This is a genomic window from Streptomyces fulvoviolaceus (assembly GCF_000718165.1).
Lineage (GTDB): Bacteria > Actinomycetota > Actinomycetes > Streptomycetales > Streptomycetaceae > Streptomyces > Streptomyces fulvoviolaceus.
Genome location: NZ_JOEY01000069.1, coordinates 1 through 57671 on the forward strand (window position 1 = coordinate 1; position 57671 = coordinate 57671).

The 57671-nt window shown below is 71.6% G+C and carries 24 protein-coding genes, 1 tRNA gene and 3 pseudogenes; 10 read left to right on the forward strand and 18 right to left on the reverse strand.

Going from position 1 to position 57671, the window contains the following annotated elements:
• Positions 1-289: 289 nt before the first annotated feature.
• The 15 genes and pseudogenes from IG08_RS60915 to eccD all read right to left on the reverse strand — a co-directional run.
• Positions 290-411, reverse strand: a pseudogene (locus IG08_RS60915) (IS5/IS1182 family transposase); the annotation flags it as partial.
• Positions 412-913: 502 nt separating this feature from the next.
• Entirely contained in the window at positions 914-2158 is a 1245-nt protein-coding gene (locus IG08_RS0146805) for an RICIN domain-containing protein (protein ID WP_052425195.1), read from the reverse strand.
• Between the two features lie 67 nt (positions 2159-2225).
• A complete protein-coding gene (locus IG08_RS0146810; RefSeq protein ID WP_030618796.1) occupies positions 2226-5303 on the reverse strand; it encodes a hypothetical protein in 3078 nt (1025 codons plus the stop codon).
• 135 nt (positions 5304-5438) lie between these two features.
• Positions 5439-6077, reverse strand: coding sequence for a type VII secretion system-associated protein (locus IG08_RS0146815; RefSeq protein WP_234343153.1), 639 nt, complete (start codon positions 6075-6077; stop codon positions 5439-5441).
• A 35-nt stretch (positions 6078-6112) separates the two neighbouring features.
• Positions 6113-14977 (reverse strand): lonely Cys domain-containing protein, encoded by an 8865-nt coding sequence (locus IG08_RS62645; RefSeq protein WP_338060189.1) that lies wholly within the window; start codon positions 14975-14977, stop codon positions 6113-6115.
• A gap of 781 nt (positions 14978-15758) precedes the next feature.
• Positions 15759-22670: a hypothetical protein gene (locus IG08_RS58170; RefSeq protein ID WP_030618805.1), complete on the reverse strand. Its 6912-nt coding sequence runs from the start codon at positions 22668-22670 to the stop codon at positions 15759-15761.
• A 26-nt stretch (positions 22671-22696) separates the two neighbouring features.
• Positions 22697-29050, reverse strand: coding sequence for a WXG100-like domain-containing protein (locus tag IG08_RS60920; protein WP_030618809.1), 6354 nt, complete (start codon positions 29048-29050; stop codon positions 22697-22699).
• A gap of 3 nt (positions 29051-29053) precedes the next feature.
• The gene (locus IG08_RS0146835) at positions 29054-29395 is read right to left on the reverse strand and encodes a hypothetical protein (protein WP_030618813.1); all 342 of its coding nucleotides are present in this window, start codon (positions 29393-29395) and stop codon (positions 29054-29056) included.
• A gap of 37 nt (positions 29396-29432) precedes the next feature.
• Positions 29433-29915, reverse strand: coding sequence for a YbaB/EbfC family nucleoid-associated protein (locus IG08_RS0146840; RefSeq protein ID WP_030618816.1), 483 nt, complete (start codon positions 29913-29915; stop codon positions 29433-29435).
• 19 nt (positions 29916-29934) lie between these two features.
• Positions 29935-33444 (reverse strand): AAWKG family protein, encoded by a 3510-nt coding sequence (locus tag IG08_RS0146845; RefSeq protein WP_030618818.1) that lies wholly within the window; start codon positions 33442-33444, stop codon positions 29935-29937.
• Between the two features lie 69 nt (positions 33445-33513).
• Positions 33514-34005: a type VII secretion system-associated protein gene (locus IG08_RS0146850; protein WP_030618821.1), complete on the reverse strand. Its 492-nt coding sequence runs from the start codon at positions 34003-34005 to the stop codon at positions 33514-33516.
• 122 nt (positions 34006-34127) lie between these two features.
• Entirely contained in the window at positions 34128-34448 is a 321-nt protein-coding gene (locus IG08_RS0146855; protein WP_030618826.1) for a WXG100 family type VII secretion target, read from the reverse strand.
• 103 nt (positions 34449-34551) lie between these two features.
• The gene (locus IG08_RS0146860; protein ID WP_030618829.1) at positions 34552-34917 is read right to left on the reverse strand and encodes a hypothetical protein; all 366 of its coding nucleotides are present in this window, start codon (positions 34915-34917) and stop codon (positions 34552-34554) included.
• Positions 34918-35253: 336 nt separating this feature from the next.
• Positions 35254-36852, reverse strand: a complete 1599-nt coding sequence (gene eccB / locus IG08_RS0146865) for a type VII secretion protein EccB (protein ID WP_030618833.1) — start codon at positions 36850-36852, stop codon at positions 35254-35256.
• A gap of 97 nt (positions 36853-36949) precedes the next feature.
• The gene (gene eccD / locus IG08_RS0146870) at positions 36950-38350 is read right to left on the reverse strand and encodes a type VII secretion integral membrane protein EccD (protein WP_030618836.1); all 1401 of its coding nucleotides are present in this window, start codon (positions 38348-38350) and stop codon (positions 36950-36952) included.
• A gap of 253 nt (positions 38351-38603) precedes the next feature.
• On the opposite strand from eccD, the gene IG08_RS0146875 reads away from it, so the two are divergent.
• Positions 38604-42677, forward strand: coding sequence for a type VII secretion protein EccC (locus IG08_RS0146875; protein ID WP_043456974.1), 4074 nt, complete (start codon positions 38604-38606; stop codon positions 42675-42677).
• A gap of 372 nt (positions 42678-43049) precedes the next feature.
• On the opposite strand, the gene IG08_RS0146880 is transcribed toward IG08_RS0146875, so the two are convergent.
• Positions 43050-44237 (reverse strand): S8 family serine peptidase, encoded by a 1188-nt coding sequence (locus IG08_RS0146880; RefSeq protein ID WP_267965055.1) that lies wholly within the window; start codon positions 44235-44237, stop codon positions 43050-43052.
• A 230-nt stretch (positions 44238-44467) separates the two neighbouring features.
• On the opposite strand from IG08_RS0146880, the gene IG08_RS0146885 reads away from it, so the two are divergent.
• Together IG08_RS0146885 and IG08_RS61940 are read left to right on the forward strand one after the other, a co-directional pair.
• Entirely contained in the window at positions 44468-47815 is a 3348-nt protein-coding gene (locus IG08_RS0146885) for a right-handed parallel beta-helix repeat-containing protein (RefSeq protein WP_030618845.1), read from the forward strand.
• Positions 47816-47976: 161 nt separating this feature from the next.
• A pseudogene (locus IG08_RS61940) lies at positions 47977-48096 on the forward strand (sigma factor); the annotation flags it as partial.
• 394 nt (positions 48097-48490) lie between these two features.
• Here the strand turns inward: IG08_RS61940 and IG08_RS0146895 are convergent.
• Positions 48491-48563, reverse strand: a tRNA-Arg gene (locus tag IG08_RS0146895).
• 322 nt (positions 48564-48885) lie between these two features.
• On the opposite strand from IG08_RS0146895, the gene IG08_RS0146900 reads away from it, so the two are divergent.
• The 7 genes and pseudogenes from IG08_RS0146900 (at position 48886) to IG08_RS63245 (ending at position 57151) form a co-directional block, all read left to right on the forward strand.
• Complete coding sequence (locus tag IG08_RS0146900) at positions 48886-50493, forward strand: dynamin family protein (RefSeq protein WP_030618851.1); 1608 nt, start codon at positions 48886-48888, stop codon at positions 50491-50493.
• A 3-nt stretch (positions 50494-50496) separates the two neighbouring features.
• Positions 50497-52473, forward strand: coding sequence for a YfjP family GTPase (locus tag IG08_RS0146905; RefSeq protein WP_030618853.1), 1977 nt, complete (start codon positions 50497-50499; stop codon positions 52471-52473).
• 240 nt (positions 52474-52713) lie between these two features.
• The gene (locus tag IG08_RS0146910; RefSeq protein ID WP_030618856.1) at positions 52714-53184 is read left to right on the forward strand and encodes a single-stranded DNA-binding protein; all 471 of its coding nucleotides are present in this window, start codon (positions 52714-52716) and stop codon (positions 53182-53184) included.
• Positions 53185-53431: 247 nt separating this feature from the next.
• A complete protein-coding gene (locus IG08_RS0146915) occupies positions 53432-54844 on the forward strand; it encodes a Cys-Gln thioester bond-forming surface protein (protein WP_030618858.1) in 1413 nt (470 codons plus the stop codon).
• A 233-nt stretch (positions 54845-55077) separates the two neighbouring features.
• Positions 55078-55452, forward strand: coding sequence for a hypothetical protein (locus IG08_RS0146920; RefSeq protein WP_030618862.1), 375 nt, complete (start codon positions 55078-55080; stop codon positions 55450-55452).
• Positions 55453-55689: 237 nt separating this feature from the next.
• A pseudogene (locus tag IG08_RS0146925) lies at positions 55690-56946 on the forward strand (beta-ketoacyl-[acyl-carrier-protein] synthase family protein); the annotation flags it as partial.
• Positions 56947-57031: 85 nt separating this feature from the next.
• The gene (locus tag IG08_RS63245) at positions 57032-57151 is read left to right on the forward strand and encodes an LAETG motif-containing sortase-dependent surface protein (RefSeq protein ID WP_390898666.1); all 120 of its coding nucleotides are present in this window, start codon (positions 57032-57034) and stop codon (positions 57149-57151) included.
• A 10-nt stretch (positions 57152-57161) separates the two neighbouring features.
• Here the strand turns inward: IG08_RS63245 and IG08_RS0146930 are convergent, their stop codons facing one another.
• The gene (locus tag IG08_RS0146930) at positions 57162-57566 is read right to left on the reverse strand and encodes a pyridoxamine 5'-phosphate oxidase family protein (protein WP_043456971.1); all 405 of its coding nucleotides are present in this window, start codon (positions 57564-57566) and stop codon (positions 57162-57164) included.
• Positions 57567-57671: the final 105 nt, after the last annotated feature.

Below are 57671 nucleotides of genomic sequence, written 5' to 3' on the forward strand. Positions count from 1 at the left end.
CCCGGTTTCCCTGCCGGTCGGCACCATCACTGTCGAGGACCCGATCGTCACCAACTGGCACACCGACGCGGCGGACGCCGTTCCCTTCAGCTGAACGGATCCGCACCTCGTGATCCATGCTTGAACGGCCCGGCGCAGACAGCGATCGGACCCGGGATCGGGCCTGGCGGCGGCGCCGCCAGTCGGACCGACCGAGCCGATGGGCAGCGTCTACCGGTAGTTCGTTGAACCCGGCGGTAGCGGGGAGTGACGGCAGATAGGGCTGGCCTCAAGGCGGTGGTAGGTGTCACCCGGACGTCGCAACAAACACGATCGCCGCCAGCACCTCACGGTCGCCGTGCCGTCGTCGGTCCTCACCTGCGGCCGGGTCGGCGCCTCCCGCATGACCTGCTGGAACAACTCCCGCACCATGTCCGGAACCAACTCGCATGCTCAATGGTACCCACCACGGCCGCCACCCCTGCCGAGCCAGGTGACATGAGGGATTCAGAAATCGCACAGACCCGCACCCCACAGTTACGGCAGCGGTAGACAACCCTGCCTGTGCTCATCGTGGCTGGTCAGCTGCTTGACGGGGGCGGTGTGGGCACGAGGACGGCCACCCCGATCACGGCGTGGTGTGACGCGACATCAGAACGAGACGGCCGCTCCGGCCACGGTGGACGACACAGGCCACGACGCTGATGGAGCTGTAGGACGTCAACTGCTGGAGCCTGGCCGAAGCGATCGGTGAGCGGGCCCCGCACCGCCCGCGCCATCTGCTGTCCCGCGTGGTGCGGGACGAAGAAGCGGTGCTGGAGCGGACGGCGGCCTGGACCGCGGACCTGCTCGACGACGGCGACGGGATCCTGAGTCCAGCGCAGCCGGCCACTGTTCACCGTGGCCGGCTGCGTCTCCGTTCAGGGGATCCGGCTCAGGGCTTGACGACCTGGGAGACGATCCAGCGCTGTGCGCTCACGCTCGTGTCGCCGCACTTCACCACCTTGAGGTAGGCGTTGTCCGTGGCGGAGCTGCCGCCGTTCACGCCGATGCACATGTTGCTCGCGGCGTTGCGGATCCAGTAGCCCTCCGGCCGCGGGTCCAGCCAGTAGAGCTGGTTGTCCGAGTTCGAGCCGTCGCAGGCGTGCTCGGTGGTCTGCGTTTCAGGTTTGACGTTGGTGTAGTACGGCAGGTCCATGCACAGCCCGTCCGTACGGTTCTTGATGACGAACAGGCTCGATCCCCCAGGCCCGCTGTCCGGGTACGTCACCTTCAGGTCCCAGAGCTGGTTGTCCGTGGAGGAGCAGCTGAGGTGCTGGTTCACCGAGCCGCCCGACTTTCCCTTCCCGGAGCCGGGGAGATCGGCGCACCTGTTGGTCGCGATGTTCTTCAGCAGCACGTTGGCCCGGTTGGAGAGGGCGTTGGCCATTTGCCGGGGGGTGAGCGACGCGGCCTTCGTCACCTTCGCCTTCGGGGCGGCCGTCTCCTTGGTGACCACCGGCTGGGGCGTGGCCCTCACCTCGACGCCCGCCACCCCGGACCCCGACGAAACGGACTTGGACTTGGACGGGGACGGGGAGCCGGTCGGCGACGCAGAGGGCGCGGGGGACTCGGCCACATAGTCGGCGGCCGGGTCGTCGCCGGACGTTCCGGCGTCGAGCGTCGTACCGCCGATGGGTGCCGTGGAGACCGTGCCCTCGTCGTCGTCGCTCAGGCCGAGAATCAGGAACGGTACGGCGATCAGCAGCGCTCCCGTGATGCCGGCCGCGGCCAGCATGGGTCCGCGTGGCCGCCCCGGCGGCGTCTCGGCCGGGTCGGCCCCGTCCGCACCGTTCGCTCCGCCGTCGTTCCCGGCCAGGAACACGCCGAGGCTCTCCTCGCGTTCCGGCTCGGCGGACGCCGACTCCTGCTGCTGTCCCGCCTGTTGTGGCTCCTGTGCCTGTTGTTGCTCGGCGGATACCGGTTCCTGCTGCTCCGCGGCGGACCGGGCACGCCACCCCCGAAGACGTCTGGGGGCCGGCTCGGGGGACGACGGTATCGGTACCGGGGCGGCGGAGTCGGGGGTACGCGGGCCGAGTTGGGCGCCGGGGCCTTCGTCCGGCGCGGGCACGGCCACCGCTCGGCGGACGGAGACGGACGATGCCGTCCCGTTGGCCGGGGGTTCGTGCTGACGTGGCATGAACACTGCTCCTTGATGACGGGCGGGGTACGTGGGGTGGGCGGTCCCGCGGGCGGGCGGTGCGGTATCAGTGGTCGCCGACGGATCCTGCGCAGCGGTCCGGCCAGTCGCCCGCGCCGGGCGCCATACGGTCCGTCAGGACGTGGTCCAGCCGCACGAGCGCGGTCTCGTCGGCATCGTCGAGGATGGTGGACGCCGTTTGTGTGTCGGGCAGTTGGCGCAGCAGCACCAGGGGGACCGCGCCGTCGGTACGCACGTCGAGCACCTTGAAGGTGGTGCCCGGGGCGAACACGACCTCGTCGTCGCCGTCCAGCATCTGCCGTACCCGGCGGCCGGTGATCGACCAGATCGCGAAGCCCACGCCCGCGACCCGGGCCTTCCCGGCCGGGTCGATCGGCAGCCCGCTCAACGGCGCCGGATCCCGCAGCACCGCCCCTGGCCTCAGCCCGCTGTGGCCGCCGGAGCCGCCCGGGCCACGCAGGACGGCTCCGCGATACGACGGCAGCCTCCCGAGCCCGGATGCCAGGCATCCGGCGTACGGCACGAGACGCTGCTCGCCCGCCCGTAGCGACGTCGTCAACTCCTCGTGGTCCAGCGGGGCTTCACTGTTCCGGAGATACATCCGCAACGCGATCAGATCGATCCTCGCCGCTTCCTGTTCCTCGCCCCGCAGCGCGGGCATTCCCGCCAGCGCCCGGTTCACCGCCGCGCTGTGCCGCTCCCACAACGGCTCGGCGAGCTTCCGGAAGGAGTCCCGCTCCGGGGTCGTGCTGCGGTGCCGGGGCGACACCAGTACGACGGGCAGTGGCCGACCGCCGCCGGACTCGCCCGGTACTTGTGCCGCGGGCCGGGCCGCAGGGGCGGGGGCGGGGACGTGGTCGGGGTCGGGGTCGGGGTCGGCAGGACCGTCGTCCCGCTTCCGCGAGGTCTCATCGCCCACCGGGGACGACGGCTGCGGCGCCGAGCCCCCGGCGGTCGGCACCGGGCGGGCGGGTGTGACGGGGACGGCGGTAGCGACAGGAGCGGCAGAGACGCCGGTGGCGACCGGCTCGGGACGGGACGCCTCCGGCGCGGAGACCGGTCCGGATGCCGCCTCGGAAACCGTTCCCTCGGATGCTGCCGCCTCAGCAGCCGCCACCTGGGAGACCGACTGGGAGACCGGCTGGGCGGTCGGCCCGGAGACCAGGCCGGTGGTGGGCTCGGTGGACGGCCCGGGGGTCGGCCCGGAGACCAGACCGGGGGGCGGTCCGGCGGTCAGGCCGGTGGTGGGGTCGGTGGTCGACTGGGCGGTCGGCCCGGAGGCCAGGCCGGTGGGCGTCTCGGTGGTCAGGCCGGGGCGCGGTCCGGCGGGTAGGCCGGTGGTGGGGGTGGTGGGTGTTTCGGCGGGGGGCTCGTCAGGTGACGACGGTGGGCCCGACGATCCTGGTCCTCCGGCCGGGGAGCGCCCGGACACGGTGGCCGGGCGGCCCGGGGCCGCCGGGGCGGGCCCGGCTTCGCCGTGTGCCGTGAGCCGCCCCCGACGGGGTGCCGGTGGGGCGGGGAGACTGGCCAGAGCAGTCGAAGTGGTCCCCGCCGGCGGCGCGGAAACGGCCGCCGCGGTCTCTCCGGCGGCACCGGTCACCGCCATCGGGCGCGGTACGGCCACGGTGGCCGCACCGCCCACCGCACCGCCTCGAGGCAACGCACGCGGCGTCCGTGCGGGCGGCGCGAAGCGGACGACGCGGAGGGCGTGGTCGGCCGCCAGGGCGCGCAGGGCGTGGCCGCCGTCGGACGGGGTGGCGTGCACGTGGAGAGTGGTGCGGGCGCGCAGGTCCGGGGAGAGGCGGCCGAGGAGGCGGGAAAGGACGGGCCAGAGGGTGGCGTCGACGCGGTCGCCGGTACGGCCGACCTCGACGATCGGGCCCTCGACGCTCACGGGGCGCACGCTCATCGGCGGCGGAGTGCCGTCACGGGGGGCCACCCACAGTCCGGCCCTGGTGATCGTGGCCTGCCAGTCGTCGGACAGGAGGATCACACCGTCGTCCGAACCGCCGAGGTCCGGCACCGGCGAGGACCAGCGCAGCAGCCGGGGAGCAGGGGCGGGAGCGGAAGAGAGGGAAGAGTTGTCCGGCTCCAGACCCTGCTCGGGCAGCCTCGGGGGCAGGCACATCACCGCGTCCACGAAGGGCAGCCAGCGCGGATCGCCGTCCGGGCCGGCCAGCACGGACCGTATCCCGTACGTGCCCAGCCGGCCGGCGGCGGCGAAGAGCGGGAGCCCGGTGGTGACCTCGACCTCGGCGTTCAGCAGATCGGCGACGGACTGGCCCAGCGGCAGCAGGTCCCGTCGTCCGCCGGGGGCGAGCCGGACGCCGGGGCGGACGGCGGCCGGCAGGGCGCCGAGGAGTTCGGCGACGTCGGTCGCGACCACGTCCTCGCCCCACGGCACGCCGACGACCACGGCGGGACGCCTGGGGTCGACCGGTATGGCGTGGAACAGATCGCCGGGCCGGGGCGGGGCCGCCTCGGCCGGACGGATCAGGAGGCCCGCCGGTATCTGGTCCACCACACAGCCGTCCGCCGTACGGACGGGCGCCCGGCGTACCGCCGCCTGCCAGTCGGGGGCGGGGGCGCGCGGCCCGAGCACCTCGGGCTCCTGCCCGGGGGCGAACCGCCACCAGCCGCCGTCCCCGGGCGGCACGAACACCGAGCCGCCCGGCACCACGAGGACCGGTCCGTCGGGTGCCTCGACCGTGAGGTCCCATGCGTCGGCGATCCGGCGGGCCGGCGCGGGCCGGTCCGGGCGGTCGCGTCCGGCGTCGGACATCACCAGCCGTACGGACCGGGTGCCGGATTCCCGCAGGGAGTCGAGCAACTCGCTCAGCCGGGACCAGAGCGCCGACGCGTCGCCCTCGGCGACCGCGACGATCGTGACGGTGCCGCCGTCCTCCGCGCGCAGCACGCGGGCGAGGTCGGCGACGTCGGCCGAGAGCAGCGTCTCGTCCGTGGGTGAGCGGAGCAGGAGCAGTCCGTCGTAGTCCTCGACCAGTACCCCGGGCCGCTCCCGTTCCCGTTCGCGTTCCCGTTCGCGCTCTCGCTCCTCGTTCCGTTCGGTGCGCGACGACGCGACGGCACCGCGTCGGGCCCGGCGGCCGTTCCAGCGGCTCATCCGGACTCCTCCCGTGGCGTACTCACATCGCGCACCCGTACGCTCCCCTCAAACCTCAGGTTGTTACTCAACTAACTCTGGACCACTCCTGGTTGCTTCCGCACCTCGGGTCGGTAAACGCCTGGCGACACCGGCTCACCCGCCCTCCCCCGGCGTCCCGGGCTCCCGTACCTCCAGTACCGCGCCCGCGGGGCTGGACGGGTTGACGTACAGCCGGTGTCCGGGCGGCAGTTGCGGGAACAGGTCGGCCGTGGTCCGGCGCGCGGAGGCGAAGCCGCCGAAGAGGTCGAGGTGGGCGGCGGAGGTGAAGACGGGGACCACCGGCGTGCCGTCCGTCGCCGTGGCGGTCACCGGCGATCCGTCGGGCAGCGTGAGCACCGCGACCTCCGCGTCGGCCAGGGCGTCGGCCACGTCCTCGGGCGGTCCGTAGCCGGTGACGGCGAGTTGGAGGGCGGCGTCGACGGCGTCCGTGGGCTCCGGCCAGCCGAGGGTCTCCGGGGAGGGGCGGTAGGCGTCGTTGTCCTCCCACCCCTCGATCTCCCCGCCGGCTCCGGAACGCCACCGGCCGACCACGGCGAAGTCCGGCGGCACGCCCTCACCGTGCCAGCCCGGATCGATCGCGCTGATCCAGTGGTCCGGGGCGAGCCGGGCGGCCTTCACGATCTCCTCGGGCGGCTCGGGTGGCGGGGGCGGCGGTGGCGGTGGCGGCGGGGTGTCCCGGGAGGCCGTGCCGGAGCCGGCGTCAGGTGACGCGGGCGTGGGTCGGGGCAGCATGAGGTCGTCCAGGTGGTGGGAAGGCGGGCCGGGGATCATCGTCGTACCGCCGCGGGTTCGTCGGCCGGGGCAGGGTCGAAGTGCCGTACGGTGCCGTCGGGTTCGACGATCGTGAGGCGGATGCCGAGACCGGTCGCGGCCAGGGTGGCGGCGATCTCCGTGACGGTGGCGGCGCGGTCGGCCCATCGCCGCAGCAGCCGGTATCGCTGGGTGAGCGAGAGGGGGACCTCACCGGGTGGCAGGCCGCCGGCCAGTGTGGCGTAGGCGAGTTGATCCCCGGTCAGTTCCACGCCGAGGGCGCCGAGTTCGCCGATGGTCAGCACCTTGCGCGTACCGGCCCAGTCGTCCGCGCCGAGGTGCGGGACGTGCCGCTCCGCGCCCGGTTCACCGAGCCGGTCCTCGACCCAGCGGTGCAGCGCGTCGGCGGGGTCCGGGGACGAGAGCGACGCGGCCAGTGCCGACGGGTGGTGCGGGCCGGCGGGCGTGCCGGCCTTCAGCGCGTCCGCGAGTGCTCCCGCCAACCAGTCGCCCCCGCCCGCCGTCTGACGCAACGTCAACTCTGTGGGTTCAATCGGCTCTGTCGGTTCTGTGGCGTCCGGCTGCCGCGGGTCGGAGGTGTCGGTGGACGTGATGACCGGGACCGTGACCGGCTGCGGCGACGGCCTGGGCGCGGGCGCGGGCGGCGGCGCGAGCAGCTTGGGGCGGGCGTAGGTCCAGTCCGAGCCCCTGTCGGGCGACAGCGTGGTCATCTCCAGGAGGGTCGTGTTCGTCGACCGGTCGTGCCGGAGATCGAGCGGGCGTCGGGGCGCGATCAGCTGACGGCCGGCGCCGGTCCGGCTCGCCAGGGTCCTGCTGAGTTCCCGGGGGACCGCTCCGAGACCCAGGGGGATGATGCGCACAGCGCTGACGACGGCCATCCCCCGCATCAGCGGATCGTGGCGGACCAGTTCGGCGATCTCCGCGTAGGGGACCGGCCGCGTCGTCCTGCCTGGCCACGGCATGGTGAGCTGGTCCGGTGCGGCACCCGGGCCCAGGACCAGGACGTACGGGTTGCCGCGATCGGGTCCCTTGGTCCACGGCGTCGGATGGACGGGCAGCGGGCCGGTACCGATCGGATCGGCCACGAAGTACCGCTCGATGTCGAACCGACCGGGGTACGTGTGCGGCGACCAGTTCCGTCCCACGTGTTTGCCGCTCGTGGAGACGACGAGGGTGCTGTCGTCGAAGGCACCGTGGAGTTGCAGGTCGTAGGCGGCGAGCGCGGTCGCGCTGTGGACGTCCCGGCCCACCCCCGCCGCACCGGCCGCCGTCCACAGCAAGGCCTCCTGATGCGCCGGATGACGGGGGTCCTCGCCCGTCGGCAGGTGCAGCGCCTGGCGGGTGAGGGTCTCCGCGTCAGGATGGTTGTCCACGGCCTCGACGGCCCGGACGGTGGCCCACAGCAGCCACTGGCGATCAGCCGGAGTAACGCTCCGGCCAGGCGGAATGCCCAGCACCTGACGGGCGCGCACGTCGAGGTCGATCGTGGCCAGCAGCTCCCGCGCCCGGTCCACGGCGGGCAGGGAGACGAACGCGGACAGGTCCGCCGTGCCGTCGGCGTCCACGGCGGCACGCGCGGCCTGGAGCGTGGCGCGCACGGCGTCGGGGTCCGGGGAGGGGGGCAGGGGGGAACCGGCCGCGGGCCGCTGTCCGGTGTGCGCCCAGGTGACCCGCTCCAGCAGATCGAGGGTGAACGCACCGCTGCCCGCGTGGTCCGGGTCCCGCCGCCGCAGGATCTCCAGGGCGCCCAGGCCGCTCAGCAGCGCCCGATGGGCGTTCCGGTCGTCCTCCGCCCGGACACCGAAGGTCCGACGCACCGCGCGTACCAGCCGCAGTACGGTGTCCCGCCGCTCCTGCGCGTCGATCCCCAGGCTGTCGAGGCCGGCGACCCGGGCGAGAGCGTCCAGGTCGTTCTCGTCGGGCCTCGGCCGGGATTCCGTCCAGTCGGCCAGGTCTCCGAGGGCGGACGTGTACACCCCGTGCCGCCAGTTGCCGCCCTTGTTGTTGTAGACGTGCGTCCGGGTGGGGGAGAAGACGGTGCGTTGGTTGTCGTCGGCGACGTCCTCGGCGACGGACGTGACCGCGAGGGGATCGGCGACGAAGGCGGTGGGGCTGTCGCCGGTGACCGGTTCCTCACTGGCGAGGGCGTCCGCCCAGCACCCGATCAGCACGATCGGCACATCCTGGCCGAGTCTTTCCAGGCTGGGCCGAGTGCGGAGATAACGACCGGTCGACGGGCCCGTCAGACGCCGGAGCCGGGAGCCGGTGTCGACCACGCCGGTCCTCCCCGGCCTCATGTGCGCCCACAGGAAGTAGGGCCGCCTTCCCTTCCACGGCACCGGACGCGCGGCGCCGACCGACTTGTTGGTGACCGGGTCGACGGCGTGCCATTCGGTGAACCCCTCCGGGCCCGCGAAAGCGCCTTCACGGAGGAACTGGTCGGCCGGGCCCATCGCTATCCGGCCGGTCGAACGCCCGTCGAAGGGGATGGTGACGCTCCTGATCCGGTCGGAGCGGACCGTGGTCCCGTCGGTCAGGAGCAGTTCCACCGGCGTTCGCGTCCGGCCGGCGTTGGCCCAGTCGTCCGGCTCGCTCCGGACCCAGGTGCCCAACGACACGTCGGTGTCACGGTCGTCCAGCACGTTGACGCGCCGACGGGAGGTCGCCGGATCCTTGCCCAGCACCGGCGTACCGGTGTGTGCCCACACCGTCCGCCGGGCACGGAAGGCGCCCAGGCCGGGCAGCGCCCCGTCCATGTCGGCGGCCTTCGGCGAGACCAGGACGACGTTCACGGCGGGAGCGGCACGCCTCAGGACGGGGTCGATGGCGAGGAGTTCGGCGAGCACCTCCGGGGAGACCTGCCAGCGCCTGCCGTCGGGCAGCGCCGGCTCGGCCTTCGTGTCGTCGCCGCCCGCGGTGGCGACCACCCACGGGTCGGGTGTGCCGGGGCCCCCCGCCCAAGGCGCGGGCTTGGACGTGCTGCTGGAACTCCTGAGCGACACCACGTGGAACAGGGCGGTGTCGACCTCCCGACCCGCCTGGTCCGTCCACTGCCGTCCCCGGGCAGTGCCGTCCGGCGCGGTCAGCAGGGTGTCGTCCGCGAACAGGCCCTGCCTACTCAGGTGGAAGGCGGTCAGGGCGGCCGGGCTGGCGGCCTGCCCGGCCGCCGTCGCGGCGGCCACCAGGTCGTACAGAGCGCGCAGGTTGTCGGGTACGGCGTCGGTGGTGAAGGAGACCGCGGTGGCGGGGGTGCCGCCCGGAGGGCTCGGAGGTGCGGGGTTCTGGACGGCGGCCGGGGCGAAGTGGGGGCGGAGCAGCACCAGGTCCGCGATCTGTTCGAGACTCTGGGAGGAGGGCTGGGGACCGACGAGATCCAGCTTCGGGAAGAGCCGCTCCAGTGTGTCGACCGCGCCCGACAGCGGCGACCGCTCGACATCGATCACTGCCCGGCGCCGCTCGGTCCGCCCGGCCGCGGGGCCGCCCACCGGGACGGCGCGGCCCCCGCTGAGCGCGACGACCGGGAAGTCGTCCACGTCGATCTCCCTGCCCCGGCGTGCCCGCGCCGCGGCCAACGCCGGTCCCGACGCGGCCAGTTCCCTGCCTATCGCGGCGCGCAGCGCGTGCACCACGGCCTCCGCCCGGTGCAGACCGGTCTCCCGCGCCTGTCGGACGGCGCCGGAACCGATGGCGAACCGGGGACCGTTGCCGTAGCCGGTGACGGTGGCCTGGGGGGCGCCGAGCCCGGCGGCGAGGTCGCGCAGCCCGTCGGCCACGATCGCCTTCGCCAGAGCGTCGATCTTCGGGAGCTGCTCCCCGTCGAGGTCCTTGCCCATGTTGAGGAAGTCGACGTGGGGACGGGCCGGCGCCGGCACCGGTACGGCGGCGGTCACCGAGAGCGTGGGTGCGGGCGAGGTCGGAGCCGGGGCCGGGGCGGGCGGCGCGGGCAACGGAACGTCCTCCTCGCCGGACAGGTCGCCGGACAGGTCGCCGGACAGGTCACGGGACAGGTCGGTGGACGTGTCGATGGACATGTCGACGGACGTGTCGGTGTCGCTGGTGTCGGGGCTCGTGTCCGGCCGCTCGCCGCCGGGTGCCGGGGCGGTGGCGGTGGCGGTGTGCTGGGTCTCCGGTGCGACCGGGCCCACTGGTGCGATCGGGCCCACCGGGGCCAGGGCGTGCGGCTGTGGCCGGTACACCCCCTCCACCTCGTCCCAGAACGCGCGGAAACCCTCCCAGAATTCGTGCTCCGCCCGCGTGCGTTCCACCGGGTTCGCAGGACCCGGGTCCTGCGGATCCGTGCCGAACAGCCGCTCCAGAATGGGCAGCAGGGCCGGCTCGTGCTGCCGTACCCAGGCCGCCCCGTTGTTCCGCGGCCGGCCGGTGTACTCGTCCGTCCCGGCGTTCGACCCCAGGTACGCGTTCACCGCCTGCGCGAAATACTCGGACTCGTTCATCGAGGAATAGTTGTCGGTCGCCTTGCCGGCCAGGTTCCGCCGTATCCCGTCCGGCCACTCCACATCAAGCGGATCGACGCCCGGCGGCGGGTTCCGCTTGGCCAGGTAGGAATCCCTGATGACCTTCCGGTCGGCATCGTCGAGCACGTGCAGGTGGATCGCGTGCGCGACCTCGTGATCGGTCGTGGAGTAGCCGTCCTCGTAAGCGTGCGCGTCCGGCACACTCGTGTCCTCGCCGAGGAGGTTCTCCTCCGGCACCGTGATGGCACGCCTACCGCTGCTGCCCCGCTGGGTGTCCCAGGTACGCGTGTCCCCCTTGGCGATCTGCTTCCCCGTGAGATGCCGGAACGCGCTCAGAGCGGTCATCGCCACGTCCCGGGGCACCACCACGACCCGCATACCGCTCTTCAGCAGCGAGGCGGCCACCCCCGGATTCACCAGCAGCCGCGCGACCCGCGCCCGCGCCGCCTCCCTCGCCGACACCGGCTGATCCGGCATCGGCTCACCGGAACCGTCCTGTACGACGACCATCAACTGAGCCGCCGTCTCGGCGAACTCCTCCGCGGACAGCCCCCGCCGCAGCCCGTCCACCGACACCGGATCCGACACCAGGTTCCGCCGCTTCTCGGGCGACAGCAGCGACACCGCCCGGAACCGGTCCTCCCGCCCCATCCCCAGCAGACGCGCCTCGAACTCCCGTACCGGCCCGGCCACTTCACCGGCCACCACCGCGCTCGGCAGCCGCCGCCCGGCCACAGGACCAGGCTGAGGCACCCCCTCGGACACCGGAGCCTCGGACACCGCAGCCGCCGAACCCGCAGCCCCCGAACCCGGAGCCGGCGGAGCAGCGTGCGGCTGCGGTTCCGCGGCCCGGTACGCCGCCAGCAACTGGCCCAGCAGAGCCGGGCTCAGGCTCGTGTCCCAGCCCGCCGGCGCGGCAAAGGCCGCCGCGACCCGTGCCAGCTCCGCCCACGTCAACGGCCCCATACGGCTCTCCACCGCCTGCCGCTCCAGCGCCCCGAAGCCCTGGAGCAGCAGCTGGAACTCCGGGTTCAGCGCGGGATTGGTGTCGATGTCGACGCCGTGGAGCTGCCGCATCGCCCGCACCCACCGCAGTACCCGCGTCGTCCGGTCCGCCAGGTTGCCCGGCAGCCCTGCGTTGTCCGCCCACGCCGACAAGGCGTCCGGGCCCGGCTCCGGAGGGAACTCCAGATAGTGGTACACCGGATCGTCCGGATCATCCGACTTGATCAGATACGGCGGATTCGTGTCCCCGATCACATCCTGGTTCGCGTCCGAGGTGAATACCGTCCGCGCGTTCCTGGTCGCCACGACCGACGCGCCCGGCACCTGCTCCAGCGGGTCGGCACCCGTCGGCCACCTCCCCAGCTGACATGACACCGCCCACACCGGCCAGTGCGCCGGAACGGACAACAGGGCGATCTGACGCGCCAGGAACGCGGCCATCTCATCGTTCGACAGCGTGTAGGTCTCCCCCGTGCTCCGCCGGGGCAGGCTCGCGCTCCCATCTCTGCCGTGCGCCAGCACGACGACCGCCTCGTTCAGGCCCCTCGGCAGAGGCAGGAGGGGACCCGTCCTGCTGGTGGAGATCCCCGGCAGGTACTCGCTCTGGTCGGCGTAGTGCTGGATCTGCGACACATTCCGCAGATCGACCTCGCGGAGAGCCATTTCGGTGGCGTTCATCAGGACCAGCCCGGTCAGCCGCTGCCCGTCGGACGTGGTCAACGTGTACATCTCCACGTCGTCATCCGAGAACGTCGTACCGTCCGACGCCCTCACCTCACCCAGCGGCCCAGCCGGAACCTGCCCCGGATTGCTGGGAATCCACGCCCCCACGGGGTACGCCCCCGGGGGATCCGACTCCGCGAACGCCACGCGCCGCCAGGGTGGGTTGTCGGCCATCGGCTGCAACCGGAGGCTGCCGTACATGGACCAGACCCGCCCCCCGATCCGTTCGGCCACCAAGCTGGGCAACATCCTCATGCCCGCGCCCGCATCCTCCAACAGCAGCACCACCGGAGCGCCCGGCGGCCGCCAGGGGTCGTGCGCCACCAGTTCCGCCAGTTCCTCGTAGGGCACCTCGACCTGGTTCCCGGCCCCGTCGCGCACCATGATCAGGCCCGCGTCACTGAGTTCCACCACCACCACGTACGGCGAGCCCTGCCAGGGGGGCGGCGACCAGTCCAGACCGCCCCGGTCATACCGCCCCACGAAGTCCACCAGCAGGTTCAGGGCTTGCCCGGTCCAGTTCCGCCCCAGGAACGTGCCGTCCCAACCGGCCATCGCACTCGCGTCGCCCAGCGCCCAGCCCAACTGGTACGCCGCCACCGCGAACAGACTGTCCGCACGCCCGTCCTGGTACGCGTCCGCCGCCACCGACAGCGCGTCGAAATACAGCGCACGCGTCATCTCCACCGAACCACGCAGGTGCAGAATCCGCCGCGCGATCCGCTCCATGTCCTCGGCGCGGTGGATCCTACGGTCCCCACGCGCGTGCTCCAGCGCCGCCAGCCCGCGCAGCATCACCTCGTACCGCTCCGGGTGGTCGGCCGGGATGTCCGCCACCCCTGACCCGAACACCCCACGCAACACCCGCGGCACACGCGAAGACCCCTGCCCCGGAGCCGGCGGCGCGGGCAACGGCACGTCCTCCTCTACGGCGGTGTCGCTTGACTCCGACGACACCGGCGCCGACACCGGCGCCGGGGTCACCGAAGTGGAGGCCGTGGGGACGCGGGGCGCGGGTGGCGGGGCGGGCGGGTCCACCTGCCCCGCGCGTGCGGTCACCTCGTCGGCCGGCTGCTCGTGCGGTCGGTCCGGGTCCGCTTCCGGGAACAGCACGACCGGTACGTCGCCGGTCGTGTCCGCCAGCGGGATACGGACCGCAGTGTCGCTGTCCGCCCCGGACGCCCCGGCCGTCTTGTCCGGCACCAGGTACAGGTGCGTCCCGGCCGGGTCAACCACGAGCGTGTACGGCACGGGCGCGGGATCCAGCGCGGCCATCCGGTACCACTGCCCGTCCGGGTCGGCGAAGGTGCCGAGCCAGCCGCTGTCCCCGCGCAGGAAGGCGCCGTCCGGCGCGTCGGGCGTCGGCGCGTGGACGAAGTCGTCGCCGTACCGCACCCAGCCGTCCGGTGACAGGGTCCGGGGCGGAGTGCCGTCGACGGAGGGCAGCTCGATCTCTCCGCCGCTGCTGACCTCGTACTGGCTGTCGACTCCCGCGCGCCGGTAGGTGAACCACCGCTCCCGCTGCTTGCCCTTGCCTGTGGACGGGGACGCGGGCGCGTCCCGTGCGGGCACCTCGGTCTGGCCGCCGCGACGCGGACCCCCGACGGTCAGCCGGTGGCCGATCGGCCACTGCCGCGCGAACGGGTCCGGGGTGGTGTCCGTCGTCTCGAACGGGTCGCCGGGTTCCCGGGGCGGCAGGCCGAGGTCCTGTCGGAGCCGGTCGGCGCGTACCTGGGCGTAGTCCCGCGTGACGTTCGCCACGAGCAGCTCCGCGACGTCTCGTACGGCATCGCGGAACCCCTCCCCGGCATACCGGGAGTCGGCATACCGGGAGTCGGCGAGCACGGGGTGCGACTGCGGCGGCATGACCATACCGACCGCGTCGTCCCAGGCCCGCCGGACGGTTTCCGGGTCGGTGTCGGGCGTCTCGCTCGCGAAGTCCGCGTACGCCTGGTCCCAGATCCGCCGGGTCGCCTCGTCACGCTTCACCACCGGGATGATGTCGGCGACGACCGGCTCCTCCGTCGTCACCGTGGGGACCACCGGGGTCGTCGTCACCACCGGGACCGCCGTCGTCGGCTCGGACGACGGCGGGAACAGCGGGCCGGAGCCGTCCTCGCGCGTGGGTCGTACCAGGGAAGGGGGCGCGAGGAGGCTGCGCACCAGGATCTTGCCTTCCAGGCCGTCGGCGAGCCGCCCGGTGTCCGGGGCGACCGGGAGCATGCCGTAGAGGCCGCCCGGGACCTTCATCCGGACCGTGCCGTAGGGGCCCTTGACGACGACTGAGACGTCGAACCGGTAGTTACGGTACGGCCGTTGGCCTTCCTTGTTGCGTTCGTCGGTGTCGCCCATCGCGGACGAGCGCTTGTCGCCGTCCACCCAGCTCTTGACCGTGACCGGAGTCCGGTTGATCAGGGTGTCATGGCCGACCTCCCCGCCCAGCTCGGGCCCGAACGAGACGTTCCAGCCCTTGGCCCGCTCGGATTCGTGCTTGGGCTCCTCGTCCTGCTGGGCATACCTCCGCTGCTTGATCACCGTGCCGACCGGCGGGCCCAGGATCTCGGCACTGTCCAGGTCCAGACCGACGAGGACCTTCTCGTTGCCGACCTGAACCTCGTACGTGTGCTTCAGCAGGTCCTCGATGTTCGGCCGCAGCATGTTGGCGCCGGTGAAGTGGTCGTAGCGCAGCCCGGCCCGGGTGGTGAAGTGGAGTCCGGACACGTGCGGTGGCGCCGTCCTGTCCAGGGTGGGCGGGGTGCGGTGGCGTACGGCGGTCAGGGCGGCCCAGCGCGCGATCGACGCGGCGGCCGGTACCGACCACGGATGCAGCCCCTCCACCAGCGCCTGGGGTAGTGCCTGCCGGGGCGCGGGCGTCACCGGTTGCCTACGGCTGCCCTCGGGCGGCTGTGTCCAGGTGAGGTCGGTCTCGCGCGGTGTGACGAGGTCGATGTCCTGCGAGGGCTGGTCGGTCTCGTGCGTCAGGTGCCGGGGTACCAGCAGCCTGATGGTGCTGCCTTCCACGAGCGGGCTGTTGCCCTCGCTGCCGTCCCCGGCGTCGTACCAGCGGAAGACGGAGCGGTCGGAGGCGGGGGCGCCGGTGTACAGGCGGGTGATCTTCCCGGGGGCCCGCGCGGGCACGGTCAACGCCTCCGGGAGTTCGGTGGAGATACCCGTCTCGACCCGGAACGTGATGTCGTGCTCGAACTCCTCGGACGCGTCGCGCGGGTTGGCCCGGTAGATCGAGACCGTCTTCTTCGCCTCCTCGTCGGTCCTGCTCCGGGAACTGACGTAGTCGACACCGCCTTCCACGCCGCCGTGCACCGGACCACCGGTGCCCGCACGCGCCCGGACGTCGATACCGCCGCCGCTCTCCCGGCCCGAGGTCTCGCTCTCCCCGGTCTCGTGCTCCGACTCGCCACGCAGCGTGAGTTTGATCTCGTCACGGGACCGCTGAGCGGGATCGGCACCGAGCCGGGTCGCGGTCACCTTCACCCACAGATAGCGGGTACTGCCGAACGGTCCCGGAACCGGCAGCCAGCGACCGACACCCTGGTTCGTCATCAACGCGGGCGTGTCCGCCTGCAAGGCACCCGAGGAGAACGACGAACGCAGCGTCCGCATCAGCAGGTTGGGGCGTGCGGCGACCTCCGGGCCGCTCTCCGTCGTGACCACACCCTGCTGCCGCAGACGTGCGGTGATCTCGTCCAGCACGCCGTCCGCCCGCAGCACCTCGGCGTGCCCGATACCGGCGATCAGGTCGGGACTCAGATAGGTCCGATGCGGCGGAACGCGTGTGCCGGGCTGATCCGGCGGGGTGTTCTGCTCGTTCTCGTTCTCGTCCTCGCCGTCCAGGGGAGGCGTGATCGTGATCTGTGGGATCACCTGCGGGTCCGGGACGGGCGGTTCCTGCGGGTCCACCTCCGGCGCCTCGGTGACGGTGGTCTCCGGAACCGGATGCGGCGTCGGGTTGGCGGGGGGCTGGATGTCGGTGAGCCGGCGCTCGGGCACGAGCAGGTCCAGGGCCTCGTCGGCGGTCAGGTGTGATGTCGATCCGCCCGTCCAGCTCCGAGTTGCCGCTGGTCCGCGTCATGCCCGTCTCGCCGTGGCCCATGAGGGTCAGCCGACCGCCCGGACCGTGGTGCTCTCCGTGCGAGGCGTCGGCGCCGAACCGGAGCTGGGGTCCGACGACTCCGTCGACGCCCAGCCCCAACTCCCTGTCCGTGTCCTTCGCCTGGGTCGAGGCTCCTTGCAGGTAGTGCTCGACCTCGACGTCGTCACGGCTCCCGAGGTCGGTCGGGGCGTGGGTGTGCAGTTTGATCCGGAAGGCCTGCTTGTGGTGGCCGTCCTTGGGCAGTTCGGTCTCGTGGCCGAAGCGGCCGGTCAGGTCGTCGAACCGGGAGCTGAGGATCACCGGGTGGGCCAGGTCCCGGATCTCCTCCGGCCAGCCGGACGGATCCCGCAGCCAGCTCTCCGGCAGACCGTTCCCCTGGGCGTACATCCGGGCGGCGAGCTGTGCCAACTCCGGCAGCAGGTGGAACGCCGGGTACAGGCCGTGGGTGCCGCTGTCGAAGTCCAGCGACCGCTCGATCGGCGGCTCGGCCGTGGTGACCTTGACGTTACCGGCCCGCTGGGCCTCGCCGAGGGTCATCGGGACCTTGGGCGCGTGCTCCTGCGGGTTGGCGATGCGGGCGATGGCGGCCAGTCTTCCGCCGATGTACGACGGCTTGCCGGCCTCCGGGGTGACGGTCCACTCCACCGTCACCCGGTACCGGTGCTCGTCGACCTTCCCGCCCGTCTCGGTGCGCCGGTACCCCTTCGACAGGCTCTTGAACTTCGCCGTCTTGCTCCACGCGGCACGGAACACACCGCGAAACGCGCCCAGTTGGATCCGCATCGGCGGAATCCTGAGGTGCAGCGCACCGAGGTTCAGTTCACGCTCCGGAGTCGACAGCATCGCGCCGCCGCCGAACGCGATGTGTCCCTTGGTCGCCCGGCCCCGGTCGCCGGTGACCGTCGCGCCGTTCACCACACGGGCGTTGACCTTCATCTCATACGTGTCGCCCGACGGGTTGCTGACCGGATCGACCGGTCCGGTCAGCGGGTTGGGCCCTTCGATGCGATGGCGCCACTTCATCTTCGCCGAGACCTTGTAGGTGCGTCCGCCCACCTCTATCCGCCGGTGGACGCCGAGGAGCGCCTGGTGCGGGTCGGACTCCAGGGCCGGGCGGCCGTAGAACATCGCCAGGTCCCGGTCCGCGGTGGCCCAGTCGCTCTTGGTCGCCTTCTTGGCGCCGACCGCCTTCTCGTGGTGCTGCTTGATGGCGTCGCGGAGGTCGCTCTGGAGGGCCTCGGTGCCGGGCAGCGCGATCGGCATGCTGAATCCGAGGCCGCGCCGCGAGGCCAGGGCGAGCGGTTCACGCGGGTCGGGCGTGAACAGCTGGCCGCGCGGGGTCGTGCCCATGCCGAGCCGGAACGGGGGCAGTCGGCTCGGCAGGCTCCTCAGCCGCCGGGGTCGGGGCGGCGTGTAGACCTTGTGCCGCGGGCCGGTCACGTCGCCGTTCACCGGACGCAGATCGGCGGTCCACTGCGGGCCCACCGTCCGGTGGACGAAGTCGGCCGCTTCCCGTTTGGGCACGCTCAGTTCGGAGTCCGTGGTCACGTCCACCGGAGCGACCGTGTGCGTGCTGGACTCCACCGTCGCCACCAGCCGCAGCCCCGTGTGGTAGCGGGACTGGTCACCGCGGATGTTCAGCACGGTGTGGCTCAGATGCCCGGCGTCCAGGGAGTATCCGCCGCTGCGATGGCTGCCGAGCATGGCGCCGAGCGCCGGGACCAGCCCCGTGGCCCTCACCTTCTCGTGGCCCTTGGAGTCCTCGACGTCGCCGTGGCCTCCGGAGTCCGCGGCATGGCCGGAGACGGGGTCCTCAGCCGGCTCGGCGCTCAGGTTGCCGACCCCGGCCGTGTTGTAGCCGCCGCCGAGACCACCGGTCGACGAACCCTTGCTCACCGCCGTCCGGTTGTAACCCGACCCGATGTCGTCCCGGGTACCGATGCCGCTGTCGCCGAGGTACTGAAGGCTGTCGATCTCGGCCTTCAACCGCACATGGCCACGGAACTTCCTGCCCATCAGCGACCCGTGCACCTCGGTGCTGTCCGAAGTGTCCCCGCTCGACCACCAGTTGTAGCGGTTCCGGGCCGTCAGCTCACTCAGGAAACCGGGAGCGGAGTCCATCCCCCACCCCAACATCACCTTCCGTACCGACGGCGCCGGCAGCTTGGCCGCCAGCAGACTCCGGTGCAGCCCGGCGATCACCGGCGTCATGTTGACCGCGTGCAGCAACTCCCGTGCCTGCGAAGGGTCGTTCTTGCCCGGCACCGACGGCCGTACCGCCACCGGCACATCGGGATCGGGCCGATGCCCGTCCTCCGAGGAGTACGGCCCCGGCAACCGGACCGGCAACCGGTCGGGCACCGTGACCCGCCGGCCGGGCGGCGTCACCTCCTCGCCACCCACGAAGACCCGCATCTCCAGACCCGCGGTGAACAGGTTGAAATCGTTGATGAACGGCTTACGGCCGGACAGGACCGTACGCGACCAGCCACTCGCCTTCGTCTTCGCGGAGCTGATGTCCACCTGTGGCGCGGCCACCCCGGCGACCGTCGCGGCCACTTTCGCACCCAGGTTCAGGCCGGTGAACAGCAACGTCGAGAAACCCCGGATGGTCTCCTTCGACGTCTCACCACCGGTCTGCGTCGAACCGAAACCCACCGGGTAGTCCTTGACGCCGTCGCCCTCGACGGGCGGGACGAACGTCAGATCGCGCAGCATCGGCCGTAGCCACACCAGCCGCCCGTCCACCACCACCGTGCGCCCGACCGAGAGCACGTCGTCCCAGTCGCTGGCCTTCTTCGTCACCAGCAGATCCGCGATCGCGTCCCGGATCCCGGCCCGCAGCCCGTCCGACGAACGTCCCGGACCGGGATCGGGCAGCACAAGCCCCTGGCTGATCTGCTCCGCCCACAGGTCGGCCCACGGCCTCGTGAACTTCAGGTCCTTGACCGAGTCCGCCACGATCGCCTGCCCCATCGCGTCATGGGACAGGTACCAGGGCGTACGGTCCGGTGCCGTGCCCTCCAGCGGGATGCGGACCGCGCTGTCGCCCTCCGCTCCGGCCGCCTCGTCCGCCCCGGTCGGCACCAGATACAGGTGCGTCCCCGCCGGGTCCACCACGAGCGTGTACGGCACGGGCGCGGACCCCGGCGCGTTCATCCTGTCCCGCAGCGCGTCCGGGTCGGCGAGGGTGCCGAGCCACCCGCTGTCTCCGCGCAGGAAGGCGCCGTCGGGGGCGTCGGCCGTCGGCACCTGGACGAAGTCGTCGCCGAACCGCAGCCAGCCCTCCGGCGGCAGCGTCACCGTCGGGGTGTCGCCGTCGGCGGGCAGGTCGATCTCTCCCCCGGTACTGACCTGGTACGTGTACTCCGGCACCTGGCTGTACGGAGTCGTGCGCCGGTAGGTGAACCACCGCTCCGGCTGCTTGCCCTTGCCCGCGGAGGGGGATGGCGGCGCGTCCGCCGCGGGCACCTCGGTGAGGCCGCCGCGCCGTGGACCGTCGAGAGTCACCGGACGGCCGATCGGTAACCGCTGCCCGAACGGATCCCGAGCGGTGTCCGGCGTCCTCGTACCGTCGCCGGGCGGCGGGGCGAAGACGGGTGTCGTCGGCGGTGCGTGGGACGACTCCGCCGACGACCCCGCCGGGGCGGTGATCGTGCGCGGTACGCCGCCTCGCCCCTTGCCACGCAGGCCGAGGTCGTGCCGATGCCGGTCGGCGCGCGCCCGCGCCTCGTTCCGCGTCCCGCCCGCCGCCAGCAGACGGGCGACGTCTCGTACGGCGTCCCGGAACTCGCCCCCGGCATGACGGGAGTCGGCGAGCACGGGGTGCAACTCCAGCGGCATGACCAGAGGGACGGCCGTGTCCCAGGCCCGCCGGGTGGCTTCCGGGTCGGCGTCCGGCACGCCGCCCGCGAAGGCCGCGTACTCCTCGTTCCAGATCCGCCGGGTCGCCCGGGCCGCGACCGCGTGGAGCTCCTTGGACCAGGTATCGGACCCGACCATCACTGTCCGGACCTGGGTGACGGGATCGTTGAAATCGTAGAGGCCGTCGGGATCGGAGATCCCGAGTCCCGAGAGATCGTCCGGAAGGTCACCCTCCACCACCTGCCGGGAGATCCACTGACGCTGCTCCTCGTCACGCTCCACCACCGGGACGATGTCGAGGGGCGGCTCGTCCGTCGATGTCGTCGGCACAGGCACAGGCACAGGCACAGGCACAGGCACGGGCACGGGCGGCGCAAGCGGCGGGAGCGGGGGCGGCGTCTTCGGCTCGGGCGGTGGGGGGACCGGGGAATCGGAGCCGTGCTGGGGCGTGGGTGTTGCCAGGAAGTCCGGGGCGGGGGGCCTGAGGAGGCCCACTTGGGTTTCCAGGTGGTCGGCGAGCCGGCTGCGGACGTTGGGACGGATGGTGTTCTTGTCGATCGGGAGCATGCCGTAGAGGCCGCCCGGGACCTTCATCCGGACCGTGCCGTAGGGGCCCTTGACGACGGCCGTGACGTCGAACCGGTAGTTCCGGTAGTTCCGTCTGCCTTCCTTGTTGCGTTCGTCGGTGTCGCCCATCGCGGACGAGCGCTTGCTGCCGTCCAGCCAGTTCTTGACCGTGACGGGCGTCCGGTTCATCACGGTGTGATCGCCGGCCGCCCCGCCCACCTCCGGTCCGAACGTGATCTTCACGCCGCTGGCCCGCTCGGACTCGTGCTTGGGCTCTTCCTCCTCCTGCTGGTACGTCCGCTGCTTGATCATCGTGCCGTCCACCGGGCCCAGCATTTCGGCACTGTCCAGGTCCAGACCGACGAGGACCTTCTCGTTGCCGACCTGAACCTCGTACGTGTGCTTCAGCAGGTCCTCGATGCGCGGCCGCAGCATGTTGGCGCCGGTGGAGTGCTCGTAGCGCAGCCCGGCCCGGGTGGTGAAGTGGAGTCCGGACACGTGCGGTGGCGCCGTCCTGTCCAGGGTGGGCGGGGTGCGGTGGCGGACGGCGGTCAACGCCGCCCAGCGCGCGATCGACGCCGCCGCCGGCACCGACCACGGGTGCAACCCGTCCACCAGCGCCTGGGGCGGCGCCTGGCGGGGGGCGGGTGTCACCGGTTGCCTACGGCTGCCCTCGGGCGGCTGCGTCCAGGTGAGGTCGGTCTCGCGCGGTGTGACGAGGTCGATGTCCTGCGAGGGCTGGTCGGTCTCGTGCGTCAGATGCCGGGGCACCAGCAGCCGGATCGTGCTGCCCTCCACCAGCGGGCTGTTGCCCTCGCTGCCGTCCCCGGCGTCGTACCAACGGAAGACGGACCGGTCGGAGGCGGGGGCGCCGGTGTACAGGCGGGTGATCTTCCCGGGGAGCCGCGCGGGCACGGTCAACGCCTCCGGGAGTTCGGTGGAGATACCCGTCTCGACCCGGAACGTGATGTCGTGCTCGAACTCCTCCGACTTGTCAGTCGGGTTGGCCCGGAAGATCTTGACCTTCTTCGTCGTCTCCGCCTCGACCGTGGCCTGGGAACTGACGTACTCGATGCCGCCTTCCACACCGCCGTGCACCGGACCACCGGTGCCCGCACGGGCTCGGACATCGATACCGCCGCCGCTCTCCCGGCCCGAGGTCTCCTTCTCCTCGTCCTCGTGCTCCGCCTGGCCGCGCAGCGTGAGCTTGATGTCCTCACGGGACCGCTGGTCGCGTTCGGGACCGAGCCCGGTCGCGGTCACCTTCACCCACAGAAAGCGGGTACTGCCGAACGGTCCCGGGATCGGCATCCAGCGGCTGACACCCTGGTTCGTGATCAACGCGGGCGTGTCCGCCTGCAACGCGTCCGAGGAGAACGACGAACGCAACGTCCGTATCAGCAGGTTGGGGCGTGCCGCGACCTCCGGGCCGCTCTCCGTCGTGATCACACCCTGTTGCCGCAGACGCGCGGTGATCTCGTCGAGCACGCCGTCCGCCTTCAGCACCTCCGCGTGCCCGATACCGGCGATCAGGTCAGGACTCAGATACGTCCGATGCGACGGAACCCGCGTGTCGGGCTGGTCCTGCCCGTTGTTCTGCTCGGTGTCCTGCTGGTTGTCCTGTTGGGTGTCCTGCTCGTTTTGGGTGTCCTGCGGCGGGGTGACGGTGATCTGCGGGATCACCTGCGGGTCCGGGACGGGCGGTTCCTGCGGGTCCGCCTCCGGTACCTCGGTGACGGTGATCTCCGGAACCGGATGCGGCGTCGGGTTGGCGGGGGGCTGGATGTCGGTGAGCCGGCGCTCGGGCACGAGCAGGTCCAGGGCCTCGTCGGCGGTCAGGTCGTACCCCGCACGAGCCCCGTCTCGCCGTGGCCCATGATCGTCAGCCGGCCGCCCGGACCGTGGTGCTCTCCGTGCGACGCGTCGGCGCCGAACCGGAGCTGCGGTCCGATGACTGCGTCGACGCCCGCTCCCCACTCCCTGTCCGTGTCCTTGGCCTGGGTCGCGGCGCCTTGCAGGTAGTGCTCGACCTCGACGTCGTCGCGGCTCCCCAGGTCGGTCGGGGCGTGGGTGTGCAGCTTGATCCGGAACGCCTGCTTGTGATGGCCGTCCTTGGGCAGTTCGGTCTCGTGGCCGAAGCGGCCGGTCATGTCGCCGAACCTGGAACCGAGGACCACCGGGTGGGCCAGGTCCCGGATCTCCTCCGGCCAGTTGGACGGTTCGCGCAGCCAGCTCTCCGGCAGACCGTTCCCCTGGGCGTACATCCGGGCGGCGAGCTGCGCCAGCTCCGGCATCAGGTGGAACGCCGGGTACAGGCCGTGGGTGCCGCTGCCGAGGACCAGCGACCGCTCGGTCGGCGGCGGGGCCATGGTGACCCTGACGTTGCCCGCCTGCTGGGCCTGCCCCAGCGTCATCGGGACCTTGGGCGCGTGCTCCTGCGGGTTGGCGATGCGGGCGATGACGGGTAGTTTTCCGCCGACGTACGACGGCTTGCCGGCCTCCGGGGTGACCGTCCACAGCACCGTCATCTGGTACCGGTGCTCGTCGACCTTCCCGCCGTCCCCGCCCGTCTCGGTACGCCGGTATCCCTTCGACAGGCTCTTGAACTTCGCCGTCTTGCTCCACGAGGCGCGGAACACACCGCGTACCGCGCCCAGTTGGATCCGCATCTGCGGAATCCTGATGTGCAGCGAACCGAGGTTGAACTCGTGCTCCGGAGTCCCGATCAGGGCCCCGCCGCCGAACGCGATGTGTCCCTTGGTCGCCCGGCCGCGGTCGCCCGTGACCGACGCGCCGTTCACCACACGGGCGTTGACCTTCATCGCGTACGTGTCGCCCGACGGGTTGGTGTCCGAATTCACAGGCCCGGTCAGCGGGTTGGGCCCGTCGATGCGATGGCCCCACTTCACCTTCGCCGAGACCTTGTAGCTGCGTCCGCCCACCTCTATCGACCGGTGGACGCCGAGGAGCGCCTGGTGCGGGTCGGACTCCAGGGCCGGGCGGCCGTAGAACATCGCCAGGTCCCGGTCCGCGGTGGCCCAGTCGGCCTTGCCCGCCTTCCGGCCGCCGACCGCCTTCGTGTGGAGCTGCTCGATGGCCTCGCGCAGGTCGCTCTGGAGGGCCTCGGTGCCCGGCAGCGCGATCGGCATGCTGAATCCGAGGCCGCGCCGCGAGGCCAGGGCGATCGGCTCACGCGGATCGGGCGGAGGCACGAGCCCTCTCGGGGTCGTCCCCATGCCGAGCCGGAACGGGGGCCGCCCGGTCGGCAGTCTTTTCACCTTCCGCGGTCGGGGCGGGGTGTACACCTTGTACTGGGGGCCGGTCACGTCGCCGTTCGTCGGACGCAGGTCGGCGGTCCACTGCGAGCCCACCGTGCGGTGCACGAAGTCGGCCGCTTCCCGCTGGGGCACGCTCAGTTCGGAGTCCGTGGTCACCACCACCGGGGCCACCGTGTGGGTGCTGGACTCCACCGTCGCCGTCAGCCGCAGCCCCGCGTGGTAGCGGGACTGGTCGCCGAAGATGTTCAGGACCGTGTGGCTCAGGTGCCCGGCGTCCAGCGCATAGCCCTCGCTGCGATGGCTGCCGAGCATGGCGCCGAGCGCCGGGACCAGCCCCGTCGCCGTCACCTTCTCGTGGCCCTTCGAGTCCTCGACGTCGCCGTGACTTCCAGTGTCCGCGACATGGCCGGAGGCGGGGTCCTCCGCCGGCTCGGCACTCAGGTTGCCGACCCCGGCCGTGTTGTAACCCCCGCCGAGACCTCCGGTCGACGAACCCTTGCTCACCGCCGTCCGGTTGTAACCCGACCCGATGTCGTCCCTGGTGCCGACAGTGGTGTCGCCCACGTACTGAAGGCTGTCGATCTCGGCCCGCAACCGCACATGGCCGCGGAACTTGCCGCTCATCAGCGGCCCGTGCACCTCGACACTGTCGGAGGTGTCCCCGCTCGACCACCAGTTGTAGCGGTTCCGGGCCGTCGGCTCGCTCAGGAAACCCTGGCTGGACTCCATCCCCAGCCCCGCCATCACCTTCCGCACCGACGGCGCCGGCAGCCCGGCCGCCAGCAGATTCCGGTGCAGTCCGGCGATGACCGGCGTCATGTTGACGACGTTCAGCAGCTCCCGTGCCTGCGAGGGATTGTTCTTGCCCGGCGCCGACGGCCGCAACGACACCGGCGCGTCCGGATCGGGCCGATGCCCGTCCGCCGACGAGTACGGCCCCGGCAGCTTGACCTGCAACCGGTCGGGCACCGTGACCCTGCGATCAGGCGGCATGACCTCCTCACCGCCTACGAAGACCCGCATCTCAAGACCCGCGGTGAACAGGTTGAAATCGTTGATGAACGGCTTACGGCCGGACAGGACCGTACGCGACCAGCCCATCACCTTCGTCTTCGCCGAACCCCACAGGAGCTGCGGAGCGACCACACCGGCGACCGTCGCGGCCGCGTGCGCGCCCAGATTCAGGCCGGTGAACACCAGGGAGTCGACGCCCTGGATGGTCTCGTGAGAGGTCTCGCCACCGGTCTGCGTCGAGCCGAAACCCACCGGGTATTCCTTGACGTCACCCTCGTCGGGCGGGACGAACGCCAGGTCACGCACCATCGGGCGCAGCCACACCAGCCGCCCGTCCACCACCAGCGTGCGGCCGACCGCGAGCAGGTCGTCCCAGGTCGACGGCTTCTTCGTCACCAGCAGATCCGCGATCGCGTCCCGGATCCCGGACCGCAACCCGTCCGACGAACGCCCCGGACCCGGATCGGGCAGCACAAGCTCCTGGCTGATCCGCCCGGCCCACAGGTAGGCCCGCTGCTTCGTGAACGGTATGTCCTTGACCGAGTCCGCCACGATGGCCTGGCCCATCGCGTCGTACGACATGTACCAGGGCGTGCGGTCCGGCGACTCGTCCTCCGGAGGAGTGACGGGTTCGGGTTCCGGCTCCGGCTCGGGTTCGGGCTCGGGCACCGGCTCCGGCACCGGCTCGGGCACCGGCACCGGCTCGGGCTCGGGCACCGGCTCCACCGGTGCCTCGGCAACCGGCGGCGTGACCGTGATCGTCGGAATGGGCTGCGGGGGCTGCGGGGGCGGGGGCACCGACTCGGACTCGGTCCGGAACCCGGGCGGCGGCACCGGCGTGGGGGCGGACTCGGTGGGGGGCGTGGGCTCAGGTGTCGACTCGGTCGCCGTGACAACCGGTGTGGGGGCCGGTGTGGGTGTGGGGGTGACGTCCGTGGAGGTGGGGGTCGGTGTCGGTGTCGGTGTCGGTGTCGGTACGGAGAGGTCTTCGAGCTCCACCCAGTCGATCCCCGGAGTGGGCTCCGAGCCGAAGGGCACGGTACCCCGCGCACCGCCTCGGACGCGCGGACGCAGGCCGAGGTCCATCCGGAGGCGGTCGGCCAGCACGGTCGCTGTGTCCCGCCCGCCGTCCGTCACCAGCACGTCGGCGACCTCTCGTACGGCGTCCCGGAACTCCTTACCGGCATGCCGGGAGTCGGCGAGCACGGGGTGCAGCTCCAGCGGCAGAACCAGCCCGACGGCCGTGCCCCACGCACGGGACGGGTCCTTGCCAGGGGCCCCGTTCGCGTCCTCCGGCACGGACGTCGCGAAGTCCGTGTACGACTCCTGCCACATCCGCCGTGTCGCGTTCGCGGCAACGACGTCAAGCTCCTGCGGCCATGGTCCGGGCCGCGTCATCAGCAGCCGGGTCTGATCGACCTTGGACAAGTCACTGCCGTACAGGGGAAGTTGCCCGTGGCCGTCCAGCTGCGCCTGGGCCCGCAGCTTGGGAGTGACCTCGACCCCGGCCGCGCTCAGATCGTCGAGACCGACGGTGCCGTCGACGTCGAGATCCGGCATGCCGGTGGACAGATCCTCGGGCGACACCCGCTGGGCGATCCACTGACGCTGGTCGCCGTCACGGGGAACCACCGGAACGATGTCGGACCGGATCTCCGGCGCCTGGGCGTACGGATCCACGCCCAGGTCCCGCAAGCGGTCCTCGATCTCGGCTACCTGCCCCCGGGCACGCTCGGCGTGGGCGGTGGCCTCCTCAAGACCGGCGACGTCATGGCTGCTTCCCACGCCCGTCTCGACACGGTGCCGAATCTCCGCGACGGAGTCGACGGCTGCCGCGAACTCACGTACCGCGTCCGCGTGTTCGTCACGTACGACGTCGATCTCGGCCTCGGGGACGGTGCCGACGTTCTGGCCGTCCACGACGTCGACGCCCTCGTCCGCGTGGGACTCCGGTTCGCGCGGCTTGTCCTTGGCGTTGCCGTCGGGGGTGGTCGCCGTGTGCGAGTTCGGGGCGCGATGACCGGTCGCGTCCGGCGGGGTGGTGGTGTGGGAGGACGTGTTCACCGGGGTCGGGGCCGGGGACACGGCGGCCGGGGGCGCGTTCAGGCTCTGGCTCTGGTTCTGGTTCTGGTTCTGGTGACTCTTTACGTCGGAGTCGGAGTCGGAGTTGGTGTCCGTACTCGTCTGATTGCCCGTGTCGCTCTCGTAGCCGCTGTCATAGCCACTGTCGTTGTCCTCGACGTCACTTTCGCCGTACGCGTTTTGGCCACCGGTGCTGGTGCTGGTGCTGCTGTCGGTGGACAGGTTCTGGGACGACCCGTTGGAGGACGTGGGAACGGAGACAGGCGGCGTGTTGCTGCTGACGTCGACGTCCGGAACCGTCGAGGACGAGGTGATCGGGGTGCCGCTCTTCGCGTCGCCCAGGGGGGCGTCCACGTCGAGGTCCCCGTTCAGCCCCACGGAGTTCCGGTTGACGCCGCCGGAGTCGGCGTTGCTGTTCAGGCCACTCGAACTCCCGTTGAAGCCAGCGGCGTTCCCGTTGACGCCGTTGACGCCGTTGAGGTCGCTGGTGTCGAAGTCCGTCTCCAGGGTCGACAGGTCGGGTGTGGACGAAGAGCCGCCCACCGAACTGTCCGGCGTCTCGGAGTGGTTGGTCCCGTCTCCCGGGCCGCCGGAGCGGTTGCCACCCCCGCCCCCACCCCCGCCTCCGCTGCCGCTGCCGCTGCCGCTCCGGGAATCGTTGTTGATTCTGTCGGGGTTCAGGATGTCGTGCCCGTTGGCCTTGCCCAGCGAGCCCAGGCCCTTCGAGATGCCCGCGTCCAGGCCTGCCTCGACGCGTTCGCTGAGCCCGGCACCCACGAAGGTCATCCAGCTTGTGACGAAGTTCCCGTAGAAGACGGCCATGGCGATGGCCTCGGCCAATGCCTCGGATGCGCCGTCGGCGACGAACTGCAAGGGCTGATCCCTGAATCGGTAATCTTCGGGATCACCGAAGTCGCCGTCGCCGTCGCCGTCGCCGTTGCCGTACTTGTTGCCACCCGTGCCATCCGGGACGTCGCCGTGGTTCCCGTTGACGCCGTCATTGTGACTGCCGTTCGGGATGCCGTTCCCGCTGCCCTTGTGATTGTTGGGGAAGTCGTTGATGCTGGCGCCGTCGAAATTCTTGTCCCACTTGTTCGGTGGGTCCTTCACGGTGTGGTTGATGGCGTTGTCGATACCGTCGGTGATCTTCTTCGCGACGTTGCCGAAAACCGATCCGAAGAAACCGGCCGCCGCACCGAAGAACCCGCTGAACGTGACGGCCCCCCAGTCGACCCCGCCGGGCCGCTGTCCGGCCGGGCCCGACATCATCAGGGACAGCCGGACCACGAGGGTCATGAACGCTTCCTGGATCATGTTCGTGATCGTCGGAAGGATGTGCAGACGCATGCTGAGCTCGATCAGGATCACCAGCATCCGGGCCCTGGTGATCATTTTGCGCAGGGCGATCTGGCCGAGCGAGGCGCCGCCGGTGAAGTACGACAGCGCGGTGAGAACGGCGATCTCCACCGCCAGCCTGATCAGTTCGGCGATGAGCTGCCACTTGGCCTCGCGGATGTCCATGGCCGTCTGCCGCAGCCCGTCGGCCGCCTCGCCCATGCCGTCGGTGAGCTGGTCGAGATACGGCAGCATTTCGTTCATCGCGTCGATGAACTGCTCCCCGACCTCCCCGGGCAGCGCTTCGCCGACGAAGGAGATGGCCTGGCGTACCTTCCCCTTCAGGACCTCGACTTTCGCCCTGGTGGTCACATAGTCGAGGTTCTTCTGATTGGTTCCGTCCTCGTTCGTGTCGGGGAACGGCTCGCCAATGAGTATGAAGAAAATGGCTTTCTGCCATTCATTCGGCATGATCGCCATGAGCTAACCCCGCCGAGCACCGTAGTTGCCCGCTTCCTCGTCGATCCCGTCGGTGATGGCGTCCTGGGTGCCCTGCGTGGTCTGCACGTTCATCAGGGTCGCCTCACCGGTCCGTTCGAGAGCCTCGGCAAGACTCGACAGCGAGCCCGAAGTGGCGTCCCGGTTCTCCACGAAGTTGGCGCGGATCTTCTTTCCGTTGCTGTCGCTGCCGGTCCAACTGGTGTCGGCCATCACGGTGTCGAACTCGCTCAGGATGCCCCAGGCGGTCGTGCCGAGGTCGGTGAGGATGGAGATGCCCACGGCGACTTGCTCGGGGTCCATCTCGAAGGAACTGCCGTCTGCCATGTCTTCTCCGTCACTCGGAATACCGCGATGACGCCGCTCACCGGCGGCGCGATGCCCTGCCGGCCGTGTCGTCGTCCTCGTCGATCTCGTCACGCAGCCGGTCGTTCGCCGACCGCACCCCCGGCTCCTCGGGCAGCGCGTCGGCCGCGGGTCCGACGATCCGGTCCCAGTCGATCTCCATGCCGGGCAGCTCAGGCATCGTCGCGCTCGGCCGGGTGAGCGGCTCGAAGAGATCCCGTACCGCGCGGGCGTGGTGCGAGCGTGCCTCCTGGACCGCGTCGAGCACGGCGTCGGCCAGCTGTGAGGCGGACATGGACCGGTACTTGCCGTCCAGGAACTTCAGGCCCGCCAGCTCGCCCTGCGCGCCCACCGTCGCCTCCACCGAGCCGTCCTTGGACATCACGGAGGACGAGAAGGCGCTCATCTGCCGCTCGGCCGCCGCCACGGCCGCCTGGACCGACTCCAGCCCCGCGGTCGCCTGCGCGAGCTTCTTCTCCAGACCCTCGATGTGGTCACTCATCGCTGACTCCTGATCTCCGTCATCGTCCGATCACTGCCGGTGTCGTGCCCTCGTCGGTGCCCCAGACGTCCTCGTCCTCGGTCACCCAGGCCGCCCGCGCGCGGTCGCCGCTCTCGGTGGTCCCGCTCCGCTGTGCGGGCGGGGGCATCGCGGGGGTGAACGAGGCGGCGCCGGAACGCGTGGTGATCACGTCCTCCTCCAGCTCCTCGTCCTGCCTCGCCGCCCGGCGGCCGGCGGCGGTCTGCGCGGCCGCCGCGCCGCGCCGCGTGGCCGCCCTGCCGAGGCGGGGGCCCGGACTGGACCGCTCGCGCTCCGTCGGGGACTCGCCGCCGCCTCCGCGCATGCCGCCCATCGGCGGCATCATCGGGCTGCCGGACCCGGATCCGGACCCGGACCCGGACAGCGCGTTGGAGCCGGAACCGCCCAGCGCGTTGGAGCCGGAGCCGCTCTGGTCGCCCTGCACGAACGGGTTGTCGGATGTGTTGCCGTCGTATCCCGTGCCCGATCCGGAGGAGGCCGCGGCGGCCGCGTCGTCGTACGCGTAGCCATTGGAGCCCGAGTCGCCCTGGTATCCGTACGAGGATCCGCCCGAACCGAGGCCCGACGTCGTGTCGAGGTCGACGTTCCCGGAGTTGCCGCTCGGGTAGTCGATGGTGATGCCGGAGCCGTTGCCGGAGTTGTCGCTCGGGTAGTTGACGGTGATGCCGGACCCGTTGTTGGAGCCGCTGCCGGACCCGTTGCCGGAGCCGTTGCCGGACCCGTTCGGGAGGTCGGTGGTCGACCCGTCCGGATACGTCACCTGGATCGGGTTGTTCGGCGAGGTCACCGTCGTGTTGCCGTCCGGGCCCGTCACCTGTACCGAGCCGTCCGGGTACGTCACCGTCGTGTTGCCGTTCGGGGAGGTCACGCTGGTGGTGCCGTCCGGGTAGTTCGTGGTGATCTCCCCGTTGGGAGACGTGACCTGCACGCTGCCGTCCGGGGACGTCACGGTCGTACTGCCGTCGGGGCCCGTCACCGTGACCGTGCCGTCCGAGGACGTCGTCGTATTGCCGCTCGGGCCGTCCACAATCGTGGAGCCGTCCGGATTGGTGATGATCTGGCCGCTCGGGCCGTCCACGATCGTGGAGCCGTCCGGGTTGGTGATGATCTGGCCACTTGGACCGGAGACGATCGTCTGGCCGTCCGGCGGAGTGACGGCCACGGAGCCGTCCGGCTTGGAGACGGACACGGTGCCGTCGGGGTCGGTCTGGGTGACCGTGCCGTCCGGGTCCGTGGTCACCTTGGTGCCGTCGGGGTAGCTGGTCGTGACGCTGCCGTCGGGGTTCTGGACGGTGACGCCGCCGGTGAGCCGGCTCGAATTCCCGGAGCCGTTCGTCTGCGACGAGGAGTTTCCGAGGCCGGTGACCGGGAGGATGGACTGGGAGTTGCCCGAGTCGAGCTGGTTGTTGGCGCTGTCGATGATGGACTGCACCTGGTTGTTGGCGTCCGTGATGGCCTGGCCCGCCGCCGAGTCGGACTGGTTGCCGGTGTCTTCCAGCTGCGAGTTCGAGTTGTCCTGGATCGGGACGATCTGGTTTCCGGCATCCTTGATGGCCTGGTTGGTCGCCGCGTCGATCGCCTGGTCGCCGGTGTCCTGCAGGAGTGAGTCCGTGTCGTCCTGGATCGGCACGATCTGGTTGCCCTCGATGGTCATGCCCTGCTCGGTCACCCCGTCGATACCCTGGTCGCCGGTGTCCGTGATCGCCTGGTCGCCCGTCGTGTCGAGCTCGTCGATCGCGTCCTGGTTCGCGTTGATCGCGGCCTGGGTCGCCGCGTTGGACTCGTCGATCGCCTCGTTGTTCGCGTTGATCACGTCGTCCGTCGCCGCGTTGGACTCGTCGATCGCGTCGTTGTTCTCGTTGATCGCCTCTTCCGTCTCCGCGTTGGAGTCCTTGATCGCCTGGTTGTTCTGGTTGATCACCTCCTCCGTCGCCGCGTTGGACTCGGCGATCGTCTCGTTGTTCTTGTTGATCACCTCCTCCACCGCCGCGTTGGAGTCGGCGATCGCCTCCTTCGCCTTCGCCCACGCGTCGTCGATAGCGTCCTGGTAGCTGTCGTCCCCGGTGCCGTCGCCACTGCTGCCGTAGTCGCCGCTCCCGCCCGACCCGAGGTAGCTGGTGACCTCGGGCTCCAGCACCTTGTCGAGGACGCGTTTGGCGTCGTTGAAGGCGTCGTTGACGCTCGTCAGGGCCGAGTTGCCCGCGGGAGTCAGGTGGTCCTCCACGCCCTGGTCCCAGGACTTGACCGCCTTGACGCCCAGACCGGACCAGGTGGAGACGTCGTGGAGCCAGCCGTGCCCGGGGATGAACCGCTCGGCCTCGGGTTTCAGGCCCCAGAAGAACCCCGATGTCTTTGTCTCGTCCCAACTTTGGGAGCCGGCGGTGCTGTTACCGCTCAGGTAATTCGACTCGCTACCGGACCACCTGTACAGCTTGAGGTGCCGGGCGTTGTGGTTGAAGACCCATTCACTGAGACTCTGCAGCATCGACACGAGGATGCCGTAGGGGCTGGCGAGGCCCGGCAGGTATCGGTACTGGCGGTCCCCGTCGGGCGCGACGATGTCGGCGTACTCGGCGTTGGTTCCGCTCTCCCAGTCGCTCCACGCCCGGTACATGTCACGGATGGCGTGCAGGATGGTGTTGCCGGCGCCCAGGATGGCGTCACCCTGCAAGCTCGACGACGCGTACCAGTCCCACTTCGCCTGGTGCGCGGCGGAGAAGCCGCTGGGGTGCATCTGGTCGGCGAAACCGGCGTAGTTCGTGTGAAGTCCGTCGATGAGTCCGGCGAACACCCCGGCCGCCTTGCCCTGCCAGGCCGCGGTGTCCCTTCCCAGGGACTCCTTCCACTGCTTGAGCGTCTCGGCGTGTTCCACGAAGAACCTGGCCACCCGGTCGTACGCCTGGGCCGTCCTGGTGAAGGTCTCGAAGTCCAGGGCCTTGGACACGTCGACCGTGATGCCGTTCGACGAGAAGTCGATGTCGTTGGGGGCCGTGATGGCCCCGTAGCCGATGTGGTACAGCACGTTGCCCGCGCCCTCGACGTACTGCCCCAGGGCGTTCTTCATCCCGGTCAGCGAGCTGTCGCCGTCGTTGCTCCAGCCGAACGGGTCGGAGAAGGGGAGCTCGACCTCCGCGCCGTCCGGACTGACGAAGTCGATGGCGACCTCGTGGAGCCTCGGGTAGATCCTCTCCTTGAGCTCCTCCTCGGAGTAGTCGTCGAGATCCACCTCCTCCGGGTTGTCCAGCGGCGGCCGGTAGAAGTGGATGACGAAGTCGTGCCCGCCGACGTTCAGCCCCGAGGTGGCCTGGTACGAGGCCGCCGTCATGAGCATGAAAGGGACCTGCTTGATCGAGACCGAGATCAGCGGCGCGTCGCCGTTCGGTTCGAGGCCCGTCGAGGTTTCGCCGAAGACCTTGCTGCGTTCGGGCATCTCGTAGCCGGTGAACATCTCGACGGCCGTGGCCCAGTGATCGGTGTCTTCGGCGGCCATGGGAGGACTCCCGGGTGAGGAACCGGTGGGGGAGGAGAGACGGGGGCGAGGGGCTGGTGGGCGGGTGTGTCAGGCGCTGTCGCTGTCGGAGCCGCTGTCGGAGCTGTCGGAACTGTTGTCGCCCGAGGAGTCACCGCTCGACGAACTGCCGTCGAATCCGGAGTCGCTCATGGTCGCGCTGAACTCCTCCGCCGAGATGTTGCCGAGGTTGTCGCCCTGGGTCTTGAACAGTTCGTGCAAGGTCGCGCGCAGGCCGTCGTCGATCTCGTTGAACGTGTCCTGCTGTGCCGTCAGGACGTCGACGACCGTCGAGATGTTGGTCGACAGCGACTCGGCCAGGCTCTGGCCGCTGGTCAGGTCGTCCCTCTCGATCACACCCATCATGAGCGGATCGCCCCTGTGGATCGCGGTCACGCGGTCTTCGCCGTAGCGGCCCTCCTCCATGTCCAGCATGGACGGGTCACCTTCGAGGATCTTCTTGAGGTCACCGATGAACGACGCCAGGCTCCCGTCGATGAACGCCTGGATGGACTGCTTGTCCGTGTGGCTGAAGTCCGCCATGGATGCTTCCCCTCTTACGGATGTCTCCCAGGTGTCGAGGTGACGGCATGCCGTCGTGGTACCGCCCCCGGCCGGCGGTGCCCTGTTGCCGAAGACGGTGCCATCACGGCACACGGCCGAGGTCACCTGCCGATGGACACCTCGGACCAGAGCTGGCTCAGGGAGTTCTCCGTGTACTTGTAGTTGTCCGAGACGTCGGTGAGCAGGCTCGCGTGCGAGTTCAGCAGCTGCTGCATCTTGACGACGGCGGCGTCCCAGTTCGCCTGCTTCTCCTCGTAGACCTCCGCGTCACCGCCCCACCAGGTCTGCTTGAGCTCGCTGAGCTCCATCTCCAGGTTGCTCAGGGTGCCTTCGATGGCCCGGGTCTGCTGGACCATGTCGTCGGCGGCGTTGTAGACGGGGTTGTACTCGACGTGGATGAAGCCGTCGTTCATGTCGGACATTCAGGATCCTCATCTCTTCGGTGCCGGTGCGGTGCCAGTGGAGTCGTGTCGCCGGGGCCGGAGCCGGGGCGGAGGCGGCGGTCGGTGACCGCGGCGGGCATGCTCAGCCGGCGGGAGCGATGGCCCCGGAACCGGACAGGGCGTCGAAGGCGGCCTCGCTGGCGCTGAACGCCTGGTCGATGGCCTCGCGGCCGGAACCCTGGGCCAGATTGTGCTGCGTCAGGCTCGTGTTGAGCTTGTCGATCATGTCTTCGAGGTTCTTCAGGATGACGACCACCTGGTCGTCCCAGAGGTCGAGCAGCTTGCCGTAGGCGCCGCCGTCCGAACCCTGGTAGGAAGTCGACAGGTTGTTCTTGGTGCTCTCCACGTCCTGAAGGATGCGCTGGACGCCGCTGTACGCCGTCTCAAGGGCGCTGATCCCGTTGCGCGTGGATGATTCTTCTGACTGCTGAGTGCCACCCTGGCTCATGTCGCCTCTTCTCTCTGCGGCAGCGTCACTGTCGCCCTTCCGGCCGACCGGAAGGGCGCACCTGGAAGACGGTGACGGCGCTCGCCGGGTTCAGTCACCGGCGCAGAAAGCCGGAAGAGTTGTGACGCGGTTCCTGATCACTTTCATTCCTCATCTGACCGTAAAGGCAGGCAAGTTGTACGTGCAACAGTTCTTGACCCTCGACACACGAGCACTTATGTCAACTCGTCCTTCTTTTACCTCCTTGTCACCTCCCGGTATCACCGCCAGCATCCGAAGGGCGAACTCGTCGGCCCTGTAAGGGCGTTGACGTCACGGCGTCACGGCGTCACGGCGTCACGGCGTCACGGCGTCAGTGCCACCCGGCGCCATGGCGCCCTCGCCACCCGGCGTCGTGGCGTCACCGCCACCCGGCGGTGCCGCGCTGCCGCCGCCGCAGCCCGTGTCGGCCGGCACCGTACGCGCGCCCGCGGGGGCGGACGCGGCCGACGCGGCGAGGTCCGGCCCGCTCGGCAGCATCGACAGCAGCAGCGAGGGCACGGTCGCCTCCTGGGCGTCGGTGTAGCCGAGGGCCTTCTCGTCGTCGGCCGTGGGCACCCGGTACTTCACACCCGTGTCCGTGACCAGGTACCGGCTGCCGCCGGCGTCGCCGCCCACGGCGCTGGCCGCCCGGACCAGCGCGCCGCCGCCCGGTTCGACGACGACGCCGTCGACCGGCAGGCAGGACCGCGCGGTTCCGGTGGCCGTCGCCTGGGCGACCGGGGCCAGCGCGCTCTCCGCCACGAGCGCGACGCCCACCCGCACCCCGGTTCCGGAGGCCGAACCGGGCGTCACGGCGGCGCAGACGCCCTGGTCCTCCTTGACGCCGGCGAGGGACGGCGGTGACTCGGGCAGCCCGGCCACCGAGCCGGCGGACGAGCCGGTACCGGTGTCCGTGGACGTGTCCGTGGCGGCCAAGTGGCCCTTGAGAGCGCCCGCTTCCAGCTCTCGCGCACTCGCCGGACCGCCGTCGTACGCCTTCTCGGCGGTGTCCGGGTCGCCGAGTTGCAGCGCCGCCCCGGTGTTCGTCAGCGGCACCAGGCCGCCGCGTTGCAGCAGGTAGTACTGGGACCGCTCGGACCCCGGCACGGTGGTGCGGAAGACCTGTCCGATCCGGGTGTCGAGCCCGCCGATCGTCGGCCCGGCCCCGCCCCGGCCGGGTACGTCGGCGGGCGACAGGTCCGGTCCGGCCGGCAGGGCGTCGACGAACGCGGCGGAGACCTCGCGGGGTTCGGAAGACCCGTAGCCGAGGCCCTCCAGGGCGCTGCGGCCGGTGTCGATCCGCAGCCTCAGGCCCCGCCACACCAGGTAGCGGACGCCGTCCGGGTCGGCCACCAGCAGGGCGCTGCCGTCGGGCAGCGGCTGCCCGGCGGCGGACGAGGCCACGGAGAGCACGGTGGCGTCGCTGCCCGAGCCGTCGGCGGACGCCGAACACACCAGCCAGGGGCGGGAGTCGGCGAGCGCGCCGGCGTCCGGCAGGACGTCCGGGGCGCCGCTGATGCCGACGGCGGAGCCCCGGGGGGTGCCTCGCAGGGATTCGGTGCCCACCGCCGTGGTGGTCATCTCGGCGCCGGTCGACGACGCGAGAAGCAGCGCGGAGGCGTAGTTCAGCACCGGGCGCAGCCGGCCGTCCGCGTAGAAGTAGCGAGCGCCGGTGTCCTTGTCCACGATCAAAGTCCCCGAGGCCCGCCAGGAGTTGCTGGTGGACGGGGACATGAGGCCGAGGACGAAGGCCCCGGCCGACACCAGCAGCGCGACGACGATGCCGATCGCCAGGCCCCGGTTGGTGCGGCCGACGGGGCTCTCCGGCGCGTCCAGGTCGGTGCGCAGCAGCCCCGAGGTCAGCCGCCCCATCACGAACATGTGGGCGTGTACCTGGTCGCGTCTGTTCTGCACGTCTCGCTCCCTACGGGATCGATGGAGTTCCCCTACGGGGTCGAAGAGTTCACCGGCCCGAGCCCGGGGCCGGACGCCGGGATCACAGGTCCAGTGATCACAGGTCCAGCGATCGCAGGAAGCCGTAGAAGCCGAGGATCCACAGCATCAGCGGCAGCAGGCTGATCGCCGCGGCGGAGTGCAGCAGTTCGGCGGCCCGGCCCCAGTACGGCACCAGCCGTCGCCCCGGCACCGTCCAGGAGGCGATGGCGCACGCCGCCGCCGTCGCGAACAGCCCCACGAGCAGGGCGGGCAGGGTGTCCGGCGAGACCTCCAGGGCCGCGGACACCACCAGGCCGGCCACGCCGAGCACCCCGGGGGTGATCAGCGCGAGCCGCTGCCAGAAGCTGCCCATGCCGCGGCCGTGCAGCAGGAGGAGCAGGGAGAGCGCCCCGGCCATACAGCCGCCGGGCCGGCCGAACGGCTGGACCAGGGCGGCCAGGCAGGCCGTGCAGAGCAGTCCGGCCGCCGCGAACAGCGCGGTCATCCACCCGTCGGCGACCACGGTACGGGCGGCCACGTCGCCGCTGGCGTGCGGGTCGATGCCCTGCTGGAGCTGCTGGGCGTTGGTCGGCAGCGGCGGGGTGCGGAACCCGGCGAGCCGGAAGGACAGCGCGGGCACGAACGCCCCGAACAACACGGCGACCAGGGTGATCACGGCGGCGGCCTCCTGCGGCGACTGGTCGAACAGGAGCAGCAGCAGCCCGCCCAGCGCACCGCCCACCGCGACCGCGGCCGTGGCCAGGAACAGCGGGGTGAAGGCCGCCACCACCGCGAGCGCGAGCACCGCGCCGCCCGCCGCGGCGGCGGACGCGGCGAGCAGCCGGGCGCCGAGCACATGGTGTGCCTGGTCGCCCTCGAAGGCGCCGCCGGGCAGCAGCCAGCCCGCGTGCGTCCAGTACACGGTGGCCATCACGCCCAGCGCGGCGCCGGCCCCGGCGTCGCCGACGGCCCGGCTCGCCGAGGCCGCGCCGGCGAGCAGCAGCAGGCCGCCCGCGATCAGTACGCCGATACGCAGCCAGAAGTCCAGGCCGGGCAGGGTGAGCAGCACCGAGCCGACGGCCAGCGCGGTCACCGAGAGGCCGATCAGCACCCGGCGGCCGACCGGCGGGGTCCAGACGAACGGGCGGCGGTCCATGGTGGTGGCGATGCCGTCGACCAGGTCGTCGAAGTGCGGTTCGGGCAGCGCGTCGGCGCGCGGCCTCAGGTGGAGGGTCTCGCCGTCGCGCACCCCGGCCGCGTCCAGCGTGACCTCCTCGTCCAGGGGTGCGCCGCCCAGCCGTTGGAGCAGCCAGCCGCCGTGTTCGAGGCCGGATTCCTGGGCCTCCTCGCCGGCGTAGTCGAGCAGTACGGGCAGCAGGTCGGCCATCGGTATGTCACCGGGGACGGCCAGGTCCATGGACTTCTCGGGTGCGCGTACCGTGATCCGGCACAGATGCGCCAGCGTGGAGTCGGTCAAGGCTCGCTCGTCTCTCCGGGTGTCGGGCAGAGGGGGGGGCCGTCGGGCAGTGCGGAATGAAGAGACCTTGTGGCAGTTGGGGGGCCGGGACCGACGCGCGCGAACGGCGTCCGGAATCGGATGGCTGTACCCTACAGAACCCTTCCGGCGTGGTCCGGGGAGCCTTGCCCCGCCTACGAGTTCGCGGTCCGGGGCGTTCTACAGTTCGGTCGTTCGGTCTTCGCGCCATCCACCGAGAGGCTGTCCCTTGAGTGTGGTTCTCTTCCGTCGTCCCGCCCGCCGCCGGGCCCCGGACATGCCCGAGGGAGAGCTGAGCCTCCAGGAGCCTCCCACCCTGCCGGAGACGGTGCCCGACACCTCGGCGGTGTGGAACTACCTGCCCATGGGCATGATGTCGGCCTCCATGATGCTGCTGTTCGTCCGTATGGGCAGCGGCAGTTCGGCGCTCGGTTACACCGCCCTCGCGCTGATGGTGACCGCCTCCGGGCTGATGATCCTGGGCCAGGTGATGCGCAAGGCCGGCGACCGCAAACGCCGGCTGCAGGGCGAGCGCCGCGACTATCTGCGCTACCTCCGGCAGACCCGGTTCCAGGTCCGCGGGGCGTTCGTGCAGCAGCAGTACGCCCTCGCCTGGCGGCATCCCGAACCCGGCGCGCTGTCGTCGCTGGCCCGCACCTCACGGCTGTGGGAACGCAGGCCGGGACACGACGACTTCGGCGAGGCGCGGCTCGCGGTGGGCGGTCAGCGGCTCGGGCTGCGCCTGGCGCCGATGTCCACCAAGCCGGTCGAGGACCTGGAGCCGCTGTCCGCGCACGCGCTGCGCAGCTTCATCCGGGCCTACGCCACCGTCCCCGACCAGCCCATCGCGCTGTCCCTGCGGGCCTGGTCACGGGTGCTGTTCCGGGGCGACGAGGACCGTGTCCGCGGTGCCGTACGCGCCCTGGTGGCGCAACTCGCCGTGTTCCACTCGCCCGACGACCTGTGGCTGGCCTTCTGCGTGTCCGAGGAACGGCGCGCGGACTGGGACTGGGTGAAGTGGCTGCCGCACAGCCTGCACGCCGAGGAGCAGGACGGCGCCGGACCGGTGCGGCTGGTCTTCTCCGACCTGACCGGCCTGGTGGACCTGCTGGGCGCGGAGTTCCAGGAGCGGCCGTCGCACGACCCGGAGGCCGTGCCGGGCCAGGAGGAGCCGTTCACGGTGATCGTGGTGGACCACGGGAGCGTGCCGAGCGGCCACCGGTTCGACGGCGCGGGGTTCCGCAACGCCGTCGTGCTCGACCTGTCCGGCGAACTCACCTGGCGGCCCGGACGGTCCACCCTGCGCCTGGAGTTCGACGAGGACGCAGGCACGGACGCAGGCACAGGCACGGGCGGGGGCACGGGCGCGGGCCAGGGCGGCGGCACCGTCAGTCTGGTGCGCACCGACCGCAACCGCCAGGAGCAGCGCACGGCGCTCGGCCGTCCCGACCACCTCGGTCCGGCCGTGGCGCGGGCGGTGGCCATGCGGCTGTCCCCGTACCGCCTGGCGTTCGGCGGCGACAACGCCGAACCGATGTCCACGGACATCGAGTTGACGTCCCTGCTGGGCATCACGGACCTGCACCGCCTCGACCCGCTGGAGCTGTTTGCCCGCCGCGGCCCCTCGCAGCGGCTGCGGGTGCCCATCGGCATCAGCGCCGAAGGAGTTCCCGTCGAACTGGACATCAAGGAGTCCGCGCAGGGCGGCATGGGCCCGCACGGCATGCTGATCGGTGCCACCGGCTCCGGCAAGAGCGAGACGCTGCGCACCCTGGTGCTCGCGCTGGCGCTCACCCACTCCTCGGACACCCTCAACTTCGTCCTGGTGGACTTCAAGGGCGGTGCCACCTTCCTCGGCCTGGACGAACTCCCGCACACCTCCGCGGTGATCACCAACCTGGCCGACGAGGTGGCGCTGGTCTCCCGTATGCAGGACGCCCTGCACGGTGAGCTGATGAGGCGCCAGGAGCTGCTGCGCGCGGCGGGCAACTACACCTCGGCCCTGGAGTACGAGAAGGCACGGGCCGCGGGCGCCCCGCTCCAGCCGCTGCCCAGCCTGTTCGTCATCGTCGACGAGTTCAGCGAACTGCTCTCCGCGCACCGGGAGTTCATGGAGCTGTTCGTGATGATCGGCCGGCTCGGGCGCAGCCTCGGCGTGCATCTGCTGCTGGCCTCCCAGCGGCTGGACGAGGGCCGGATGCACCAGTTGGAGAGCCATCTCTCCTACCGCATCGGGCTGCGCACCTTCTCGGCGATGGAGAGCCGGGGTGTGCTGGGCGTGCCGGACGCCTACCACCTGCCGTCGCAGCCGGGCAGCGGCTACCTCAAGAGCGGGGTGGAGGAACTGACCCGGTTCCGTGCCGCGTACGTCTCGGGACCCTACGAGCAGCGCAGCGGTCCGGTGGCGCAGGCACGGGCGGCCGGCCAGGTCGTGCCCTGGACCACGGAGTGGGTCGCGCCCCGTCCGGCGCCGGACGCCCCCGACGAGCCGGACGAGCCGGACGAGCCGGACGAGCCGCTGCCCACGCCGGGCGAGGAGGAGCAGTCCGGCACCGAGCAGACGCTGATGGCCGCCGCCCTGGAGCGGCTGCGCGGCTCAGGACCGCCCGCCCACCAGGTGTGGCTGCCGCCGCTGGACACGTCGCCGTCGCTGGACCAGCTCCTCCCTCCGCTGTCACCGCACCCCGAGTACGGCCTGACCACCGTCGGCTGGGCGGGCCGCGGCCGGCTGTCGGTGCCGGTCGGCATCGTCGACCGCCCCTTCGACCAGGTACGGGACCTGCTGACGGTCGACCTGTCCGGCGCCGGCGGCCACGTGGCCATAGCGGGCGGCCCGCAGAGCGGCAAGAGCACGGTCGTACGCACCCTGATATGCGCCCTGGCGCTCACCCACACCCCGCGCGAAGCGCAGTTCTACTGCCTCGACTTCGGCGGCGGCTCACTGGCCGGGCTGACCGGGCTGCCGCATGTCGGCTCGGTGGCCGCCCGGGTGGACACCGAGCGGATCGGACGGACCGTCGCCGAGGTCACCGCCATCCTGGAGGACCGCGAACGGCTCTTCCTCCAGCACGGCATCGCCTCGATGCGCGACTACCGGGTCCGCCGGGCCGCCGGCGAGTTCGCCGACCAGCCGCACGGTGACGTCTTCGTGGTCGTCGACGGCTGGTCCACCGTGCGCCAGGACCACCAGGACCTGATCCCCACGTTCACCAGGATCGCCGCGCGCGGCCTCAACTACGGCATCCACCTGATCGTCACCACCGCCCGCTGGGTGGAGCTGACCGCCGCCGTGCGCGACCAGTCGGGCACCCGGATCGAGCTGCGGATGGGCGACCCCATCGAGTCCATGGCGGACTCCCGCCGGGCCAGGAGCGTGCCCGCCGCCCCGGGCCGCGGCCTGACGGTGGACAGCAAACTGCACTACTTGTCGGCTCTGCCCCGGATCGACGGCGTCGAGAGCGCGGCGGACCTGGAGACCGGGGCGTCCGCCCTGGTCCAGGACATCAATGAGCACTGGACGGGCCCGAGGGCGCCCCAGGTGCGGCTGCTGCCTCCGTCGCTGACCAGCACCGAGCTGCCGAATCCGCAGAGCACGCCCGAGGGCGGGCTGCGGGTGGCGCTGGGCCTGGAGGAGGACAAACTCGCCCCCGCCTGGCACGACTTCGCCGCCACCCCGCACCTGCTCGTCGTCGGTGACACCGAGAGCGGCAAGACCAACCTGCTGCGGCTGGTCGCTCGTGCGATCACCGAGCGCTACACGCCCGAGGAGGCGCGCGTCCTGCTCGTCGACTACCGCCGTGACCTGGCGGAGGCGGTGCCGCCGGAGTACCGGCTCGGGCACGCCGTCTCCATCGACGCGCTGCGCGAGCTGGTCAGCGGCGCGGCGCGGGCGATCCAGCTCCGGGTGCCGGGCCAGGACATCACCCCGGCCCGGATGCGGCTGGCCGACTGGTGGACGGGGCCACGGCTGTTCGTCCTCGTCGACGACTACGACATGATCGGAGCCGGCCCCGGCAACAACCCCTTCATGCCCCTCCTGGACCACCTCGCCCTCGGCTACGAGGTCGGCCTGCACATGGTCGTCGCCCGCTCCGCGTCCGGCGCCGGACGCGGCCTCCAGGAGGCCTTGATGCGACGCCTCCAGGAGGTCAACTCCCCCGGCCTGCTGCTCTCCTGCCCGCCCACCGAGGGCTACCTCTTCGGCAACATCAAGCCACGCATCCTCCCGCCCGGCCGGGCCCTGCGCATCGCCCGGCGGACGACGACCCTGGTCCAAACGGCCCGCCTGGCCCCGCCCGAGACGCCCTGAGGGACGGGACGACACCGGCGGACCACCCCCGCGTCCAGTCCCGGGAGGCCGACGGCCGCCACCCCCGCGCCCGCCCACGCGGGGGCCACCACGGACACCTTTGGGCCGACGCCCGGCCGTAACCCGCGGCGCGGGCGTCGGCCGCTCGCAGACAGCCTCAGGGCGGCGGTCGCCATCCCCGCGCCGGCGTGCGCGGGGTGGTCCCGGTCGGCCTCAGGGCCGTGGTCGGCCTTCCCGTGTCGGCCTGTGCCGGACAGCCGTAGGGTGGCGGTCGCCATCCCCGCGCCGGCGTGCGCGGGGTGGTCTCGGTCGGCCTCAGGGCCAGGGTTGGCCGTCGTCGTGTCGGCCTGCGCCGGACGGTCGCGCGCAGTCTCAGGGCGGCGGTCGCCACCCCCGTGCCCGGCCGCGTGGGATCACCACCGCCGCGGCGGCCACCACCAGCACCAGGCCCGCCATGGCGCCGGCGGCCAGCAGTGCGCGGTGCCGGGGGGTGGTGGACACCGCGGGCAGGTGGAGCGGGGTGGCGGGTGACGGGGCGGCGGGGGAGCGGGAGCCCGCCGGGACCATGGAGAGCGCCGCGTACGGGTCCAGCCGGGGCGCGTCTCCGGTGGGCGCGGCGGAGGCGGTCAGCCGCTCGGCGGTCTCGGCGGCGGTCAGCTCCGGGTGGTAGGCGCGCACCAGGGCCGCCGTACCGGCGGCGAACGCGGCGGCGGAGGAGGACCCGGCGCCGATGTAGTGCCCCGAGCCGCGCGGCCCGATGCCGACCACCGGGCCGCCGGGGGCCGCCAGATCCGCCCCGGTGGCGCCGGACGCGCTGGCCAGCACGCTCCCGTCGGCCAGCACCCCGACCACCGACAGGGCGCCGGGCGCGGACGCCGGCCAGTACGCCCCTACGGGCGTGTCCGTCGACTTGGGTTCGACGTCCGGCGCGGCGGCGGCCACGACCAGGGCGTCATGGCTGGTTGCGTAGCGGACGGCGGCGGTGAGTTCGTCCTCTCCGGTGGTCAACGCCAGGGCTACGGCGATGACTTCGGCGCCGCGGTCGACGGCGGCCCGGATGCCGTCGGCGACCAGGCCGGCGCTGGCGGTGCCCCGCCGGTCAGTGCCGCGCACGGCGAGCACCCGGCCGGCCGGGGCCACTCCCCGGAAGGCCGTGCCGCTGGTCGGCGCGGCGGCGACGAGCCCGGCGGTGAAGGTGCCGTGGCCCACACAGTCCTCGCCGGCGTCTCCGACGGCCGTGACCCGGCCGGACAGCGTCGGCGCCGTGGCCGACACCCCGGTGTCCACCACCGCGACGGTGACGCCCTCGCCTCGGGACAGCTGCCAGGCGTGGGACAGCGACAGGCTCTGCTGGGCCCAGGTCGCGTACCGCGCGGTGCGGTCCGACGCGGCCGTGCACGGGGCGTCGTCGGCCAGGGCGAGCGGGATCGACGGCAAACTCGTGCTGTCGCCGCCCGCCGACGAGGTGGGAGAGGGGGACGCGGGGGAGGGCGAGGCGGCCACGGCGGGCGCCGGTACGGACGCGGCGCAGACCATCGCCACCGCCAGTGCGCCCAGCAACCTGGACCACTGGGACCCGGGGGGCCGGGGGAGCCGGAGAGGTCTGAGAGACCGGAGTTGCCGCATGATGCGCATGGTAGAGGGCCCATCCTGCCGTACCCGCACGGGAGTTCGTGAGCGAGTGGAACGGACCGGAGAACAAGGTGCGCGGCCATCTCCTGCTGTTTACCGCCGCCTTCTGCTGTTTACTGATCTCGGCATGACGTCATTGACGAAGAGGAGATTCGAGCGTGGCACGCCAGCTGCTCACGGTCGGTCCCGAAAGGCCCGATGGGCCGGACGGCTTCCGGACGATAGGTGAGGCTCTGGCCAAGGCTCGAACGGGCGCGGTGATCAGTCTCCTTCCGGGACGCTACGAGGAGAACCTGCGGATCTCCAGGCGGGTGACCATCGTCGCCGAGGGCGTCCGTGGCAGCGTGGAGATCGCGCCCCGCACCGGCTCTGCCGTGACCTTGGTGGCCGACGCCGTGATGCTCACGGACCTGGTGCTGCGCGGCCCCGAGGACGACGACGTACCGGTCGTGGACGCCTTCCAGGGGCAGGCCGCCCTCGAAGGCTGCGACATCGCGGGAACCGGCTGGACCGCGGTGCTCAGCCGCAACGCGGGCTCACTGGCCATGCGCGGCTGCCGGATCACCAACCCGGCGGGCGCCGGCGTCGTCGACACCTCGTCCGAGGAGAGCGTCATCGCGGACTGCGTGCTCGAAAACCTCGGCAGCTCGGCGATCGTGATCAGCGAACGGGCCCGGACCGCCGTACGCGGCTGCACCATCCGCGACTCCCGCGGCAACGGCGTCCTGGCCAACGGCCAGACCCGCGGCTCGGTCGAGGACTGCGACATCTCCGCCACCGACAAGCCCGGCATCGCGCTGGAGCAGAACAGCGCCACCCGGGTGCTCCGCACCCACCTGCACGACTTGGCCGTCGGTGTCCTGGTCACCAGCGCCTCCCGCCCGGAACTGACCGAACTCGACATCCTGGCCGCCGCCGAGCACGGCATCCTGGTCTCCTCCGGGGCCGAGCCCGTGCTGCGCCGCTGCCGGGTCCGGCGGACCAAGGGCAGCGGCCTGGCCGTCACCGGACGGGCCCGGGGGACGTACGAGGACTGCGAGTTCGCGCACTGCGCGGGACCCGCCGTACTGGCCACCGAGAGCGCGGCACCCATGCTGACCCGGACCGCCGTACGGGACTGCTCGGCGACGACCGCCGTGCTGCTGACCGGCGAGTCGGCGGCCGAGTTCGACCGGCTGGAGGTGACGGGGGCCACCGGGACGGGCATCTCCATACGCTCCGGCGCCAACCCGCTGCTCCGGCGGGCCCAGGTGATGTCGGCAGGCGGCCACGGCGTGGAGGTCCTCCAGGGCGGACGTGGACGGCTGGAGGACTGCGAGATACACAAGGCGGGCGGCGCGGCCCTGCGGGTCGCCGACGACGGCCGCCCGCACATCGGCAACAGCACCCTGACCGACACCGCCGGGCCCGGCGTCCTCGTCACGGCGGGCGGCCTGGCGGACATCCGGGACACCGTCGTCGACGGCAGCGGCTCGGAAGGCATCCGGGTCGAGGAGGGCGGCGAGGTGTCCGCCCTCCGCAACCGGATCACCGTCTCCGGCTCGCACGGCGTGCTGCTCGCCGCCGGGGCACGGGCCGCGCTGAGCGGCTGCGAGGTGTCCAGCGGCCGGGCCGACGGCATCCGCGTCGAATCCGCCGAGCAGGTCTCCGTCCTCGACTGCACGGTCAGTGACAACCGGGGCCCCGGACTGCGGCACACCGCCCGGGACGGCGCGCTCACCGTGGACCGGCTCTCCAGCGTGGCGAACGGGTCCCGGGACGCCTACGACGGAGCGCTGCCGCCCGCCCCGGTCGATCCGGACGACCCCGCGTTCCCTGCAGCCGCCCGCCCCGGACCCGCCCAACCAAAGGGCCCCGTCGAGGAGTTGGAGGCCCTGGTCGGGCTGGACGCGGTCAAGCACCAGGTCAAGGGTCTGGTCAACCTGACCCGGCTGGCCCAGCGCCGGGCCAGCCTCGGCATGCCGGCCCCGCCGATGAGCCGGCACCTGATCTTCGCGGGCGCCCCCGGCACCGGCAAGACCACCGTCGCACGCCTCTACGGTTCCATCCTGGCCGAACTCGGCGCCCTTCGCTCCGGACACCTCGTCGAGGTGTCCCGGGCCGACCTGGTCGCCCAGGTCGTCGGCGGTACGGCGATCAAGACCACCGAGACCTTCAACCGGGCGCTCGGCGGCGTGCTCTTCATCGACGAGGCCTACACGCTTGCCTCCGACAGCAAGAACTCCGGGGCCGACTTCGGCCGCGAAGCCGTCGACACCCTGGTCAAACTGATGGAGGACCACCGCGAGGACGTGGTGGTGATCGCGGCCGGCTACTCCAAGGAGATGGAGTCCTTCCTGGCCGTCAACCCCGGTCTGGCGTCCCGCTTCGCCCGCACCGTCGAGTTCGTCAACTACACGGTCGACGAGCTGGTGACCATCGTGGAGAGCATGTGCGAGCGGCACCGCTACGAACTCGCCCCCGACACCAAGGACTCGCTCGCCGCGCACTTCGCGGACATGCACCGGGGCCCCAGCTTCGGCAACGGCCGGGTGGCCCGGCAGGTGTTCGAGGAGATGGTGGACCGGCAGGCGTCCCGGCTGTCCACCCTCCCGGAAGCCGGCGAGCACGATCTGACGCTGCTGCTGCCGGAGGATGTCGGCGAGGCCGCGGCCGCCGCCGTCAAGGCCGCCTCGTCCGGCCTCCGAGCCGCCTCGCCGCTGGACGAACTCAACGCGATGGTCGGCCTCCAGAGCGTCAAGCACGAAGTCACCGACATGATCAACTTGCTGTCGGCGTCCCAGCGCCGGGAGGCCGCCGGCCTGCCCGCCTCCCGGATCAACCAGCACCTGGTCTTCGTCGGCCCGCCCGGCACCGGCAAGACGACCGTGGCCCGGCTGTACGGGAAACTGCTGCGCTCCCTGGGCGTTCTTCCGCGCGGACAACTCGTCGAGGTAGCCCGCGCCGACCTCGTCGGACGCTACGTCGGGCACACCGCCCAGCTCACCCAGGAGGTGTTCGAAAAGGCCCTGGGCGGCGTGCTGTTCGTCGACGAGGCGTACACGCTCACCCCGCCGGGCTCGCCGTCGGACTTCGGGCGGGAGGCGGTGGACACCCTGCTGAAGCTGATGGAGGACCACCGGGAGGACGTCGTGGTGATCGTCGCCGGCTACACAGACGAGATGAACCGCTTCCTGGCCTCCAACCCGGGCCTCGCCTCCCGCTTCTCACGGCACGTCGAGTTCCCCGACTACAGCTCGGAGGAGCTCGTCACCATCGTCGGACAGCACGCCGCCGCCTCCGGCTTCGAGTGCGCCCCCGACCTGTCACAGGCGTTGCTGACGTTCTTCAAGGCCCAGCCCCGCGACCGGTCCTTCGGCAACGCGCGGCTGGCCCGGCAGACCGTCGAACGGATGGCCACCCGGCAGGCCCGGAGGCTGGCCGCGATGGACGCCCCGGGTATGGCGGAACTCCAGACCCTGCTGGCGGAGGACCTGCCCGGGGCGCCACCCGTCCCCGACCGGTAGCGAACACCGCCGCCGGCCGGGGTGTACCTTCGGACCGCCGAGCTGGGCACGCGTGCGGTATAAGCAGCGGCTGCCGGCCCTCGGCCTGTTGGGGGTGCCGACCGCGGACTACGGCCCGGAAGCCGCCCGCGCGGAGACGGCCGGATGGACTTCGGCCCGCGCTCTTCGACGCGTACGCGCGTGCGGTGTACGACCACGCCTTCCGGTTGACCGCCGACTGGTCCGTCGCGGAGGACGTCATGTCGGCGACCTTCCTGGGGGAATGGTGGCTGCCGCGTCGGCCGCCACGGAAGCTGCGGCGGTTGAAATCCCCGACCAGCGTGGTGCTCTGGGTCGCCGAGCACCGTCGGGAAGCCGACCGGGAGCCCGTCACGCAGGCGGCACCCCTCTACCAGAGCGCGAGACTTGACCGACGTACCGCCGGGCTGGGCGGGTGTTTCGGCCACCTGGCGTCACTGTGCGTGAGGAAGTGCTTGCTGGAGTTCACCCCTATGACTCGAACCTGCGGCGGCTCCGTGGCACGAGAGGGAGCGTGACGTAGGCGTCTACCTGCGGGGATGCCGAATCAGGTTGGACAGCACTTTGGGGCCGTAGCCGCACGGGTGGCGTGATCGGAAGGGGCATCGGTAGCTCGGATGCCGTGCCTGACCTGCGGAAACACGCAAAGTAGCGATGCGCCCCCGGCAGGACTCGAACCTGCGGCCAAGCGCTTAGAAGGCGCCTGCTCTATCCACTGAGCTACGGGGGCCGGGTGTGGTGGCCTCTGTCTTGGGTGCCCGGGTGTGGGCTGGTCCGTGACGTTGCCGGGGACAAGGATAGGGCTCCCGGGTCCTTGTCCCTGTTGCTTCGCCTCCGTGGCTCGATGTGGAGGTTCAGTGAAGCGGTCCTGATAATCGCAGGCAGGTACGAATCGTGCACCGCTTTTGGCTGCTCACGCCTCGGGTGTTGTGCACTCGTTATGCCTGGACTGTGCCTCCGTCCCAGTCATCCCTTCCGTCCGTTGTGTCCTATCGGCGCGCAGACAAGCTCATATGCTTCATAATTCCCCCAAAATTGGGCATTCTTCGCATGTGGTGACCTTGGACGTACGGCCTCAGCTGCTCGACGCACTCTCCGCCCTGCGCGACCGTGTCGCCGCCGCACGCTTCCCGCTGCCCCTGGCGGGGGCGCCACGCGCGCGTGCCAACCGCGACGAACTGCTCGCCCAGCTCGACGACTACTTGGTGCCCCGGTTGCGCCAGCCCGAAGCGCCCTTGCTGGCCGTGGTGGGAGGATCCACCGGGGCCGGCAAGTCGACCCTCGTCAACTCCCTTGTGGGGCGGCGGGTGAGCGAGGCGGGCGTACTGCGGCCGACGACACGGACCCCCGTGCTGGTCTGTCATCCGGAGGACCATCACTGGTTCAGCGGCATGCGCGTCCTGCCCGACCTCACGCGCGTGTGGGTGCCGCAACAGGAGCCGGGCGACGAGCTCCTGCTGCCCGGCGAGGACTCCGCGCGCGTGCTGCGGATCGAGACCGCCGACACCATGCCACCGGGCCTCGCGCTCCTCGACGCCCCCGACGTCGACTCCCTCGTCGCGGACAACCGTGTCCTCGCCGCCGAGCTGATGTGCTCGGCCGACATCTGGATCATGGTCACCACGGCCGCCCGGTACGCCGACGCCGTCCCCTGGCACCTCCTGCGCACCGCCAAGGAGTACGACGCCATGCTTGTGACGGTGCTCGACCGGGTGCCGCACCAGGTCGTCTCCGAGGTGTCGCGGCAGTACGCGGCGCTCCTCACCAAGGCCGGACTCGGCGACGTACCCCGCTTCACGGTGCCGGAACTGCCCGAGTCGGCCTGGGGCGGCGGGCTCCTGCCGCTCACCGCCGTGGCGTCGCTGCGGACCTGGCTCCTCCAGCAGGCCCAGGACCCCGCGGCCCGCGGCTACGCCGTCGCCCGTACGGCCCACGGTGTCCTCGCCTCGCTCAAGGCCCGGATGCCCGAACTGGCCAGTGCCGCCGCCGCACAGTACGCGGCAGCGCTGCGGCTCACCGCCGCCGTCGACGGGGCGTACGACAGCGAGTACGCGCGCGTGCGGGGCCGTCTGCAGGCCGGTGCCGTGCTCGCCGGTGACGCCCTGAAGCGCTGGCGCGCCTTCCCGCTCGACTGCTCAGCCGCCGAGCTCCTCGACGCGCTCGTGGAGAGCCTGGGCGCGCTCCTGCTGTGCGCGGTCACCGCCGCCGACGAGCGCGTCGACGAGTCCTGGCGGCGCGAACCGGCGGCGGGCGCGCCGGAGCTGACGGACCGTGACCCGTCCCTGGAGAGCCCCGAGCACCGGATCGGGATCGCCGTACGGCGGTGGCGGCGGGAGCTGGAGGAGTACGCCGAGGAAGAGGTCCGCGACCTCGACCGGAGCGTCGCCCCGGATCCCGAGGTGGTCGCCGCCCTCGTCGCCACCGCACTGCTCGGCGGACGCCGGGCGCGCTCGGCCGGCGAGGGGCTCGCCGAACGGATCGGCGCACACGGCGCCCTGCGGCTGCGCGACCGGGGCGGGCGGCTGCTCACCGACCACCTGGACCGCGTCATGCACACCGAACGCGAGCGCCGTCTCGCCCCGCTCGATGCACTCGACGTACACCCGGAACCCCAGGCCGAACTCATCGCCGCGCTGTCCGTACTGCAGAAGGAGAGGTGACCGGTGACCGCCGTCACGGATCAGGACCACACAGAGCATGCGGATCACACGGATCACGCGGATCACGCCGCTTCCGAGGACGAGCAGGCAGGGAACGCCGTCCCTGTGGAGGACGTTTCGGAGGCAGTTTCGGAGGAGGCGGAAACCGAGGCCGCAGAGGCCGCAGAGGCCACCGAGGGGGAAGCCGTCGACGCCGTAGCCCTTGAAGAGCCCGAGCCCGAGCCCGACGAACCCGCGAACAGCGGGCACGCGTGCGTGGAGGACGACGAGGCCTCCTCCGGCCGTCCGGACTGGGACGACGGGCTCATCGCGCGGCGCGTCACCGAGGCCACCGCCGCCGAGCACGTCGCCGTCGTGGAGACCCGGGCCCACAGCCCGCAGACCGCGGCCCCGCTGGCGTACGACGGCCCCCTGCGCTCCCGCCTCGACGCGCTGCGGGAGCTGATCGGGCTCTCGCGCACCCGGCTCGACAGCCGGACGCTCGCCGAGGCCGGCCGGGTCCTGGACGAGGCGGCGGCCCGGCGCAGACTCTCCGGGCAGCACACCGTCGTGGCCATCGCGGGCGCGACGGGGAGCGGCAAGTCGCAGCTGTTCAACTCGCTCGCCGGAGTGCCCATCTCGGAGACCGGCGTACGGCGGCCCACCACCGCCGCGCCGATCGCGTGCAGTTGGAGCGACGGCGCGGCGAGTCTCATCGAGCGGCTCGGCATCCCGCCCCGGCTCAGGCGTCGCCCGTTGCAGAGCGCCGAGGCGGAGGCGCAGCTGCGGGGGTTGGTCCTGATCGACCTGCCCGACCACGACTCGGCCGCCGTGCAGCACCGCGAGCAGGTGGACCGGATCCTCGCGCTCGTCGACGCGGTCGTCTGGGTCGTCGACCCCGAGAAGTACGCCGACGCCGTCCTGCACGAGCGCTATCTGCGGCCCATGGCGGGGCACGCTGAGGTCATGTTCGTCGTCCTCAACCAGATCGACCGGCTGCCCGGGGAGGCCACCGACCAGGTCCTCGACGACCTGCGGAGGCTGCTCGACGAGGACGGGATCGCGCTGGGGGAGTACGGCGAGCCGGGCGCGACCGTGCTCGCGCTGTCCGCGCTCACCGGGGACGGGGTGGGGGAACTGCGGGAGGCGCTCGGCCAGTTCGTCGCCGAGCGCGGGGCGCCCGCGCGTCGGATCGCGGCCGACGTGGATGCCGCCGCGTGGCGGCTGCGGCCCGTCTACGCGACGGGGCGGCGGACCGGGCTCAGCGAGGAGGCGCGGGACGAGTTCGCCGCGCGGCTCGCCGATGCGGTGGGCGCCACCGCGGCGGGCGAGGCGGCCGAACGCGCCTGGCTGCGCAACGCCAACCGCGCGTGCGGGACGCCCTGGCTGCGGCTGTGGCGGTGGTACCAGGACCGGCTCGAATCCCCCACGGGACGGCTGCCGTTGCGCTCCCAGGCGGACGAGGAGGCGACGGCCCGGCAGCGCGTCGAGCACGCGGTGCGGACGGTGGCCGACCGGGCCTCGGCCGGACTGCCCGCGGCGTGGGCGCAGGCGGTGCGCGAGGCGGCCGTACGCGGATCCCAGGGCCTGCCCGAGGCGCTGGACGAACTGGCGGCCCGGGCGGGGCTGCCGCCGGGGAAGCCGCCGCGACCCGGCTGGTGGCCGGGTGCCGTGCTGGCGCAGGCATCCATGACGATCCTCCAGGTCGTCGGCGGGCTGTGGCTGGTGGGCCAGATCATCGGGTTCATGTCGCCGAACCTCGGGGTTCCGGTGCTGCTGATGGTGGTCGGCATCATCGGCGGCCCGCTCGTCGAGTGGAGCTGTCGGATGGCGGCGCGGGGTCCTGCGCGGCGGTACGGCGTGGATGCGGAGCGGCGCCTGCGGGAGGCGGCGGCCGGGTGCGGGCGGGCCCGGGTGCTGGATCCGGTGGCGGCGGAGCTGCTGCGGTACCGGGAGGTGCGGGAGCAGTACGGGAGGGTCGTGGGCGTCGGCGTGACGTGAATCGGGGCTGGAGATCGGGGCCTGGGGCCGAGGGATTCGGGGCGCGTCCCTCGTCCGGGTGGCGGAGTTTTCCACAGCCCGGCGGTGGTCCACAGGGCTCAGCGGGCTCGGCCCGGCGGAGGCAGTCTGGCGGTGCGGCGATCGCGAGGAACGTGATCGCCGCGGCAGACGCAGCCGTACGGGACGGGCCCGTAGGCATGTCCGCCCGGCCTCGCGGGCCGGGTGAGGGAGGGGATCGAGATGAACGAGACGATCATCAGTGTGGTGGGCAACGTGGCGACCCAGCCGGTGTACCGGGATCTCGCGACGGGACCGTCCGCCCGCTTCCGGATGGCGGTGACCGCGCGCTACCTGGATCGCGAGAAGAACGTGTGGACGGACGGGCACACCAACTTCTTCACGGTGTGGGCCAATCGACAGCTCGCGACCAATGTGGCGGCGTCGCTGTCGGTGGGGGAACCCGTCGTGGTCCAGGGCCGGCTGAAGGTGCGTTCCGATGTGCGCGAGGGACAGAGCTGGACCTCGGCGGACATCGACGCGGTGGCGATCGGCCATGACATGGCACGGGGCACGTCCGTCTTCCGGCGGGGGCAGAGGCCGGAGACCGGGACGGCGTCGGCCGGCGAGCCCTCGCAGCCCGAGCCGAACTGGGAGACCCCCGTCGACGGCACGGCGTCCCCACGGGAGCCGGAACCCGCCGCGGTGACATGACGTCAGCCGGCCGAACTGCGGCTTATCGGCGAATGCGTACCGAACGACCCCGGTGGATTTGTCGATAAGCCCTGCTCGTTGGTGATCTTGGCGATAACGATTCCGAGTCGGATCGGTTGCCCGACGTCCTCACCGGGAGCCGTGGTGCGCCGCTTACCTAGGATGCCGGACGTAGCTCTTGTGGCTTCTGATTCTGCTGGTGGGACCGTCGCCCCACGTCAACGGGTCCCGCGCAAAGGGGAGTTCTGTGTTTTCTTCGTTCTCTGCGTTGTTCGCGCGCAGGCCGGGGGCGGCCCGCGTCGCCGCGGCGACGCTGGTGTCCGGGCTCGTCGCGGCCGGCGTGCTGGCCGGTGCCGGTACGGCCGCCGCCGACGACGGGACGTCGCAGAACCAGGGCGGGGCGACCGCGACGATAGGCGGCCTGAAGACCTACGGCACGGCCGTCATACACGACACCTCCGGGGACCTTGAGGTGTCGGCGGGGCTGTTCGAGATGTCCGTCGAGGGCGGCGGCACCCTGCAGACGTACTGCGTCGACCTCCACAACCCCACGCAACGGGACGCCAGGTACCACGAGACCGCGTGGAGCAGCACCTCGCTGGGCGCCAACAAGGACGCGGGCCGGATCCGCTGGATCCTGCAGAACTCCTACCCGCAGGTCAACGACCTCGCGGCGCTCGCCGCCAAGGCCGGCGTGAAGAGCGGTCTCACCGAGCAGGACGCGGCGGCCGGCACCCAGGTGGCCATCTGGCGCTACTCGGACGACGCGGACGTCGACGCCGTCGACCCGCAGGCCGAGAAGCTCGCGGACTACCTGGAGAAGAACGCCCGTGACCTGGCGGAGCCCGAGGCCTCGCTGACGCTCGACCCGCCCGCGGTCTCCGGCCGCTCCGGCGGGCTGCTCGGCCCGGTGACGGTGCACACCAACGCGGCCGGCGTGACGGTGACGCCACCGGCGGACGCGGCCACGAGCGGGGTGCGGATCGTCGACACGACCGGCAAGCCCGTCACCTCCGCCACCGACGGCAGCCGACTGTTCTTCGACGTGCCCGAGGACGCCGCGGCCGGCTCGGCCGACCTCACCGTCCAGGCCTCGACCACCGTGCCCGTCGGCCGCGCCTTCGCGTCCGAGAGCCGGAGCCAGACCCAGATCCTGGCCGGCTCCAGCGAGTCGACGGTCTCGGCGACGGCGAGCGCGATCTGGGCGAAGCAGGGCGCGATACCCGCGCTGTCCGCGGTGCGGAACTGCGCCAAGGGCGGCGTGGACGTCACCGCGGCCAACGAGGGCGACGAGAAGTTCACCTTCGAGCTGATGGGCATCGAGTACGACATCGCGGGGGGCGAGTCCCGGACGGTGACGATCCCCCTGCAGGAGGATCAGGCGTACGACTTCACGATCACGGGGCCGGACGGCTTCGAGAAGCGCTTCACGGGCGTGCTCGACTGCCAGACGCAGGGCAGCGAGACGGGTGACGCGACCCAGACCCTCAGCGAGCCGAGCCCCGCCACGGTGGGCGGCACCGCCACCGACGTGAACCTCGCCGAGACCGGCGGCTCCGGCGCGACGCCGATGATCGCGGGCGTGGCCATCGCCCTGGTACTGCTGGGCGGGGCGGCGCTGGTGCTTGTGGGCAAGAAGGAGAACGCTTCGCGGGGCTGATCGGGGGAATGATCGGGGGCTCTTCGCGGGGCCGCCCGGGAGTCTTGCGTGAGGTCGGCCGAGGGGCCTGCGCGGGGCCGGGCGGGAGCTCCGCGTAGGGCTCGCCGGGAGACCTTTGCGGGACTGGCCGGGTGTCCTTCGCGGGACTGACCGGGTGTCCTCGCGGGCCGGGGGCGGGAGGCCTGTGTGAGATTGCCGGGGCGTCCGCTCGGCCGGCCGGGCAGAATGGCCGTATGGCCAAGTCGCCCGCACTGCACGCCTCGCACACCCCCTCCGGCTCCGTCCTGTCCCTGTGGTCCAAGGACTCGGTGCTGTCGATCGGATCGGTGGGCTCGGTCCTGTCCATCGGCTCCGTGGGCTCCGCACTGTCCGTCGGCTCGATCGGCAGTGCCCTCTCCGCGGGCTCGATCGGCTCGGCCCTGTCCCTGATCTCGGCCGGCTCCTGGCTGAGCACTGGCTCGGTCCTGTCGGCCCAGTCCCGTTGGTCGGCCCTGTCCTGGCGCTCGTCCGGCGGCTTCCGCTCGGCCGGAGCCGCGGGGGTCGTGACGGTGGCGGCCGTGCTCCTGGCCCGGCGGACCTTGCAGAGGACGTCGGCCACGGCCGGCTGATCCGGGCGGTCCACCTCTGGGACCAGCTGGGCCGCGCGCAGGTGCTGCAACTGGTGAACCGGTGTACGTGGTCCGCCGTTTGTGGGGTGCACGCGAACGGGAAGGTTATCGGTTCAACCATGACCTTCCGGTCACAGGAGGCGTGTGCCGATGCCCAGTTCCTCCGAAGGTTCAGAAGCCCCCATACGCACCTGCCCAGTTGACGTCGCCGAGGTCGTCCCGGCTGATCCGGCCGCGGTCGGCGGAGCGCGCCGAGTCGTCGTCACCGGTCTGGGGGCCGTCTCCCCGCTGGGGGTCGGCGTCGGCGAGTTGTGGCGTGGGCTGCTCGAAGGGCGGCACGGGATAAGGGAGTTGGAGGGGGAGGAGTTCGCCGGACTGCCGGTCCGGGTCGCCGGGGTCGTCCCCGCGGATCCCGGCGAGCTGCTGCCCAGGCCAGTCGCACGACGGATGAACCGGGCCGCCCAGTTCGGCGTGCTGGCAGCGCGCGAGGCCTGGGCCGACGCCGGTTTCGTGGTCGGCGGGACGCGGGAGAGCGGACTCGACCCGGAACGCGTGGGGGTCAGCCTCGGAGCCATCCTCGGGGACGCGTCCGTACTCGTGGGCGGCGACCGCAAGCTGAGGGAGAAGGGACCGCGCGCGGTCTCACCACTCACCACACCCATGACGGTGCCGTCGCAGGCCGCCTCCCAGGTCTCCCTCGACCTCCACATCACCGGCGAGGCACGAACCGTGACCAGCGCGTGCGCCTCAGGCCACGAGGCCATCGGCCAGGCCATCGACCGCATACGCCACGGCCACCTCGACATCGCCCTCGCGGGCGGCGCGGAAGCCGTCGTCACGCCGGCGATCATGGCATCGTTCGCCGCGATGCGGGCGCTGTCCACGGCGGGGCTGGGGGAGGGGTCCCCGTCACGACCGTTCGCCAAGACACGGGACGGTTTCGTCAACGGGGAGGGCGCGGGCGTACTCGTGCTGGAGTCGGAGGACCATGCGCGAGCCCGGGGCGCGCGCATCTACTGCGAGGCCGCGGGCTGGGGCCTGTCCGCCGACGCCCACCACATGGCCGCCCCCGACCCCACGGGCAGCGGGATCGCCCTCGCCCTGCGCCGAGCACTGCGGGACGCCGGCGGCCAGGCGGCGGACGTCGTCCACGTCAACGCCCACGCCACCGCCACGCCCGACGGCGACCTGGCGGAGTCGGCAGCACTCCGGACGGTCCTGGACCACCACTCCGTACCCGTAACCGCCCTCAAGGGCCACCTCGGCCACCTCCAGGGCGCCGCAGGCGGAGTCGAGGCCGTCGCCGCAGCCCTCACCCTGCACCACGGCGTCATCCCCCCGACCGTCGGTTGCGACGAACTGGACGACGCGATCCCCCTGGACGTGGTGACAGGCGCACCCCGCCCGCTCCCCGACGACGGCGACCTGCTCCTGAGCAATTCCTTCGGCTTCGGCGGTCACAACGCGGTGCTCGCGTTGCGCCGGCTGAGGTGACGCCGATCTGACCGCACTCTGAGCGCACGGCGTGCGGCTGGTGCGACGCCACCGGTACACGTGCCTCAGGAGGAGGGCCAAGCAGGTGGGCCCGGAATGTGGCGGCTCCAGCGCGACACCGGTGATCGCGGGCGTGGCCATCGCCCTTGTCCTGCTGGGGCGCGGCGCCGGTGGTCTTCCGCGAGAAGCAGGGGTGACTTCCTGACCGGGGGTCGCTACTGAGCCGCACCCGCCAGCAGCCAGTGTCGTACGGGAATCTCCAGCAGAACCCGGTCTCCGCCCGGCCGGTGCGGGGCGGAGACGTCCCACGCGTACTTCACGGCGAAGGCGTCCGTGACGTCCTTCGGGAACGGCAGCCGGTGCAGCACTGCCTCCCCTTCGGCGACGACGGGATACCGCCCGTCCTCCAGCGCCAGGGAGACCCGCGGGAACTTCTCGATGTTGCGGACCTTGACCGAGTCCGCGTCCGCCCCGACCCACCAACTGCCTCGCAGAAAAACGAACCAGACGGGCGTCACATGAGGAGACCCGTCCGCCCGGACGGTGCACAGCCAGACGTTCCTCTCCCGCTCCAGCCGATCCCGCACGGCGCCCTCGGTCATCACCATGGGATCACTCATACGGGACAGGGGCCGACGACGACAATCAGGACGACGACGATCAGAGAGACCGGTTCCGCCAGGGGTGGAAGTGAATCTCAACAGGCGGATAACCGGGGCGAGTCG

Coding starts and splice junctions, on each gene's coding strand:
- IG08_RS0146805 (WP_052425195.1), bottom strand. CDS start 2,158: ATGCCACGTCAGCACGAACCCCCGGCCAACGGGACGGCATCGTCCGTC.
- IG08_RS0146810 (WP_030618796.1), bottom strand. CDS start 5,303: ATGAGCCGCTGGAACGGCCGCCGGGCCCGACGCGGTGCCGTCGCGTCG.
- IG08_RS0146815 (WP_234343153.1), bottom strand. CDS start 6,077: ATGCTGCCCCGACCCACGCCCGCGTCACCTGACGCCGGCTCCGGCACG.
- IG08_RS62645 (WP_338060189.1), bottom strand. CDS start 14,977: ATGCTGCGGCCGAACATCGAGGACCTGCTGAAGCACACGTACGAGGTT.
- IG08_RS60920 (WP_030618809.1), bottom strand. CDS start 29,050: ATGGCGATCATGCCGAATGAATGGCAGAAAGCCATTTTCTTCATACTC.
- IG08_RS0146835 (WP_030618813.1), bottom strand. CDS start 29,395: ATGGCAGACGGCAGTTCCTTCGAGATGGACCCCGAGCAAGTCGCCGTG.
- IG08_RS0146840 (WP_030618816.1), bottom strand. CDS start 29,915: ATGAGTGACCACATCGAGGGTCTGGAGAAGAAGCTCGCGCAGGCGACC.
- IG08_RS0146845 (WP_030618818.1), bottom strand. CDS start 33,444: ATGGCCGCCGAAGACACCGATCACTGGGCCACGGCCGTCGAGATGTTC.
- IG08_RS0146850 (WP_030618821.1), bottom strand. CDS start 34,005: ATGGCGGACTTCAGCCACACGGACAAGCAGTCCATCCAGGCGTTCATC.
- IG08_RS0146855 (WP_030618826.1), bottom strand. CDS start 34,448: ATGTCCGACATGAACGACGGCTTCATCCACGTCGAGTACAACCCCGTC.
- IG08_RS0146860 (WP_030618829.1), bottom strand. CDS start 34,917: ATGAGCCAGGGTGGCACTCAGCAGTCAGAAGAATCATCCACGCGCAAC.
- IG08_RS0146910 (WP_030618856.1), top strand. CDS start 52,714: ATGAACGAGACGATCATCAGTGTGGTGGGCAACGTGGCGACCCAGCCG.
- IG08_RS0146920 (WP_030618862.1), top strand. CDS start 55,078: ATGGCCAAGTCGCCCGCACTGCACGCCTCGCACACCCCCTCCGGCTCC.
- IG08_RS0146930 (WP_043456971.1), bottom strand. CDS start 57,566: ATGAGTGATCCCATGGTGATGACCGAGGGCGCCGTGCGGGATCGGCTG.